The organism is Pseudomonas allii (assembly GCF_055380095.1).
The window spans coordinates 6368316-6423862 of sequence record NZ_AP039450.1 but is presented as its reverse complement, the minus strand read 5'-3'; the positions used below and the strand labels follow the sequence as shown (position 1 = coordinate 6423862).

Genomic DNA, 55547 nt, shown 5'->3' with positions numbered 1-55547 from the left:
ATATCCCCCAGGATGATCTGGCACCAAGCCCGCTGAACATCGACGACAACCTGCGCGACGGCCTGGTGTACCTGGCTCTGCCGCTCAAGCGCGCCGGCGCCCGCGATACCGTGGATGAAGGCGAAGCCCTGGAGGCTGCGCGTTATGTGAGCCAGGTGCGCGAAGTGCGCGATGACAACGCACCTTTCGAAAACCGCGCACCGGTGGCCGTGGGCTCCCGCGCCCTGCGCCTGCTCACCGCCCAGGATGGCATCAGCGATTACGCCGCCGTGGGCCTGGTGCGCATCAAGGAAAAGCGCGCCGACCGTGCGCTGGTGCTCGACGATACCTACATCCCGCCGGTATTGGACGTGGCCGCGAGCAAACCGCTCAGTGCCTTTCGCAGCGAACTGCTCGGCCTGCTGCACCAGCGCGGCGAAGCCCTGGCGGGGCGGGTGGTGGCATCGGGCGCCGGTGGCGCGTCGGAGATCGCCGACTTCATGCTGCTGCAACTGGTCAACCGCGCCCAACCGCTGGTCCAGCATTTGAGCCAGTTGAGCCCGCTGCACCCGGAGCGCTTCTTCAGCGAACTGGTGAGCCTGGCCGGCGAGTTCTCGACCTTTTCCACCTCCGGCCGTCGCCCCCAGGAATACCCGCAGTACCAGCACGACGACCTGGCCCTGAGCTTCGCGCCGGTGATGGCGGCATTGCGTGAAGCGCTGTCGATGCTGATCGACAGCAAGGCCACGCCGATTCCGATTGTCGAGAAAGCCTACGGTGTGCACGTGGCGATGCTGGCCGACAAGACCCTGCTCGACAACGCCAGTTTCATCCTGGTGGTGCGCGCCGATGTGCCCGGCGAAACCCTGCGCGCACGCTTCGGCCAGCAGAGCAAAGTCGGCTCGGTGGAGCACATCCGCGATCTGGTCAACCTGCAACTGCCGGGCATCACCCTGTTGCCGCTGCCGGTGGCGCCACGCCAACTGCCGTACCACGCCGGCTCGACCTATTACGAGCTGGATCGCGGCAGCGAGGCCTGGCAACAGCTGGGTAATTCCGGCGGTTTTGCCTTCCATATCGCCGGGCAGTTCCCGGGCTTGAACCTGGCCTTCTGGGCGATCCGAGGATAATCCGCGATGCATCCCAATGATGATGACCGCACCCAGTTCATGCCGCGTCCGGGTGGCCGGGCGCCGGAACCTGTGCGTACCGAACCTTCACCCCTGGCCATGCCGGCCGCGCCGATGCTCACCGGCAAGAGCAACGGCCTCAACCCGCTGGAAAGCGCCGCCGGCCCGCTGCTGGCGCTGCTGACGCGCCTGCGCAACACCATCGCGCACCCGGCGCCGGCCAGCCTGCGCGCACAGCTGTTGGCCTACCTGCGCCAGTTCGAAGAACGTGCCGAAGCTGCCGGCATCGCCCGCAACGAAGTGCTGCTGGCGCGTTACGCGCTGTGCACTGCGCTGGATGAGGCGGTGTTGAGCACGCCCTGGGGCAGTACCAGCGACTGGGGCAAACAGAGCCTGCTGATTACCGTGCACAACGAAGCCTGGGGCGGCGAGAAAGTCTTCCAACTGTTGGACCACTGCCTGCAAAGCCCACGGGAACGCCTGTACCTGCTGGAGCTGTTGTACCTGTGCATGTGCCTGGGGTTCGAAGGCCGCTACCGCGTGATGAACGACGGTCGCAGCCAGCTGGAGACCCTGCGCGAACGCACTGCTGCAGCCATTCGCAGTGCGCGTGGCGAGCATGAGCGTGAGCTGTCACCGCACTGGCGCGGCGTGACCGTGGCCCGCGACCGCCTGGCGCAATTCATGCCGCCGTGGATCGCCGTGGCCATCGGCTTGGCGTTGTTACTGGCGTTGCTGTTTGGCTTGCGCATGAAGCTGGCGTCGGATGCCGAGCCGGTGTTCAAGAATATCCATGCCCTGGGCGAGATTCCGGTGCAAGCCATCGACCGTCCGGTGGCGCAGCCCAAAGTCATCGAGCGCCCGCGCCTGGCGGGCTTCCTGGTGGAAGACATCAAGGCCGGCCGCGTGGCGGTGGAGGATGCGGTCGACCGTTCCGTGGTGACCATTCGTGGCGATGAGCTGTTCGCCTCCGCCAGTTCCAGCATCGTCGACGACTACCAGCCGCTGATGCTGCGTATCGCCGACGCCATTCGCAAGGTCAAGGGCCAGGTGCGGGTGACCGGGCACAGTGACAACCGCCCGATTGCCACGCTGCGCTTCCCGTCCAACTGGGCGCTGTCCGAAGCGCGGGCCAAGTCGGTGCTGGAGATCCTGGCGGCCAAGACCGGCCAGGCCGAGCGCTTCAGTGCCGAGGGCCGCAGCGACACCGAGCCGGTGGCGACCAACGCCACTGCCGAAGGCCGTGCCCGCAATCGTCGGGTTGAAATCACCGTATTGGCGGAGGGCGTCGAGTGAAGGCGTTTTTCAGTTTCATGATTCGCTGGGTGATCCCCGTGCTGGGTTTGATTGCCCTGAGCCTGATCATCTGGTTTGTCGGGCCGTTGCTCGACATGCTGGTACCGGAAGGCCGGCGCTGGGCGCTGATCATCCTGGTATTCGCGGTATGGCTGGCCTACCGCGTGTTCCGCATCATCCAGGCCCGGCGTCAGGCCGCCGAAGTGATGCGCAGCCTGGCCGCCGAAACCCCGGCCGACCCCAACAGCGTCGCCACCGCCGAAGAACTCACCACCCTGCGCCAGCGCATGGACGAGGCCCTGGCCCTGCTGAAAAAGGCCAAGCTCGGTGGCGATGAGCGCCGCAACCTCTACGAACTGCCGTGGTACGTGATCATCGGCCCGCCGGGTTCGGGCAAGACCACCGCGCTGGTCAATTCCGGCCTGCATTTCCCGTTGGCCGCGCAACTGGGCGCCGGCGCCGTGCGTGGCGTCGGCGGTACGCGCAACTGCGACTGGTGGTTTACCGATCAAGCCGTGCTGCTCGACACCGCCGGCCGCTACACCACCCAGGACAGCAACTCCACGGTCGATAAGGCCGCGTGGTTGGGCTTCCTCGACCTGTTGAAGAAGCAGCGCTCGCGTCGCCCCATCGATGGTGCGTTTATCGCCATCAGCCTGTCGGACCTGTTGCTGGGCACCGACGCCGAACGCGCCGCCCATGCCGCTGCCATCCGCCTGCGTATCCAGGAGCTGTACACCCAACTGGGTGTGCGCTTCCCGATCTACCTGATGCTGACCAAGCTCGACCTGGTGCCGGGCTTCATGGAGTTCTTCGACAACCTGAGCAAGGAAGAACGCGCCCAGGTGTGGGGCATGACCTTTGCCCTGGACGATGGCAAAAACAGCGACAGCCCGCTGGCGCACCTGCAAAGCGAGTTCGCCGGGCTGGAACAGCGCCTCAACGAACGCCTGGTCGAACGCCTGCAACAGGAACGCGACCCGGCGCGGCGCGACCTGATCTACGGCTTCCCGCAGCAGTTCGGCGCGTTGAAGGACTGCCTGCAAAGCTTCCTCGAAGGCGTGTTCAAACCCAACGCCTTTGAAGAGCGCGTGTTGCTGCGCGGCGTGTACTTCACCAGCGGCACCCAGGAAGGCAGCCCGATCGACCGCCTGATCGGCGCGATGGCCCAGAGCATGAACCTGGACCGCCAGCACCTGGCGCGCCAGAGCGGCACCGGGCGCAGTTACTTCATCGAAAAACTCTTCACCGCCGTGGCGTTTGCCGAGCGTGGCCTGGTGGGGGTGAACCCGAAGGTCGAGCGTCGGCGCAAGTGGATTGCGCGGGGTGTGCTGGCCGCCACTGTGGCGTTGGTCGTGGTGGTCAGCGGTTTGTGGTGGGTGAGTTATCGCGCCAACCAGGCGTACATCGCTCAGGTCGACCAGAAGGTCGCGCCGCTGGGCCAGACCGTGCAGAACCTGAGCCCGGCGCAGCGCGAAGTGCTCGCCGTGCTGCCGTTGCTCAATGCCATGAAAAACCTGGCGGGCGATTCGCCGAGCTGGTCCGAAGGCCTGGGGCTGTATCAGGGCGATATGCTTGAAGCCGAGTCTGCCAGCGTCTACCGCAAGCTGCTGATCGCAGTGTTCGCGCCACGCCTGGTGACGCGCATCGAAGAACAACTGCACGGCGGCGGCAATTCCGACTTCCTCTACGAAGGCCTCAAGGCCTACCTGATGCTGGCTGACGCCGAGCATTACGACCCGGACTTCATCAAGGCCTGGATCGCCCTGGACTGGGACCGCAACCTGCCCCGCGACCTGCCGGCGGATCAGCGCCAGGCATTGGCCGGGCACTTGCAGTCGCTGTTCGAACGCCACCCGCCGAACGCGCGCCTGGATCAACGGCTGATCGACGACCTGCGCCGCCAGTTGCAACAACTGCCGGTGGCCCAGCGCGTGTATGACCGGGTCAAGCGCCAGAAACTGCCCGAGGGCATTCCGGACTTTCGCCTCAACGAAGCCGCTGGCCGTGACGCCGCGCTGGTGTTCAGCCGCAAAAGCGGCAAGCCGCTGGGCGAGCCGTTGAGTGGGTTCTTCACCGCCAAGGGCTATCGCCAGGCGTTCCTGCTGAGCAGTCTGAACCAGACTGGCACCCTCGCTGAAGAGCAGTGGGTGCTCGGCCAGGAACAGGCCGACCAGCAAAACGTGGTGAGCCTGGCCGCCGATGTGCGGCGCCTGTATTTCCAGGACTACCAGCGCCAGTGGGATGCGTTGCTGGCGGACATCGACTTTGTGCCGATCACCAGCGTGGCGCAGGCGGCTGATGTGCTGCGGGTGATTTCCGGCCCGACCTCGCCGCTGAAAAAACTGCTGGTGGCGGTGGCCAAGGAAACCGACCTGCAAGCCGAAGAACGCCAGTTGGCCGCCAAGGGCGTGCCAGTGGAAGGCGGCGTCGACAAGCTCAAGGAGCGCCTGGGCAGCCTGCTCGGCCAGGAACAACCGACTGCCAATGCGCCTGCGGCGGCGGAGGACCCGGTGACCGCGCACTTCGCCCAGCTCAACAGCATCGTCAGCAAGAACGAAGGCGAACCGGCGGCCATCGACGGCCTGCTCACCGACATGAACGCGCTGTATGTGCAGGTCAGCGCCATGGTCGGCGCCAGCGGCGATGCGTTGCTCGGCGAGGCGAAGAACCAGGCGGCGGCTGCGGCCACGCGAGTCAGCCTGAATGCCGAGCGCCAGCCACCGCTGGTGCAGGGCATGGTCAAGTCGGTGGTCAACTCCACCACCAACAGCATGATGGGCGGCGTGCGCAACCAATTGAACGCCGCCTGGGTCAGCGAAGTGGTCAACGTGTATCGCCAGTCCCTGGCCGGGCGCTACCCGATGTCGCCGGGCAGTGCACGGGACGCCACCCTGGATGACTTCGGCCAGTTCTTCGGCGTGGGCGGGGTGATGGACAACTACTTCCGCAAATACCTGCAGCCTTACGTCGATACGTCCGCGCAGACCTGGCGCTGGCAGCCGGGCGCGGCGCAGAAGCTGGGCATTGCTCCGGGCGTGCTGCAAACCTTCCAGCGTGCCGCGACGATCCGCGATGCGTTCTTCCGCTCCGGTGGCACCCAGCCGATCGTGCGGTTCGAACTCAAGCCCGTGTCGATGGACCCGACCATCACCCAGTTCCTGCTGGACCTGGACGGCCAGCAGTTGAGCTACGACCATGGCCCCAGCCGCCCGGTGGCGATGCAATGGCCGAACCCCGGCAGCATAGGCGTGGTGCGTATCTCCATCATGCCACCCTCGGCCAGTGGCCGTTCCGGCGTGACCCTGGACGGGCCGTGGGCGTGGTTCCGCTTGCTGGAGCAGTCGGATCTTACCGCCGGCAATTCACCGGACCGCTTCAACCTGCGCCTGCGCGTCGACGGTGCGAGCATTGCCTACGAGTTGCGCGCCAACAGCGCCTTCAACCCGTTCAAGAGCCGCGTGCTCAGTGGCTTCAGCCTGCCGGAGCGGCTATGACGACGCTGGGTTTCTACGGCAAGTTGGCCAGCCGTGGCGACTTTGTCAGCCGCGCCTTGCCCCAGAGCTTTATCGGCCCGTGGGACAGCTGGCTGGCGGAGGGTTTGCTCGCCAGTCAGAACAGCCTCGGCGGTGAATGGCTCAATACTTACCTGGTCAGCCCGCTGTGGCGCTTTGTGCTGGCGCCGGGCGTGTGCGGGCCGGATGCAGCGGCGGGCGTGGTGATGCCGAGCATTGACCGGGTGGGGCGCTACTTCCCGCTGGCGGTGGTGGTGTTGCTCGACCACGACACTAATCCGGCCTCCCTGGTGGGCGGGCCGGACACTTGGTTCGAGCAGGCCGAGGCGCTGTTGCTCAGCACCCTGGAGGCCGGTGCCACCTTTGAAGGTTTCAACGACGGCCTCGACAGCCTGGGCATGCCGGCGAGCGAGCCGCGTGCCGTGGACAGCCGTTTCGCCGGCCTGCAACGGATGGCCGCCACCGTGCCCCACGGACGCATGACCGCCCTGGCCGAACAGGCCTGCGAAGGCACCAGCCTGTGGTGGGGCCGTGGTTCGCAACGTATTTCCCCTGGTTTGCTGCGGTGTCAGGGCCTGCCTGCCGCCAGCGATTTTGCGCAGTTTTTGCTCGGACAAGAAGGTGTGGTGTAGATGGGGTCGACGTACAAATCCGCGAGCAAAAGCCATGTGGGTATGGTCCGCCAGGTCAACGAAGACGCCTGCCTGGACCTGCCGGAAAACCGCCTGTGGGTGGTGGCCGACGGTATGGGCGGGCACGCGGCGGGCGACTATGTCAGCAGCCTGATCGTCGACAGCCTGCGCAGCGTTCCGGTGGGGCGTTCGCTGGATGAATACACGGCAGCGCTGCGCAACGACCTGCAGCGCATTAACGCAGCCGTGCGCGAAGAAACCGCCAACCGTGGCGTAACCATGATGGGCAGCACCGTGGTGGTACTGGCCGCCCGTGGCCTGCGCGGTGTGTGCCTGTGGGCCGGCGACAGTCGCTTGTACCGCCTGCGCGACGGTGTGCTCGAAGGTATCTCCCGCGACCACAGCTACGTCCAGGACCTGCAGGACAGTGGCCTGCTCAGCGAAGCCGACGCGCGTACGCACCCGCGCGCCAACATCGTCACCCGTGCGATTGGCGTGGAGGCCCACCTGGATCTGGCGGTGGTCGACCTGCTGATCGCTCCCGGTGACAGCTACCTGCTGTGCAGCGATGGCCTGAACAAGACCGTCGAAGACCATGAAATCCGCGAAGTGCTCAGCCACGACGCGCCGGACGAAATCGTGCGCAGCCTGGTGCACCTGGGGCTCAACCGGGGCGCGCCGGACAACATCACCGCCATCGTCGTGAAGGTATCGCCATGAACATCGTCATCCCCGGTTATGACATCGAAGGCGAGATCGGCGAAGGCGCCATGGCCAGCGTGTACCTGGCGACCCAGCGCTCGCTGGAGCGCAAGGTGGCGCTGAAGGTGATGGCGGCGGCGCTGGCGGCCGATCCAACCTTCTGCGAGCGCTTCCTGCGCGAGGGCAAGACCCTGGCGCGCTTGTCCCACCCGCACACGGTGACCATCCATGACATCGGCAATGTCGGTGAGCTGTACTACATGGCCATGGAATACCTGCCCAACGGCACCCTCAAGGAGCGCATCGCCGCCGGCATGACGCCGGAGCAGGGCGTGACGCTGATCCGCCAGATCGCCTCGGCGCTGGGCTATGCCCACGCCCAGGGCCTGGTGCACCGCGATGTAAAACCGGCGAACATTCTGTTTCGCGCGGATGGCACGGCGGTGCTGTCCGACTTCGGTATCGCCAAGTCGCTGGATGACCGCACGCAATTCACCCAGGCCGGGTTTGCCGTGGGCACCCCCAGCTACATGAGCCCGGAACAGGCGCGGGGCCAAGAGATCGATGGCCGCGCCGACCTGTATGCGCTGGGCGTGGTGCTGTACGAGATTCTGGTCGGCAAGCTGCCTTACACCGGCACCGATGCACTCTCCACGGCGCTGGCTCACCTGACCGAACCGCTGCCGGAACTGCCGGTGCACCATGGCCGTTATCAGGACGTGCTGCGCAAGCTGTTGGCCAAGGACCCGGCTGAGCGTTTCCCGGATGCGGCGGCGCTGTTGCGCGCCTTGGACAACCTGCCGGCGGACTCTCCGGAAGCCACCCTGGTGCGGCCGTTGCCGATTCCGATGAGTTTCGACCTGGCGGGCATTACCCCGGAGTCCATCGAGATTCCCAGTGATAAACCCCAGCCGGTGCGCCAACCGGTGGTGCCGCCGACCCAGAACAGCGAGCAGCGCCGTGGGCCGGTGTTGGCGCTGGCGGCGGTCGCAGTGGCGGTTGCACTGGCGATTGTCGGTGCGAGCTACTGGTGGTTGAGCGGTAGCGACAAGCCGGTGGTCAAACCGCCCGCTGCCGAGGTGCCGAAAGTCACGCCACCGCCGCCAGCGGTCGCCGAAGCGGATGGCGGCCAACGCCCGCTGCTCATGGCCGGCAAGAAGACCCTGTTCCAGCGCGTGCTCAGCAAGCCGGGTGCCAAGCTTTCGACCGATGCGGGCAGCGCGCCGGGCAAAGCCCTGCCGGCGTTCTCCGTGCTCTACGTGTACCAACGCAAGGATGTCGACGGCAGCCCGTGGGTACGCGTCGGTGCCGCCACCGATGGGCGCAGCGACGGTTGGTTGCCGGCCGCTCAGGTCAGCGACTGGAAGCAAAGCCTGGTGCTGAAATTCACCGAGCGCTCGGGCCGGGCTCCGGTGATGTTCCTGCGCCAATCCGGCGAGGTGGAAAAACTATTGGCTGACCCTTCGGCCGCCAAAGGCGTGTTGGCCAAGGCGCAGAAAAACAGCGAAGACAACAGCCAGATCCTGGCGTTGGAACCTGCCGCCAGTGCCGTTCCGCAGAACCAGTTCTACCTGTTGCCGATCTTCGACTCCAAGGAGAGCTTCGACGAAAACGGCCAGCCAGTGCAGTTGCTCAATGTGGCCTCCATCGACCCCGGCAGCAGCGCAGCCGCCAAGCCCGCGACGCCGGTGACGAATGCCAACGCCGACGCCTTTCGCACGGCGGTGGTGCTGGTGGTGGACACCACCGTGTCGATGCAGCCCTATATCGACCAGATCCGCGATGTGGTGCACGAGTTGCAAACCCGCATCGCCGAGCGCGGCGAGTTGGACAGTGTCAGCTTCGGCATGGTCGGTTTTCGCAGCAGCATCAAGAAAACCCCGGGCCTGGAATACGTGGCCAAGACCCTGATCAGCCTCGATCAGGGCCGCGATCCGCAACGCTTCCTCGACATGGCGCGCCAGGTCAAGGCGTCCACCGTGTCCAGCCACTCCTTCAACGAAGATGCGTTCGCCGGGGTGATGCAGGCGGTAGACGGCATGGATTGGTCCGGTTATGGCGGGCGCATCATCCTGCTGGTTACCGACGCCGGTGCGCTGCGCAAGAACGACCCGTTCGCCGCCACCCAGATGAACGAAGCTGAAGTGCGCCAGGCCGCGCTGGGCAAGCAGATCAAGATCTACGCCTTGCACCTGCGCACTGACGCCGGCAAGAAAACCCACGCCGGTGCCGAGAGCCAGTACCGCATCCTCACTGCCGACGCCAACCCGCAGATTGGCGACCTGTACACCGCGGTGCCCGGTGGCGATGTGCGCAAGCTCGGCGAGCGGGTGGATGAGATCGGCACGGTGTTCGCCAACCTGGTGCACCAGGTGCGCAGCAACACGCCGCAGCCGGTGCCGTTGCTGAACAGCGCACCGAGCCTGGCGGACAAATCCGCGGCGGTCGGCTATGCCATGCACATGGATTTCCTCGGTCGCAAAACCGCGAGCCAGGCGCCGCAGCTGGTCAGCGCCTGGACCGCCGACCGCGACCTGACCAACCCGGCGCTGCCGGCGTTCCAGGTGTGCGTGATGCTGACCAAGCTGCAGCTCAACGACCTGCAGCAGTCGCTGAAACTGATCGTCGACGCGGCGCGCAAGACTCAGACCTCACCGAAAGACTTCTTCCAGGAAATCGCCAGCGCCTCGGCCTACATGAGCCGGGACCCGCAGGCCCTGCGCAAGGGCGGCAATCTGGCCGACGGCGGCATTCTCGGCGAATACCTCGAAGGGCTGCCGTACCGCAGCAAGTCGCTGAACATGACCCAGGACTTGTGGTTGTCGTTGAGCGTGGCCGAGCAGGAAGACTTTATTGACGAGCTGGATTCGAAAATCCGCCTCTACGAAACCTTCCACAATGACCTGGCCAACTGGGTCCGTTTCGGCGATGCCGAGCCGGGCGATGCGTTGTACCGCGTGCCGTTGTCGACGCTGCCGTGATGCTCACTCTGAACGCGGTGCACAAGAGCCGGGGCGTCGGTAGCCAGCGCTATAGCCTGGTGATCCCGGCGCTGGCGCTGCGTGCGGGCGAGCAAGTGGCGATTGTCGGGCCCAGCGGTTGCGGCAAAAGCACCTTGCTCGACCTGCTGGCGCTGGTCTTGGCGCCGGATCAGGTGGGGCAGTTTGAATTTCATCAACAGGACATCGCCGGGCTGTGGCGCGCCGATCAGCAATCCAGCCTGGCCGCGCTGCGCAGCCAGCACTTGGGCTATGTGCTGCAAACCGGCGGTCTGCTGGGCTTTCTTGATGTGCGCGGCAATATCGCCTTGTCCCGGCAACTGCTGGGCTTGAAGGACGATGGCAGCGTGACGCGCCTGGCCGAGCAGTTGGAGATCAGCGACCAGTTGGCCAAGAAGCCGGCGGCGCTGTCGGTGGGGCAGCGCCAGCGTGTCAGCTGCGCCCGTGCCCTGGCCCATGCGCCGCAACTGGTGCTGGCGGACGAACCGACGGCGTCCCTCGACCCGTTGAATGCCGAGCGCGTGATGCAGGCATTGCTGGCCCAGGCCCGTGAACACCGTGCGGCCTGTGTGATCGCCACCCATGACGAGCCCCTGGCCCGCGCCAGTGGCTTGCAGGTGCGGCGCATCAGTTGCCGTCGCGACACCGATGGCGGCGTCACCGCCACCCTCGGGGAGGTGTGCTGATGCGCATCGGACTGGTGGCGTCGCTGGCCTGGCAGGATTACCGCAACGATGCCTGGCTGTCGGTCTGTTCGGTACTGGCGCTGGTGGCGGTGATCGCGCCGCTGCTGGTGTTATTCGGCCTGAAGTTTGGACTGGTTAGCAGTTTGACCGAACGTTTGCAGACCGACCCCGCCACCCGTGAAATTATTCCGCTGGGCGGTGGTCGATTCAGCAGGGCGTTTATCGAGCAACTGGGCGAGCGCAGTGAAGTGGCGTTCGCCATACCGCGTACGCGGCAGATTGCGGCGACGGCGCAAGTGGGCACGTTGGCCCTGGAGATGCTGCCGACCGCGTCCGGTGATCCACTGCTGGCCGGCCTGCCGGTGCCCAAGGGCCTGGACCAGATCGTGCTGAGCCACACCGCCGCCGAAAAGCTCGCGGCGCGGCCTGGCGATTGGCTGGAAACCAGCTTTGCACGGCAAGTGGCCGGGCGCGTCGAAGCCCAGCGCACGCGGGTGCAGGTGCTGGCGGTGTTGCCGCTGGAAGCCTTTGCCCGTGACGGTTTGTTTGCCGACCTGGGGTTGCTGGAAGCGGCGGAAGATTACCGTGATGGCCGCGCGGTGCCGGCGTTGGGTTGGGACGGGGAGGCCGTGGGTGTGAGTGAGCAGCGCGTGTACCCGGCGTTCCGCCTGTACGCCCGCAACCTCACCGATGTGGAGCCGCTGCGGGTGTACTTCGCCGGGCAGAATCTGTTGGTGTCGACCCAGGCGCAGACCATCGCGCAGGTGCAGTCGTTGAGCCGCAACCTGTCGATCGTGTTCTGGGTGATCTGCGGGCTGGCGTTGGCGGGGGCGTTTGCGGCGATTTTTGCCGGCGCCCTGGCCGCCGTGGCGCGCAAGCGGCGGGAGTTGTCAGTGTTGCGCCTGCTGGGGTTTTCCACCGGTGGGCTGTTGTTGTTCGTGGTGGTACAGGCGCTGTACAGCGCAGGTTTTGCTGCCGTACTCAGTGCCGGTCTGTATGGCCTGGCCGAGACGGGCTTGAATGAATTATTCGTGCAGGTGCCGGGCGAGTACGCCAGCCACCTGCTGGCGCGCCATTACGGCCTGGCCCTGGTTGCAGTCCTCGGCGTCAGCGCCATTGCGGCGGCGTGTGGTGGTTGGCGAGTTGCGCGTATCCAGGCTTCTGAAGGAATCAGAGATGTATAAGTTACTGGGCGCCTGTGTGGCGCTGACCCTGGCCTCGATGGCCTGGGCCGACGAGGCAAGTGACAAGCTCGACAACCCCAAGCCGTTGGAAGGCGACGTCAGCCTGCCGCTGCCCTGCGAAGGCAACATGGTGTTTCGCTACGCGTACGTGCTGGCCCAGGGCACCCTGGATGACCGCGAGATCAGCCTCGGCTACCCCTTTGCCGAAGGCGAGGCGGGTTACCAGCAATCGTTTATTTCCGGCTACCGCCGCGACTTCATCAACGGCCAGTTCACTCTCAAGGATCTGCCCAAGGACTGGAACAAAGTCATCGCGCCCTTGATGCCGAAGACCGACGCCAAGACCCCGCTCAAGCCCATGCTCTACTTCATTGGCAAGTACGAAGTGACCGCGCGCCAGTACGCCCAGGTGATGTCCCAGGCGCAGTCCCTGGCCAGTGGCGAACCGGCGCCGGCGTGCGACGCGCCGACCGGCATGGCCGGGCGCTTGCCCAAGGTGAAACTGTCACGTTTTGAAGCCGAGCGCTTCTCGGCGGTGTACAGCGCCTGGTTGATGAAATACCACCGCGACTTGCTGCCGGTCAGCGGTCGTGGTTCCTCGGCGGATGACGGCGGCCTGGGCTTCGTGCGCCTGCCCACCGAAGTGGAGTGGGAGTTCGCTGCGCGCGGTGGCCATGCGGTAAGCCGCCAGGACCTGGAAGGGCGCCTGTTCCCGCGCCGTGTCGACGGCAGCGACAGCGACGGCCCGCTCGGCGATTACGCGGTGTTCAACCAGGTCGCCGGTGGCACCGGCCAGGCTGCGCGGCTGATGCCCATCGGCACCAAATTGCCCAACCCGATTGGCCTGTTCGACGTGATCGGCAACGCCGCGGAAATGGTCCAGGAATCGTTCCAACTGGTCCACGCCGGACGTCGCCAGGGCACCTACGGCGGTTTTGTGGTCAAGGGCGGCAATTACCTGGAAGGCGAGGGCACACTGTTCACCGGCATGCGCCGCGAATACCCGCTGTTTGCCGCCGATGGTACCGAGCAGAGCAACGAGACCACCGGTTTTCGCGTGGCGATCGGCGCGCTGTCGGCGCCACGTTCGCGCTACAAGGAGCTGTTCGCCCAATGGCAGAAAGAGGGCCGCCTGGCCGCGCTGACCGACGCCATCGACGACGCCCAGGACCCGACCAAGCGCCTGGACAGCATCATCGCCGCCAGCGTCGACCCCAAGCTGCAAGCCGAATTGGGGCTGGTCAACGAAGAGCTCAAGCGCAACGTCTCGCTGATCGCTCAGCAACGCGAAGAAGCGGCGGGCAACCTGATTCAGTCGGCCGCGTTGGTGGCCGAGACGATCGCCAACTACAACATCCGCCTGGCCAACCTGCAGAAGAGTCGCCAGCAGGCCCTGGACAACAAGGACGCGGCCAGCGCGCAACTGTTCGACATGGCCATTGCCAATGGCCGCAGCGCCCTCGACGGCGCGGTGGCGATCTATATCGACAACCTGGCCACCGGCACGCGCTACACGGATGCGGTGATCCAGGCGCAGTTTCAACGGATCAAGGAAGAGTTGGATCGCAAGCCGGTGCTCGGCAAGAGCCTGGTGACGCGCGCAACACTGTTCGTTCGCCATGTCGGCAACTACCGCAAGCAACAGCGGGCCGACCCGGCAACGATCTTAAAGGAATTGCTCGCAGCGAGCGGTCAGCGATGAGCGCTGGCTGTATAGCGAGCTTGGAAGGGACTCAGGCGGCGGTGGGCCGTGCTGGGCAAGTCAAACTTAAAAGAGAACACACCTATGCTTTTTTCCCGTAAGGCGGTTTCCAAGCGTCATTTGCTGCTGATCGCGGCTGGCTTCAGCACGGTGCTGACCGGTTGCGCCACATCGCCGGCCTCCAAGGTCGCGTCGAGCACCAAGGTCGAGTACTACCCCAACTGCTATGAGCCGGTGCAGCACTTGCGCGCCACCGACTCGAACATGACCAAGTCGGTCGTGACCGGCGCGGCCATCGGCGCTGCCGGTGGTGCATTGCTCGGTGCGCTGACCGGCGACTCCGACAAGCGTGGCCGTAACGCCGCCATCGGCGCAGCGGGCGGCGCCCTGGCCGGCGGCGCGGCGGGTTACTACACCGAGCGTCAGAAGCAGATCGCCGATGACAACCAGCGTATTGCCTCGTATGCGGCTGACGTGAACAAAAGCGCCTCCGACATCGACCGCAGCACCGCCTACGCCAAGGCATCGCAACAATGCTACCAGAGCGCATTCACCAAGCTGGTGGCCGACCGCAAGGCCAAGACCGTCAACGACACCGAAGGCCGTAAGCGCCTGGCGGAAATTGTCTCGGGCCTGAAGGAGTCCAATGACCTGATCGTCGCGGTCAACGGTAAAGCCGCCGAAGACCTGAACAACTACACCCAGGCCTACGAGAAAGACCTGCAACAGGTTGGCGTACAGCGTACTGACGTGGTCACCGTGGCTAAGGCCGACACAACACCCGTTGTGACATCGGGCAAGAAGAAAGGCACAGGCGCCAAACCGCCGAAAAAGCCGGTTCTGCCAACCGTACCCACAGAAGCAGTGAGCACCGAGAAGACCTTCCAGACTGCCCAGACCAAGCAAGATGAAAGCAAGAAGGTCGCCAGCGCCGGCAAGGCTCAGCTCGAAGGCAGCTGCCGCGATCCGAACCTGGCCGATTGGGCGCCGGTTCCTTGCCCGAACGTTTAAGTAACATGCTGCTATAAGCGTCAAACGCCAGCCGATCTTCCGCTAATGCGCAAGATCGGTGGCGTTCTTTTTGCAAATCGTTAAACTGCTGCGGCCACTCAATAATTACATCGAGGCCGTGTGCATGAAATTCCGTCTTCTCTTGTGGGTGCTGGGCCTGATGATGGGCAAAGCCAGCCGCACCAATCCTGCCTTCCAGCAACAGTTGGGCGATAAAGACCTGGCGTTCCAGCTGCAGACCCTCGACGGCAAGGTTGCCCGTCACTTCATCGTCAAAGACCAGCGCATCACCAGCCGCTCGGGTGTGCACCCGACGCCGGCGTTTGCCATTGCGTTCAAAGATGCCGCCTACGGCTTCGCCACGATGCAGGCGAAGAACAAGCAACTGGCGTTCATGACGGGGATCCAGGACAAGTCGATCCAGATCAAGGGCAACCCGGCGCTGGTGATCTGGTTCCAGGGGTTGACCAAGTATTTGAAGCCGAAGAAAAAGAAGTAGGGTTTTCAGGTAGACCGAGGTGGATTCATCGCAGGCAAGCCAGCTCCCACATTCGACCGAGTTCCAGCTTTGGAATGCGGTCAACTGTGGGAGCTGGCTTGCCTGCGATAGCGGTCCAACAGGCTACAGATTCAGTTCTGGCTGAACTGGGACGCCAATTCCCGCAACAAGACTTCGGCATCCAACACCTTGCCGACCACTTCCTCAGCCTTGTCCCGGCTCAGCCCCAGGCGCTCGAGCAGCGCATCCGGAATCGCCTCATCCGGACCGGAGCCGATTCCGCGGCTACGCAACAGGCGCACGGCCAGGCACACCAGGTTCGGGTACTCGGCGTATTGCCCATCGTAGGTCGGGTCGTGCTGGAAGCGCAGGGCGGTGGACAGTTCGTCCGGCATGTCCCAGTAGCGCATCAGCCAGGCGCCGATCTGCTCGCGGCTGATGCCCAGCAGGTGCTGTTCGACATAGCTGTGGCACAGGTGCGGGTTGACCTCCAGGTGACGGCAGATCAGCGAGAAGTGCGGCGGGAACACGTGGGCCAGCAGCAGATAACCGAAGTTATGCAGCAGGCCGGCAAGGTAGGTGAGGCCGGCTTCCGGGCGCTGTGCGCGGGGCATGGCACGGGTCAGGCCTTCGATCACGGCGGCGGTGTAGATCGACTGGTGCCAGTACGGCGTCGACTGGTGCGGGTGGTCCTTGGGCAGGCTCAGGGTCTTGCCCAGGGCCAGGCCCAGCGCCAGGTTGATCACCAGGTCGAAGCCCAGCACGCGCACGATGGCGTCTTCCACTGAACGGATCTTCCCCGGCGAGGCGTAGTACGGCGACGCGGCCCAGCTCACCACTTGGGCAGCCAGGGCCGGGTCGGTCTCGACCACGCCGGTGATGTCATCGATGGTGGCGTTTGGGTCGACGCGCAGCTTGATGATCTTCTGCGCGGTATCGGCCAGCGGTGGAATCTCGATGGTCGCTTCCAGGCGTTGCTGGATACGGCGCGCGGTGAACGCCTGCATCGCCTGGGTGATTTCCTCGCGGTCGTCATTGGGGCGGTCGAGGTTGGGGCGGATATTGCTCAACGGCTCGCCGAAGTGGCCGGCGCTGGCCTTGGTGAGCATCGTCTTGAAGGCGTCGCTGGGAATCTCCAGCAACAGGCCTGCTTCACCCGAATGCACCAGCAGGCTCGGCTCGTCGAGCAGGCTGCCTTCGTACAGGCAGGGCGAGCTGGTAAGGGGTGGCAAACCTGGCAGCAGGCTCAGGTCATGTTTGTCGAGCATGCGCTTGACGCGATCCGGCGATACAGCGGTCAGGCGGCGGCCGGTGAGTTCGGCGAGGCGGTTGAGGTCGAGCAACTGGTTCTGCGGGAACAGCACCATCAGGGCGCCCACCGCGTCTTCCAACAGCACCGCCTGGACCTTCTGCGCAGGATTCAGGCCCGGGAGTTCGGCGACTTCCGTGTAGGGGATGGCGAGTTTGGCGAGCAGAGCCCGAATGACCGGCGGGGCGGTCAGTGGGGCTGTGGCGAGGGCAACTTCTGACATGGCCTGATCCAATTTCTTACAGTCCACGAAGTATAACCAGCTTGATACAACTGTTGGTCGCTTAAGTGCGTCAGGCGTCACACTTGGCCGTATTGCTGCCCGTGCCTGAGCCAGCGATTGAGCAGCGGGCTGACGTGGTCCGGCCAGCGCTCCAGCAGTGCCTGTGCGGCATCGCGCACGGCAGGCAGCAAGTCGGCGTCGCGCATCAGGTCGGCGACCTTGAATTGCAGCAGGCCGGTCTGGCGGGTGCCGAGCATTTCGCCGGGGCCGCGCAGTTCCAGGTCCTTTTCGGCGATGACAAAACCGTCGTTGGTTTCACGCATGATGCCCAGGCGCTGGCGGCCGATCTGTGACAGCGGCGGGTGGTAGAGCAGCACGCAGTGGCTGGCGGCGCTGCCCCGGCCCACACGGCCACGCAACTGGTGCAGTTGCGCCAGGCCCAGGCGCTCGGGGTTCTCGATGATCATCAGGCTGGCGTTGGGCACGTCCACGCCCACTTCAATCACCGTGGTGGCGACCAGCAGTTGCAGGTTGCCGGCCTTGAACTCGGCCATCACTGCGGCCTTTTCAGCCGGTTTCATACGCCCGTGGATCAGCCCGACCTTGAGTTCGCCGAGGGCGCTGGTGAGGTCTTCGTAAGTGGTTTCGGCCGCTTGGCAGGTCAGCTCTTCGGACTCTTCGATCAGCGTGCACACCCAGTACGCCTGGCGCCCTTCGGCACAGGCGCCGCGTACGCGTTCGATCACTTCCACGCGCCGGGTGTCGGTGACCAGCACGGTGTTGACCGGCGTACGGCCAGGCGGCAGTTCGTCGAGGATCGAGGTGTCGAGGTCGGCGTAGGCGCTCATGGCCAGGGTGCGCGGGATCGGTGTGGCGGTCATGATCAGTTGGTGCGGGTTCATCCGCCCGCCCACGCCTTTCTGGCGCAGGGCCAGGCGCTGTTGCACGCCGAAGCGGTGCTGTTCGTCGATGATCACCAGCGCCAGGTTCTTGAACTGCACTTCGTCCTGGAACAGCGCGTGGGTGCCCACCACCATCGGCGCGCCGCCGGCGATCTGTTCCAGTGCCGCCGCGCGGTTCTTGCCCTTGAGCTTGCCGGCCAGCCACGCGACTTCCAGGCCCAGCGGTTCGAGCCAGCGCTTGAAGGTGATGAAGTGCTGCTCGGCGAGGATCTCGGTGGGCGCCATCAGCGCCACCTGGTAGCCGGCTTCCAGTGCTTGCAGGGCGGCGAGGGCGGCGACCACGGTCTTGCCCGCGCCCACGTCGCCCTGGATCAGCCGCAGCATGGGCTCCTGCTGGCTCAGGTCATAGGCGATTTCATTGCCGACGCGTTGCTGGGCACCGGTCGGCGCAAAACCGAGGTTGGCCAGGTACTGCGCGGGCAAGCGCGTGGCCTTGGGCATTGCCGGCGCACGCAGGGAGCGCATGCTTTCGCGCAGGCGTTGCTGGGACAATTGATGGGTCAGCAGTTCTTCGAAGGCCAGGCGATGCTGGGCCCAGTGATGACCGAGCGCCAGTTCGTCGACATCGGCATCGGCGGGCGGGTGATGCAGGTAGCGGATCGCATCGTCCAGCGGCGCCAGTTGATAGTCGCGAGCCAGTTCCTGGGGCAGCCAATCGGGCAGGCTTTTCGGGCCGAGCATGGTCAGCGTCTGCATGCACAGTTGGCGCAGGCGTTGCTGGGTCAGGCCTTCGGTGAGCGGGTAGATCGGCGTGAGCGTGGTGTCGACCGGCGGCGGTTCATCCCCGGTGATGGCGCGGTATTCCGGGTGATAGATCTCCAGGCCAGATGCACCCGGCCGCGCTTCGCCGTAACAGCGCACACGGGTGCCGCGCTTGAGGCCTTCCTTCTGCGCGTTGCTGAAATGGTAGAAGCGCAGGCTGAGGCCTCCGGTACCGTCCTGCAGGCGTACCACCAGGCTGCGGCGCTTGCCCATCACCACGTCGGCACCGCTGACGGTGCCTTCGACCACCGCGTCCTGCCCGGGGCGCAACTGGCCGATGGGCACTACGCGGGTGCGGTCCTGATAGCGCAGGGGCAGGTGGAACAGCACGTCCTGGAGGTTCTCCAGGCCAACCTTGGCCAGCTTCTCGGCCATGGCTTCGCCGACACCCTTGAGTGCCGTCACCGACACCTGCGACAGCTCAGTCATACCCTGGCTTAGCTCGCGGCAGTCGGCTTGGCGACCGAACACAGGCGGATCGAGTCGGCGAGGATCTCAATCGCTTTGGGCCGTGGGAAGCTGGCGCGCCAGGCGATCGCCACGGTGCGGAACGGCACCGGCGGCGTGAGTGGGCGTACTTCGATCACGCCGGGGGCGTAGTGATGGCTGTCGACGGCTGACAGCGGCAGGATGGAAATGCCCAGGCCGGACGCGACCATGTGGCGGATGGTTTCCAGAGAGCTGGATTCCACGGTGGTGTGCTTGGCACCGTCATTACCCTTGGTCAGGGTCGGGCAGGCTTCCAGGACCTGGTCGCGGAAGCAGTGGCCTTCGCCGAGCAGCAGCAGGCTCTTGTCGTTGAGCAGGCCGGCGTCGATGGTGTCTTTCTGTGTCCACGGGTGCGAGGCCGGCATGAGCACGTAGAACGGCTCGTCGTAGAGCGGCAGGGTCAGCACGTCGGCTTCATTGAACGGCAGGGCGATGATGATCGCGTCCAGCTCGCCGTTGCGCAGTTTGTCGCGCAGCACGTGGGTGAAGTTTTCTTCGATATACAGCGGCATCTGCGGCGCGACGCGGTGCAGTTGCGGGATCAGGTGCGGAAACAGATACGGGCCGACGGTGTAGATGGCGCCGACCTTGAGCGGTGCGGTCAGCTGGTTCTTGCCGGCCTGGGCCAGTTCGCGAATGCTCTGCGCCTGCTCCAGCACCTTCTGGGCCTGGGCCACAATGCCTTCGCCCACCGGGGTGAGGCGCACGGCGCTCTTGCTGCGCTCGAAAATCAGCACACCGAGTTCGTCTTCAAGCTTTTTCACGCCCACCGACAGCGTCGGTTGGCTGACATGGCAACGCTCGGCCGCGTGGCCGAAGTGCTGCTCTTGGGCGAGGGTAACGATGTAGCGCAATTCTGTAAGAGTCATAGCGGGCGTCCATGAGGTTGCGGGCCAAGCATACCGGCTGCAATCGATAGACGCACGTTATCAGACACGATGGGGTTTGCGACACCAGCTAATCGGGTGCCGCAGGTGTTTTGCCGTTTATTTCTGCGGGTATTTGAAGGTGAAGGTCTCGGTGAACGGGCCCCACCATTCGGGGACGCCGGTTTCTTTGTCGACGTGGTGGAAGAAGCCATTGATCTGTGGGCTCTCGTAGCGCAGGACAACGGTATAGGTGCCGGGGCCGTCCATCTTCACGTTGTTCGCATAGTGGGCGCCGTCTTTGGCAACCATCGGCAGGAGCGTGCCGATTTGTTTGTAGTCCGGAGCGCCTTCCTTGACCAGGGAATAGGAGATGCTCAGGTAAGGCACCCATTCACCGTTGGACAGTCCGTACTTGTTGTCGGCAGTGGCATGCACATCGGTTTCAAGGTGCACCGAGTCCTTGTCCATGACCATGCCCGGTGGCATTGGCGCCATCTCGATCCCGGTGAGGTACGAGGAAGCGATCTCCATGTCGTGGGTCTGAACCGGCCCGCCGATCGGGTATTCACGGGCTTGGCTGACGGCGGAAAAAGCCAGGGTGCTGGCCAGGACCAGTGCAGCGGCAACGGGTTTGTGCAGGTGTTTCATGGGTGACGCTCCGGGGTGGGGGAAGACGGTTCAGGCGTGCGCGACTGCACAAGGCGGCCACCCATTACCAGCAAGGTAAGAGTGGCCACCCAGGCAAACAGTTGAATGCCCAAAGGGCGGTCGGTGTAGCCGGTCAGCGCTTGCAGCGCCCGGCCGGTAAGGCTTGCGTCGGAGACCAACCAAGAGGTGTCCCACAACTCGTAGCCCCAGGCCGGGATCAGGTTGATACCGGCCAGGATCGCGGCGGCGCGGCCGGCCATTCCCGCCGCGAGTACGGCGATCATCCACGTGGTGACCGAGAACAGGCGTTTGAGGCTGATCACCACCAGTCCGCGATACAGCAGCCACGACAGCACGCCGCCGCCGGCAATCCCGAGCACGCCGCCGATGAGCATCGTCAGGGGTTCGGTGTGGGTGGATGCGGCGATGCCATACAGGAACAGCACGATTTCCGAGCCTTCGCGCAGCACGGCCACGGTGATTACGATGGCCAGTGCCCACAGGGTCTTCTCGCCGCGTTGCACCGCCGCCCCGCTTTCGCGCAGTTGAGTAGCGAGTTCGCGGCCATGGCTACTCATCCACAGGTTGTGCCAGCCGAGCATGCACACCGCGACGATAAGGATGGCAGCGTTGAAGATTTCCTGGCCGAAACCGTCCAGGGCCTGGGTGATGGCGCCGGTGAACAGCGCGAGGATCGCCGCGCCGCCGACACCGGCAGCGATGCCGCCGATGATGTAGGTACTGCGCCGTGCCAGCCCCTGGGTGGCGGCCATGACGATACCGATGACAATGCCGGCTTCCAGCACTTCACGAAACACGATCAGCAGACAGGCCAGCATGACTTACTCCTTGGCCGCGACGACGGTGACGGTGCCTTTGGCCTGGTCGGGGTGGTAGTCGTCGAAAAAGCTGTAGGTGCCCGGATGCATCGGGCCGGCGAAGACGGTAATGGTGTTGCCGGGCACGACGATTTTTTCGAATTTCATGTCGTAGCTTTCAAATTCGTCGACGGTGTCGTCGTTGTTGGTGAGCTGGATGCGAAAGCGCTCGCCGGCCGGCACGGTGAAGCTGGCGGGTGTGAAGGTGTGGTTTTGCACGGTCAGGCTGACCAGTTGATCCGCATGGGCTGCGCACGGGGCGCCAGCGATTGCGAGCAGGGCAAGCGTCAGGCGGGGAAGGCAGGACATAGCGAAAGGCCTCTCAAATGAGAATTGTTCGCGCATGATTGGTGGTGTATTGAAGTGTTACAAGTGAAGAACCATGACATTGGTTTCACATTCAGCCACGGTTCAGCTCGCGGGTCTGCAAGGCTTGAATACGGTGGAGGAGGAGCGCAATGGGCACCCGAGGGTGCCCATTGGGAAAGGCTCAGCGACGACGTTTTTCGATGTTGTACACGAACGGTGCAACGATCTCGATACTGCCACCCTTGAGCATGTCCGCAGGCGGCTTGGGCAGCGGCTGGGCACGACGGATCATGTCCAGCGTGGCGCGGTCCAGGTCGGCGTTGCCGGAGCGGCCCACCAACTCGTAAGACAGCACGTTACCCTCGGCATCCACCACGAACTTCAAGCGGTTGAGGCCTTCCTTGCCACGCGCCTGGGCGCCTGGCGGGTACTTCTTGTACTTCTGCAGGTGGGCCAGCAGGGCGCCTTCCCAGGATGCTTTGGCGGCAACCTGTTGCGGCGACGGGCCAGGAACGGGCTGGGCCGATTTTTCAGCCGGTGCCTGGGTCGGTGGAGCGTCGCTCGGTGGGTCCTCGGAGGGTTTCTCCTTGGGCGGCTCGATCTTCTTCTCCACCGGTTTGGGCGGCTGCGGTTTGGGCTTGGGCTTGACCGGCTTGGGCACCTGGATCGTCGGCTTGGGTGCCTCGGCGAGTTTCGGCAGGGGCGGTTCTTCCACCGGGGCAGGCGGTTGCGGCGGCGTGACCACCTTGGGCGGTGCCGGCGGCGGTGGGGCTGGCATCGGTGCCAGGTCGATAACCATGGCAGCCGGTGGCAACTGCACCGTACGCGGCGCCGACCAATGAAGCGCGATAGCGATCGCGACGGCATGCACGCCCAGTACGACGGCGAGGCTGGTGCCATAACGCGTCAGTTTGTGGCGCGTCGTGATCATTTCTTGGCTGCCGTCTCAAGTCCGACCAGGCCTACCTTGAGGTAGCCGGCTGCCCGCAGGGCATCCATCACGCTCATCAGGTCGCCGTAGTCCACGCCCTTGTCAGCCTGGAAGAAGATCGTCGTGTCCTTCTTGCCCTGGGTCTTGGCGTCGAGCACCGGTCCCAGGGTTTCAGCCTTGACCTCTTCTTCGCCCAGGAACAGGCGTTGGTCCGCCTTGACGCTGAGGAAGATCGGTTTCTCCGGCCGAGGCGCAGGTTTTGCGCTGGAGGCGGGCAGGTCAACCTTGATGTCCACGGTGGCCAACGGTGCCGCCACCATGAAGATGATCAGCAGCACCAGCATCACGTCGATAAACGGCGTGACGTTGATTTCGTGGTTCTCGACGAGTTCGTCGTCGCCTTGATTCAAATGCAGGCCCATGGCCGATTACCCCACTTTCACCATGTGCGGTTGCGAGCTGCGCTCGGTAGGCAGGTGATCGAGGTCGCGGCTGACCAGCAGCAGGACTTCCGCCGACGCGTCCGATACCTGGGCCTTGTAGCCAGCAATCGAGCGAGCGAAGACGTTGTAGATCACCACCGCAGGAATTGCGGCAACCAGGCCCAGGGCGGTCGCCAGCAAGGCTTCGGCGATGCCCGGGGCAACGACGGCGAGGTTGGTGGTCTGGGTTTTGGCGATGCCGATGAAGCTGTTCATGATGCCCCACACGGTACCGAACAGGCCGACGAACGGCGCGGTTGAACCGATGGTCGCCAGCACGCCGGTGCCGCTGCTCATGTTACGACCGCAGGCCGCCACCAGGCGCTCCAGGCGGAAGGCCACACGTTCCTTGATGCCTTCTTTTTCGCGGGTGTTGGCCGACAGGCGCATTTCTTCCAACGCGTCGTGCACCAGGGTATTGGCCAGGGTGCCCTTCTTGGTCGCGCTTTCGCTGGCTTCCTTGAGGGTGGTGGCCTTTTTCAGGTGGACGATTTCGGTGCGCAGGCGACGCTTGGCGCCCAGCAGCTCGAAGCCTTTGGCGATCCAGATGGTCCAGGTGATGATCGAGGCGATGGCCAGGCCGATCATCACGGCTTTCACCACCACGTCAGCGTTCTGGTACATGCCCCAGGGCGACAGGTCGTGGGCCATGCCCAAGGTGTTGTTTTCTTCGAGCACTAAGCCGGTTTCGTCGGCGGCGGCAGGGTCAGCTGCCTGGGCCGGATCGGTTGCAGCGGGCGCTGCGGCAGGTGCTGCCGGCGCCGCGGTGTTGTGCTCGGCGGTAGCCGGTGTGGCGGGCGCGGTGGCATCAGCGAAGGCGGCGGTCGGTGCCAGCAGTACGCTGAACAGCAGCGCAGCAATCGCGCGCCAGGCGCGGGATGGGCTGTGAAGCTTGGTTGGCGAAGCGGGGGTTGTATTACGTGTCATGCTGGCCGGACCTGAGTAAAAAAATGAGTGATCGTCCTTCCAGACCCAGGGGGTCGAGGACAAATGGGTGGTTATTATTGCAAGTAATTCTTGTTAACAGAAGTAATACAGTAACTTTATTTGTGCTTTTTCTGGCCGTCTGTCATCTGCGAAGGCTAACCTAGACCTTTCTGTGCGGAGTTTTGTGATGTCAGCGCCTTCTGTTGTGATTGCCGGATGTGGCGATGTGGGGAGCCGGCTGGCCAGCCAATTGCTCGCCTCGGAATGGGAGGTTCATGGCCTGCGCCGTGATATTTCGCGGCTTCCCGATGGCGTGATTGGCATTGCCGGTGACCTGTTCAAAAAGGATTGCCCCGACACCTGGCCGATTGGTGGGGTGGATTACCTGGTGTACTGCGCGGCTGCGACGGATCACGACGAGGCGGGCTACCGCGCCGCTTATGTAGAAGGGCTGAAACATGTGCTGGAGTGGCTGAGTGACTACGGCCAGGAACCCAAGCACCTGCTGTTCGTATCCAGTAGCAGCGTCTACGGGCAGCAGAATGGCGAGTGGGTCGACGAAACGTCGGAGACTCAAGCGAAAGGGTATTCCGGGCAGGTGATGCTGGAAGCCGAGCAAGTGGCGCTCAATAGCGGCATCCCGGCGAGTGTCGTGCGGCTTACCGGCATCTATGGTCCTGGTCGCGAATGGCTGCTGACCCAGGTTCGCCAAGGCTATCGCGTGGCAATTGATCCACCTTTATATGGCAATCGCATTCATGCGGACGACGCGGCGGGGCTACTCGCCTTTTTGTTGCGCCATGTGGAAGAGGGCGGCTCGCTGGACAAGGTCTACATCGGTGTCGACGATGCACCTGCTCCACTGGCCGAAGTGGTGGGCTGGTTGCGCGAATACCTGGGTGTGACTGAGTGGGCTGAGGATGCGAGTGTGCGGCGAGCGGGCAGCAAGCAGTGCAGCAATGCCCGGGTGAAGGCGTTGGGTTGGACGCCGACTTACCCGACCTTCCGCGAAGGCTACGCAGCAATTCTCAAAGGCTGAAACTCAAAATGTGGGAGGGGGCAAGCCCCCTCCCACATTTGGATCTATGTTTGGTTGCTTATTGCTTTTCAAGCAGCCATTGGCGTGGGCCTGGTGTGAACGAGGGCACTTCATCCGCCTGCGCGGTGTTGATCGCCTGGAAGATTTCCAGCTGTTTGCCTTTGCGGGTAAAGATCCACGGGTTGCCCTGGCCGTTGAGCTGCAGCCAGATGCTGTCGTAGCCACCGCTCATTGAGGCGCAATCACCGGCCAGGCACAGCGAATACCGGTCCACATTGGGCAGGCCGGCGACCTTGCCGTCAGCCTGGAACTGCACGATGGCGCCGCTGCCGAAGCCGTCGCTAATCTTCCAGTCGCCGCCCAGGTAGGCCGCGTACAGCGCTCGCTCGAAGTTGGCACCCAAAGGTGCACCCTCCGGGGCCGGGTCTTTGGCGCGGGCAAACAGCTGTTCAGGCTCGTTGTCATTGGCCACTTGCAGCAGTTGCTTGCCTTTGCGCTTGAGTTCGGTGGCGGAGCTGCCGTAGAAATCCACGCTCCAGGCGCCGGATTGTTCACCCAGCAACTTGCCTTCAGCTACTTCAAAACCGTTGTAGTAGCGGGCCTGCGAAGCCTTGGTATTGACCTCCCACTCGAGGTTCGGGCCAAAGCTCTGCAAGGCTTCACGCAAAGGGCCGCCCTTGGCTGCCGCATCGATGGCGACCTGGTTGATCCAGGTGCCGCTCACATCCCTGTCGGCAGGGTTACTGGCACAGCCGCCGAGCAACAGGGCGAGCATTGATGAGGCTACAAGCGCTTTGCGCATCATGAAATCCTTCTGAAACGAAGTCGGCGCAGCCTGTGGGGGCTGCGCCGGGTGTTTTACTCGATGACCAGGATCGCGTCCATCTCAACCTGCGCACCCTTTGGCAGGGCGGCAACGCCGATGGCGGCGCGGGCTGGGTACGGCTGTTCGAAGTACTTGCCCATGATCTCGTTGACCTTGGCGAAGTGGCTCAGGTCGGTGAGGAAGATGTTCAGCTTGACGATGTCCTTGAACGAACCGCCGGCGGCTTCAGCAACGGACTTGAGGTTTTCGAAGACCTGTACGGTCTGTGCTTCGAAGCCTTCCACCAGTTCCATGGTCTTCGGGTCCAGCGGGATCTGGCCGGACATGTAGACGGTGTTGCCCGCCTTGATCGCCTGGGAGTAAGTGCCGATGGCGGCAGGGGCTTTATCGCTGGTGATAACGGTCTTGGTCATGAATGACTCCTTGTAATGTGGGTTAGGCGCGCATGCGAGTGATGCGGATCACACCGGTCAAGGCACGCAGTTTCTTGATCACGCGGGCCAGGTGCACGCGGTCGTGGACGCTGACCACCAGTTGGACCACGCTGATGCGGCCATCGCGCTCGTCCATGCTGATTTTCTCGATATTGCCGTCGGCCGCGTTGACGCTGCTGGCGAGCAGGGCGATCAGGCCGCGCTGGTGTTCCAGCTCCACGCGCAACTCGACGTTGAATTCGCCGGTGACATCCTTGGCCCACGAGAGCTGGATGCATTTTTCCGGGTTGTGGCGGATTTCGGTGATGTTGCGGCAGTTGTCCAGGTGCACCACCATGCCTTTGCCTGCGGACAAGTGGCCGACAATCGGGTCACCCGGGATCGGCGTGCAGCATTTGGCGTAGCTCAGCACCAGGCCCTCGGTGCCGCGAATCGCCAACGGGCCTTCGGGGCTTGGCAACTGTTCGCCTTCGCCGAGCAGGCGGCGGGCGACGACATAGGCCATGCGGTTGCCAAGGCCGATATCTTCCAGCAGGTCTTCGATGGTTTCCTGGCGGTACTCATGGAGCATCGCTTGCACGCGTTCCTGCGGGATCTTGTCGAGAGCGCTGTCGAAACCGTTGAGCACCTTGTTCAGCAGGCGTTCGCCCAGGCTGATGGACTCGGAGCGGCGCTGCAATTTCAGCGCGTGACGGATGTGCGTGCGCGCCTTGCCGGTGACCACGAAGTTGAGCCACGCCGGGTTTGGCCGTGCGCCTGGAGCGCTGACGATCTCGACCGTGGAGCCACTTTGCAGTGGTTCGGACAGCGGTGCGAGACGACGATTGATCCGACACGCGATGCAGCTGTTGCCCACATCGGTGTGCACTGCATAGGCAAAGTCGACGGCGGTGGAGCCTTTGGGCAGCTCCATGATCCGGCCTTTGGGCGTGAACACGTAGACCTCGTCCGGGAACAGGTCGATCTTCACACTTTCGATAAATTCGAGGGAGTTGCCGGCGCGTTGCTGCATTTCCAGCACGCCCTTGACCCACTGGCGGGCGCGGGCATGAGTGCCTTTGGGCTGCTCGTCGCCGCTGGACTTGTACAGCCAATGGGCGGCGATGCCGTTGTTGGCCATCTCTTCCATTTCGCGGGTACGGATCTGGATCTCGATCGGCACCCCGTGCATACCAAACAGGGTGGTATGCAGCGACTGGTAGCCGTTGGCCTTGGGAATCGCGATGTAATCCTTGAAGCGACCTGGCAGGGGTTTGTACAAATTATGTACAGCGCCCAGTACGCGATAACAGGTGTCGACCTTGTCGACGATGATCCGGAACGCGTACACGTCCATGATCTCGTTGAAGGCCCGGCGCTTGCCGCGCATCTTCTTGTAGATGCCGTAGATGTGCTTTTGTCGGCCGCTGACCTCGCCCTCGATCTCGTCGATCGCCAGGCAATGGCTCAGGGATTCTTCGATCTTGTTGACGATTTCCTTGCGGTTGCCCCGGGCGCGCTTGACCGCCTGGTAGATGCGTGCCGAACGCATCGGGTGCATGGCTTTGAAACCAAGGTCTTCGAATTCGATACGAATGGCGTGCATGCCCAGCCGATTGGCGATGGGCGCGTAGATTTCCAGGGTTTCCTTGGCGATGCGCCGGCGTTTTTCGCCGGAGAGCACTTCCAGCGTACGCATGTTGTGCAGCCGGTCGGCCAGCTTGACCAGGATCACGCGGATATCGCGGGCCATGGCCATGGCCATCTTCTGGAAGTTTTCCGCCTGGGCCTCGGCCTTGGTCTCGAAGTTCATCTGGGTCAGTTTGCTGACCCCGTCGACCAGTTCGGCCACGGTTTCGCCGAATTGCGCGCTGAGCGCTTCCTTGGCGATGCCGGTGTCTTCGATCACGTCATGCAGCATCGCGGCCATCAGGCTCTGATGGTCCATGTGCATGTCGGCAAGAATGTTTGCCACCGCAAGGGGATGGGTGACATACGCCTCGCCGCTACGGCGGCGTTGGCCGTCGTGGGCTTGTTCGGCGTAGAAATACGCTCGGCGGACCAGGTTGACCTGGTCTGGGCCGAGGTAGGCCGATAAGCGATCGGCGAGGGCGTCTATGCTCGGCAAAGTGTGAACTCCTGCCGTTGGCTGTGACCCCGCGCCGTGCTACGTCGACCAGGCATAGGCTTAGACGGCCTCGTTGGACTCGTCCTCGAACGCTGCAAACAGCGGTTCGTCTTCAACGATTTCGGCGTTGGCGATGAACTCGTAGCTCATCAGGCCTTCAGCGATTTCACGCAGGGCGACAACGGTAGGCTTGTCGTTTTCCCACTGGACCAAGGGCTCTTTGCCGCCAGTGGCCAGTTGACGGGCACGCTTGGTAGAGAGCATGACCAGCTCAAAGCGGTTATCCACGTGTTCTAGGCAGTCTTCAACGGTTACGCGGGCCATGGTATTCCTCGGAGCGAATGCAAGATGCGCGCTGCCCGGTTGGGCGAGCGGACTAAACAGTTTAAAAAATCACCAGCGTTTAGGGAAGCGCTGATTTTTCGCAGGCCCTCGCAAAACCGCTACAAGCGCCAATGTAAAGCCCTTGCAGCGGTTTTGGGAAGAGCCAATCAACCGAGCAGTTCGGCCAGCAATTTGCCAAAACGCTGTTGCTGACGCTTTTGCTGGAGCTGATTGGCGCGGAAAATCGCCTTGAGATCATCCAGTGCGTGGGAAAAATCGTCGTTGATGATCAGGTAGTCGTAGTCGACGTAGTGGCTCATTTCACTGACCGCTTCACGCATGCGGCCTTCGATAATCTCGTCGCTGTCCTGGCCGCGGTTGGTCAGGCGCTGGTGCAGCGCTTCAAGCGACGGCGGCAGGATAAAGATCGAACGCGCCTTGGGCATCAGCTGGCGCACTTGTTCGGCGCCTTGCCAGTCGATTTCCAGGATCAAGTCGTGGCCTTCGTCCAGGGTCTGCTGCAAGTGGCTTTGCGAGGTGCCATAGAGGTTGCCGAACACTTCGGCGCGCTCGAGGAAGTCGCCATGCTCGATCATCTTGACGAACTCGGTGCGCTCGACGAAGTGATAGTGCACGCCGTTCACCTCGCCCGGGCGCATGGCGCGGGTGGTGTGGGAGACCGAGATGCGGATCTGCTCGTCAGCGTCGGTCAGGGCCTTGACCAGGCTGCTCTTGCCCGCGCCCGAAGGCGCGGAAATGATGTAAAGGGTGCCGGTACTGTGGGTCATGGAGGTTGCCTTACTCAATATTCTGTACTTGTTCGCGCATCTGCTCGATCAACACCTTGAGGTTGACCGCAGCCGTGGTGCTGCGCGGATCGAAAGCCTTGGAGCCCAGTGTATTGGCTTCGCGGTTGAGTTCCTGCATCAGGAAGTCCAGGCGCCGACCGGCGGCACCGCCGGACTTGAGCACACGGCGTACTTCGAGGATGTGGGTGCTCAGGCGGTCCAGTTCTTCGGCCACATCGCTCTTTTGCGCCAGCAGCACCATTTCCTGCTCCAGGCGCACCGGGTCGAGGTCGGCCTTCATGTCGGTGAAGCGGTCGAGGACCTTCTGGCGCTGGGCGGCAAGCATCTGCGGGACCAGCTCGCGCAGGGTGACCACGTCTTCTTCGATGGAGGTCAGGCGCTCGCTGATCAGGCGGGCCAACTCGGCGCCTTCACGCTCGCGGCCGGCCTTGAGCTCCTTCAGGCCCTGATTGAACAGGGCAAGGGCTTCGGCGTTGAGGGCTTGCGGGTCGGTGGCGTCGGCCACCAGCACACCGGGCCAGGCCAGCACTTCCAGGGGGTTGAGCGCGGCCGGCTGCTTGATCAGGCCGGCGATGGTTTCGGCGGCAGCGACCAATTGCGCGGCGCGGTCGCGGTCGACCTGGAGTGGCTTGCCGGTGGTTTCTTCTGTAAAGCGCAGGGTGCATTCCAGCTTGCCACGGGAAATGCCCTGGCGCAGCGCTTCACGCACGGCGCCTTCGAGGTCGCGGAACGATTCCGGCAGGCGCAGGTGCGGCTCCAGGTAGCGGCTGTTGACCGAGCGCAGTTCCCAACTCAGGGTGCCTTGTACGCCGGCTTTTTCGACGCGGGCAAAGGCGGTCATGCTGTGCACCATGGAGGTACCTCGCGTTGCAGTCCCGTAAATGCGGGCTGATGATTGGGAAGGCGCAGGATTGTAGCGCAGTGGGGTGAGTGCGCCCAAACCCAGGCATTCGTAACCGGATTTTTTAGCAGTGCCCCGAATCGGCCCGCGGCTCTATAATGCTCGGCAGTTTTTCGTCCTCAGTACAGGTATCCCCTATGAAACGTCCAAGTGGTCGCGCTGCCGATCAGCTCCGCTCGATCCGCATCACCCGCAACTACACCAAACACGCCGAGGGATCCGTACTGGTCGAGTTTGGCGATACCAAGGTGATCTGCACCGTCAGCGTCGAAAACGGCGTACCGCGTTTTCTTAAAGGCCAGGGCCAGGGCTGGTTGACCGCCGAGTACGGCATGTTGCCGCGCGCCACCGGCGAGCGTAACCAGCGTGAAGCCAGCCGTGGCAAGCAAGGTGGCCGCACCCTGGAAATCCAGCGTTTGATCGGTCGCTCCCTGCGCGCCGCCCTGGACATGTCCAAGCTGGGCGACGTGACCCTGTACGTCGACTGCGACGTGATCCAGGCCGACGGCGGTACCCGCACCGCGTCCATCACCGGTGCCATGGTGGCCCTGGTTGACGCGCTGAAAGTGATCAAGAAGCGTGGCGGCCTCAAGGGCGGTGACCCGCTCAAGCAAATGATCGCCGCTGTTTCGGTGGGCATGTACCAGGGCGAGCCTGTGCTGGACCTGGACTACCTGGAAGACTCGGCTGCCGAGACCGACCTGAACGTGGTGATGACCAGCACTGGTGGTTTCATCGAAGTGCAAGGCACCGCCGAAGGCGCGCCATTCCAGCCGGCCGAACTGAACGCGATGCTGGCCCTGGCCCAGAAAGGCATGACCGAGATCTTCGAACTGCAGAACGCCGCCCTGGCTGACTGAACCCGCCTCAAGGAGAAGCGCCATGAATGACAACAGCCAAATGCCTGTGCCGACGCCTTCCTACGAAGTCCGCCAGGGCGCGATGTTGTGCCATCTCGCGGCGTTTCTGGGGTTTGTGTTCCCCTTCGGCAGTGTTGTGGGGCCACTGATCCTGTGGCAGATGAAGAAAGAAGTGGACCCGTTCATTGATGATCAGGGCAAGGAAGCCCTGAACTTCCAGATCACCGTCGCCATCGCCTGGATCGCTTGCATTGTGCTGGCTTTCGCGGTGATTGGTTTTTTCCTGATGTTCGCCCTGGCGATCGCCACGGTGGTGCTGACCATCATTGGCAGCATCAAGGCCAACAAGGGGATCGCCTACCGCTATCCCTTGACCTGGCGTGTGATCAAATAATGAGCACTCACAAAAAAACCGACAGCGATGTCGGTTTTTTTGTGCCTGGGAAAAGACCTCAGATGGTCAGTGTCCAGTCGTAGTCCACGATCAGCGGCGCGTGCTGCGAGAAGCGCGGCTGGCGCGGCAGGCGCGCGCTGCGAACGAACCGGCGCAGACCCGGGGTCAGCAACTGGTAGTCGAAGCGCCAGCCCAGGTTGAGCATCTCAGCCTGTTCGTTGTCCGGCCACCAGCTGTACTGGTCGCCTTCGCGGCTGACTTCGCGCAGGGCATCCACATAGCCCATGTTGCCGACAATCTCGTCCATCCAGGCCCGTTCCGGCGCCAGGAAGCCCGGGGATTGCTGGCTGTCGCGCCAGTTTTTGATATCCAGCTTCTGTTGCGCCACGTACAGCGAGCCACAATAAATGTACTCGCGACGTTTGCGTCGCTGTTTATCCAGGTAACGGGCGAAATCGTCCATTAGCTTGAACTTCTGGTTCAAGTCTTCATCGCCGTTCTGCCCCGAAGGAAGCAGCAAGGTCGCGATGCTGACCTTGTCGAAATCGGCTTGCAGGTAGCGCCCGTAGCGGTCGGCTGTCTCGAAGCCGAGGCCGCTGATGACCGCCTTGGGTTGCAACCGCGAATACAAAGCCACGCCACCTTGGGTGGGCACTTCGGCATCGCAGGCATAAAGGAAGTAGCCATCCAGTTGGAAGGCTGGGTCGTCCAGTTCAAAGGCGGAGGCGCGGGTATCCTGCAGGCAGATGACGTCGGCATTCTGGGCTTGCAGCCAACTGAGCAAACCACGCTCGACTGCAGCCTGAATACCATTAACGTTCACACTGATGATCCGCATAAATGGCCCCAAAAATCGCGTGCGTGTATGATACACGCCGTCTACCTAATTAGCTAAATCCGTGGTATCTGAGGCTTTTTTCATGCAGGCGTATCAACGCGATTTCATTCGTTTTGCCATCGATCGCGGGGTTTTGCGCTTCGGTGAGTTCACCCTCAAGTCAGGGCGGACCAGCCCGTACTTCTTCAATGCGGGCCTGTTCAACTCGGGTTCGGCCCTGGCTCAGCTGGGTCGTTTCTATGCGGCTGCCATCGTTGAAAGCGGTATTTCCTTCGATGTGCTGTTTGGCCCGGCCTACAAGGGTATCCCCCTGGCGGCCGCGACCGCCGTGGCGCTGGCTGAGCATCACGGGCAGGACCTGCCTTGGTGCTTTAACCGTAAAGAGGCCAAGGCCCACGGTGAGGGCGGCAGCCTGGTCGGGGCTCCACTCAAGGGCGACGTGCTGATCATCGACGACGTGATCACCGCCGGCACCGCTATCCGCGAAGTCATGCAGATCATCGCTTCCCAGGACGGCGCCAAGGCCGCCGGCGTGCTGATCGCGCTGAACCGCCAGGAGCGTGGCAACGGTGAGTTGTCGGCCATCCAGGAAGTGGAGCGCGATTTCGGCATTCCAGTCGTGAGCATCGTGTCGTTGAACCAGGTGTTGCAGTTCCTGGAAGATGATCCGCAGCTCAAGCAGCATTTGCCGGCGGTGAAGGCATACCGCGAGCAGTTCGGCGTCTGACCCCGAGCTCCCTTGTGTGTGAAGGCTAGTGTGGGAGGGGGCTTGCCCCCGATGACGGAGTGTCAGTTGCAGTTATTTGGCTGATACACCGCCAATCGGGGGCAAGCCCCCTCCCACATTTGGATCTACAGTGTGTTCAAGCACAAAAAAGGCCCCGCTCAATCAGATTGAGCGGGGCCTTTTGTTTTCTGGTGTCTTAAGGACGCTTGCGGTTACTGATCAGCGTACCCATGCCGGTATCCGTGAAGATCTCCAGCAATACCGCGTTCGGTACCCGGCCATCAATGATCAACGAGCTGCCCACCCCGCCTTGCACCGCTTCCAGCGCGCAGCGGATCTTCGGCAACATGCCGCCGTAGATAGTGCCGTCGGCGATCAGGTCGTCCACCTGTTGGGTGGTCAGGCCGGTCAGCACCTTGCCTTGCTTGTCCATCAGGCCAGCGATGTTGGTCAGCAGCATCAGCTTCTCAGCCTTCAGCGCTTCGGCCACCTTGCCGGCCACCAGGTCGGCGTTGATGTTGTAGGACTCGCCATTGGCGCCCACGCCGATCGGCGCGATCACCGGGATGAAGTCGCCCTTGACCAGCAGGTTCAGCAGGTCGGTGTTGACGCCTACCACTTCGCCCACCTGGCCGATGTCGATGATTTCCGGCTGGGTCATCTCTGGTGTCTGACGAGTCACCGTCAGCTTTTTCGCACGGATCAGCTCCGCGTCCTTGCCGGTCAGGCCGATGGCGCTGCCGCCATGGCGGTTGATCAGGTTGACGATGTCTTTGTTCACCTGGCCGCCGAGGACCATCTCCACCACGTCCATGGTCTGCGCGTCAGTGACGCGCATGCCATCGATGAAGTGACTCTCGATCGACAGGCGCTTGAGCAGGTCGCCGATTTGCGGGCCGCCACCGTGCACCACCACCGGGTTGATCCCCACGGCTTTCATCAACACGATGTCGCGGGCAAAGCCGGTTTTCAGCTCGTCGCTTTCCATGGCATTGCCGCCGTACTTGATCACCAGCGTCTTGCCGACATAGCGTCGGATGTAAGGCAACGCTTCGGACAGGACCTTGGCAGTGTTGGCAGCGGCTTCGCGTTCGAGGGTCATTCAGGGCTCCGGTAAAAAATCAGAACGGTAATTGGAGATCAGGGGCAACACGTTTCAACTGGGCGTGGAACACGTCCTTGATGCGCTGCAACTCAGCCTCGGTATCCGCCTCGAAACGCAAGACCAGCACCGGTGTAGTGTTGGACGCGCGAACCAGGCCCCAGCCTTTGGCATAATCGACTCGCACACCATCAATGGTGGTCAGGTTGGCGCCTTCGCCCCATTGCGCATCGTGCAGTGCGTCAATGATGCTGAATTTGCTCTCCTCGGTCACATGGATATTGATCTCTGGCGTAGAAATATCGTTCGGGAAGGTCTGGAATAGCTCTTCGGCGGTAGATTTTTCCTTGCTGAGGATCTCCAGCAACCGCGCGGCGCTGTAAATACCGTCGTCAAAGCCGAACCAGCGCTCCTTGAAGAACACGTGACCGCTCATTTCGCCGGCCAACAGGGCACCGGTTTCCTTCATTTTCTTTTTGATCAACGAGTGGCCGGTCTTCCACATTAGCGGGCGACCGCCATATTCCTTGATCAGCGGGGTGAGGCGGCGAGTGCACTTCACATCGAAGATGATCTCGGCGTTGGCATTGCGCGCCACCACGTCACGGGCAAACAGCATCAGCAGGCGATCCGGGAACACGATCTCGCCGGTTTCGGTCACCACGCCCACTCGGTCGCCGTCACCGTCAAAGGCCAGGCCCACATCAGCCCCGGTTTCCTTGACCTTGGCGATCAGGTCCACCAGGTTCTCCGGCTTGCCTGGATCCGGGTGGTGGTTGGGGAAGTTGCCGTCGACCTCGCAGAACAGCGGGATCACTTCGCAATTGAGGGCTTCGAGCAGCTGCGGGGCGATTACGCCTGCCGCACCGTTGCCGCAGTCCACCACCACCTTCAGGCGGCGCGCGAGTTTGACGTCACGGGTGATTTCATCAGAGTAGCGTTGCAGGATGTCGACTTTGGTGACGGTACCCTTGCCGCTGGTCAGATCGTTGTTTTTCAGGCGGTCGTGCAGGGCCTGGATCTGTTCGTTGGCCAGGGTGTCGCCGGCGATGACGATCTTGAAACCGTTGTAGTTCGACGGGTTGTGGCTGCCGGTGAGCATCACCCCGGACTTACCGGCCAGTACGTTGGCGGCGTAGTACAGTGCCGGCGTCGGCACCAGGCCCACGTCGCTCACATGGCAACCACTATCGGCCAGGCCCTGGATCAGTTGTTCCACCAACTCAGGGCCGGACAGGCGACCGTCACGGCCGACCGACACGTTGGGCTCGTCCTGGGCCAGGCTCTGGGCGCCGATGGCCCGGCCAATCCAGTAGGCGGTTTCGGCGGTCAGGGTCTTGGGCACCACGCCACGGATGTCATAAGCGCGGAAGATGCTGTCGGGGAATGTCGGGGCTACTCGGGCTGCGGTACTCATCGCGAGGGGAAACTCCATCTGAAGGGGGCAAGGCTGGCCTTAATGTGGCTGACCGGCAGGCTCAAACTGAAGGGTATGACGGTGTTTTTGGCAGAGAGTTCGTGGTGTAAAAGTGCCATCGGCGTGCTGGCGCCGCTTTTCTGTCTGCGTAATGCTTTGATTTCTATGGGGAAATCTCGCTGATAAAGTCCGCGCATTCTTCGTCCTGAAAAGCCTTGCGGTGGCGTCGGGCCGGGCAAAGGCGCCCGGCCAGATTCAGCTTAGTCAGTGACTGCCGGAATGCCCAAAACCGCCTGCGCCGCGTTGGGTCTCATCGAATTCCTCGACCAGTTCGAAGTGCGCCTGCACCACCGGCACCAGGACCAACTGCGCAATGCGCTCGCCGACGGCGATGTTGAACGCGGTCTGGCCACGGTTCCAGCACGACACCATCAACTCGCCCTGGTAGTCCGAGTCGATCAGGCCGACCAGGTTGCCCAGCACGATGCCGTGTTTGTGGCCCAGGCCCGAGCGCGGCAGGATCAGCGCCGCCAGGCCAGGGTCGCCCACGTAGATCGACAGGCCGGTGGGGATCAGGATGGTCTGGCCCGGTTCAAGGACGGTGTCTTGCTTGAGCATGGCGCGCAGGTCGAGGCCGGCGGAGCCCGGAGTGGCATAGGCCGGCAGTGGGAATTCGTTGCCGATGCGTGGGTCGAGGATCTTGGCTTGCAAAGCGTGCATGGAAATTAAACCTGGTTCAGCCGTTGGGCGATAAAAGAGATCAGTTGACGGGCAATCTTGCCCTTGCTGGTCTGGGCGAAAAGGGTGGCGTGCAGCTCGCGGTCGATCACGCTGCAGGCGTTTTCCTCGCTGTTGAAGCCGATGCTCGGGTTGGCGACATCATTGGCAACGATCAGGTCGAGGTTCTTGTCTTTCAATTTGCGTGCGGCGTAGTCCAGCAAGTGCTCGGTCTCGGCGGCGAAACCTACGCTAAACGGACGGTCCGGACGCGTGGCGATGGTGGCCAGGATGTCCGGGTTGCGCACCATTTGCAGGAGCAGGCCGTCACCGCTCGTAGGGTCTTTCTTGAGCTTTTGCGGGGCGACGACTTCCGGGCGGTAGTCCGCAACCGCCGCGGAGGCAATGAACAGGTCGCACGGAATGGCTGCCTCACAGGCCGCCAGCATGTCGCGGGCGCTGACCACGTCGATTCGCGTGACCCGATCCGGGGTCGGCAAATGCACCGGACCGGTGATCAGGGTGACGCGTGCGCCTGCCTCCACCGCCGCTTCGGCCAGGGCAAAGCCCATTTTTCCTGAGCTATGGTTGGTGATGTAGCGCACCGGGTCGATGTTTTCCTGGGTCGGGCCGGCGGTGATCAACACGTGCTTGCCGGTCAGGGCAAGGTGCTGGAAGCACTCGGCGGCGCACAGCGCCAGGTCGGTGGCTTCGAGCATGCGGCCCATGCCAACGTCGCCGCAGGCCTGGCTGCCGGATGCCGGGCCGAACACCTTGAGGCCTCGGCTTTGCAGAAGCTGGGTGTTGGCCTGGGTCGCGGGGTCGCGCCACATGGCCTGGTTCATGGCCGGGGCGATGGCGACAGTGGCGTCGGTGGCGAGTACCAGAGTGGTCAGCAGGTCATCGGCGATGCCTTGGGCCAGGCGCGCGATCAGGTCGGCGGTGGCCGGCGCGATCAGCACCAGGTCGGCCCATTTGGCCAGCTCGATGTGACCCATGGCGGCTTCGGCTGCAGGGTCCAGCAGGTCCAGGTGAACCGGGTGCCCGGACAAGGCCTGCATGGTCAGCGGGGTGATGAATTCACTGCCACCGCGCGTCATGACCACGCGCACTTCGGCGCCCTGGTCCAGGAGCCTGCGGACCAGCTCTGCGCTCTTGTAGGCGGCAATGCCGCCGCCAACGCCGAGAACGATGCGTTTCCGATACAGACGCTGCATTGGTTTGCCTTTCCAGTTCAATGTTGCCAGTTCAATGACGCCTGCGATGCCCCCTCCCCAGGGGAAATCGCCTGCAAAAAAGAGGGCCTACGATAACACAGCGTCCGCGAGGCAACAGCGGTACGCATGGCATACAGGGAGAGGGAGGAGGGATGAGTATTCGTGATTGGCCGGCGGCAGAGCGGCCGCGGGAAAAGCTTTTGGAGTGGGGCGCGGCGAGCCTATCGGATGCAGAGTTGCTGGCAATCTTCCTGCGTACCGGGGTTTCCGGCAGGAGCGCGGTGGACCTGGCGCGCCATCTGCTGGCGCAATTCGGCGGCTTGCGCCCGTTGCTGGAGGCCAGCCAAACATTGTTCAACCAACAATTGGGCCTGGGGCCGGCGAAGTTTGCCCAGTTGCAGGCGGTGCTGGAAATGGCCAAGCGTCATATGGCCGAGCGCCTGCGACACGACTCGGTGCTGGAAAGCCCGGTGGCGGTGCGCGATTACCTCAAGGCCATGTTGCGCCATGAGCCCCACGAGATATTCGGCTGCCTGTTCCTTGATTCACGGCACCGGGTGCTAGGTTTCGAGGCGTTGTTCCAAGGCACCATCGACGCGGCGATGGTGTATCCCCGGCAAGTGGTCAAACGCGCATTGGCCTACAACGCGGCGGCGTTGATCCTGTGCCACAACCATCCTTCCGGGAGCCTGGAACCGAGCGCAGCTGATCGAAAATTGACCAAGTTGCTGCAGAAGGCTTTGGAGGTGGTGGATGTGCGGGTACTGGATCACATCATCGTGGGGGATGGAGACCCGTTGTCGATGGCGGAATACGGGTGGATGTAGGAGGGAAGCAGCTGCAAGCCTCAAGCGGGCTTGCAGCTTTCAGCTCAGGGCTTGACGCTGACTTTCGAGAAATCCTGCCGGCCAAACGGGCTCACCTGGTAGCCCTCGACAGTCTTGCGGGCCAGGGCGAACGCTGTCGGGTGCGCCAGCGGTAACCACAAGGCCTGTTGCTGGATCTGCGCCTGGGCCTGCTGGTACAGCTTGCTGCGCACACCTTGCTCGCTGGTGGTCTTGCCGGCGCTGATCAGCTTGTCCAGCGCAGGGTCGCAGTAGCGGGCGAAGTTGGTACCCGACTTTACCGCCGCGCAGGAGAACTGCGGGGTCAGGAAGTTATCCGGGTCGCCGTTGTCGCCGGCCCAGCCCATGAACAGCAGGTCGTGTTCGCCGGCTTTGGCGCGGCGGATCAGTTCGCCCCATTCGATCACACGGATCTCGGCCTGGATGCCGACCTTGGCCAGGTCAGCCTGCAGCAGTTGTGCGCCAAGGTTCGGGTTGGGGTTCAACAGGCTGCCAGTAGGGCGGGTCCAAATGGTGGTCTTGAAGCCGTCCTTGAGCCCGGCACGGTCCAGCAAAGCCTTGGCCTTGGCAAGGTCCTGTGGATAACCCGGCAGGTCCTTGGCGTAGCTCCAGGTGTTCGGCGGGTAAGGGCCGTTGGCTGCCTCGGCGGTGCCTTCAAACACAGCCTTGAGGTAGCTGCCCTTGTCGAAGGCCAGGTTGATCGCCTGGCGCACTTCGGGCTTGTCCAGCGGCGGGTGCTGGCTGTTGATGGCCACAAAGGCGGTCATGAAGGCAGCGGTCTTCTCCACCTTGAGCGCCGGGTCCTTTTCGGCCTCACCCACGTCCAGCGGCTTGGGCGACAGCGCAATCTGGCACTCATCGCGGTGCAGCTTCTGCAGGCGTACGTTGGCGTCGGGCGTGATGGCGAAGATCAAGTTATCCACAGCCGGTTTGCCGGCGAAGTAGTCCGGGTTGGCCTTGTAGCGCACCACGGCATCCTTCTGGAAGCGGCTGAAGATGAACGGCCCGGTGCCGATCGGCTGGCTGTTGAGCTTCTCCGGTGTGCCGGCCTTGAGCAATTTGTCGGCATATTCGGCCGGGTAGATCGACGCGAAGCCCATGCTCAGCGCGGCGAGGAAGGTGGAGTCGGCGTGATCCAGGGTGAAACGCACGGTCAGTGGGTCGAGAGCGTCGATCTTTTTTACCAGCGTCGGCAGTTGCAGCGACTGGGCGTGAGGGAAGCCGCTCTGGGCGATCTTGTGCCAGGGGTTGGCCGGGTCGAGCATGCGCTCGAAGCTGAAGCGCACGTCTTCGGCGGTCAAGGTGCGGCTTGGGGTGAAGTACTCGGTGCGATGGAATTTCACTTCCGGGTGCAGCTTGAAGGTATAGGTCAGGCCATCCGGCGAGACGTCCCAGCTGTCTGCCAGGCTGGGCACCAGTTTGCCGCTGGTCGCGTCGTAGTCCACCAGACGGTTCATCAGCACGTCGGCCGAGGCGTTGGTGGTGGTCAGCGAGTTGTATTGCACCACATCGAACCCTTCTGGGCTGGCCTCGGTGCAGACGCTCAAGTTGCTGGCGGCAGAGGCCAGCGGGGCGATAAAGAGAGGGGCTAGCAATAGCGGTAGGGCAGCGAGGCGCATGTTCGGTTTCCTTTGCAGATCGAAGGCCCATCTGCGAGTGCAGTCTGGAAAAGTCCTACCGTAGTGGTCTGATAGGTAAATGACTAGCCCATTTTTGCCTGTGCTTTTGCGCCAAATGCTGTTTTGATGGCGCCTCGGCGCGTTTCGTCGTGCACTTCACCGTGCCCGCGCGCGCTGTAAATCATTCTGTGCGACGAGCGGTCGGCTATGACAGCGGCCCCTCCTGGCAACGGTTCAGGCGTCTGCCGCCAAGATTTACGCCAGTAAAAACACGCGGGCTGTTGTTGCACTGGGGTCTTTCTGGTATAAAGCAGCGCTCTTTTCTAGGGGCCCGGTTCCTTCGCTTGTAGGTGTAGCCGGTAAGACCCTAAAGAAACGCGGCGCCTGGCGCCAAATGACTGAGAGATTAAGCGGCCAACCCATGCCGGGTTGGGCATGTGGTTTTAGAGGGCTGAGGCATGTCGAGAGTCTGTCAAGTTACCGGTAAGGGTCCGGTGACTGGGAATAACATTTCCCACGCAAATAACAAAACCCGTCGTCGTTTCCTGCCGAACCTGCAGCATCACCGCTTCTGGGTTGAAGAAGAGAAACGTTTCGTCCGTCTGCGCGTATCTGCCAAAGGCATGCGCATCATCGACAAGCGTGGCATCACTGTCGTGCTGGCTGAATTGCGCCGCGCTGGCACAATCTAAGGAGCTATATCATGCGTGAATTGATTCGAATGATCTCTAGCGCCGGTACTGGTCACTTCTACACTACCGACAAGAACAAGCGTACTACCCCGGACAAGCTCGAAAAGAAAATGTTCGACCCGCGCGTTCGCAAGCACGTGATCTACAAAGAAGGCAAAATCAAGTAATTGATTTTCCTCCTTGTGAAAAAAAGCCCGTATCTCACGATCCGGGCTTTTTTTTGCCTGCGATTTGCTGGTCAGGCCTTCTGCTCGAACACCACGTAGATCTTGCGGCACGCCTCCAGCACTTCCCAGGTGCCGCTGAAGCCGGCGGGAATCACGAAGCGGTCGCCAGCGCGCAAGGTTTTGGCGTTGCCGTCGGCATCACGCAGCACGGACACGCCCTGCACAATTTCGCAGTACTCATGCTCGGTGTAATTGACCTTCCACTGCCCGACTTCACCTTCCCACACGCCCGCGCTCATCTGGCCGCAGGGGCTGTTGTAGTGGTTGTAAATCGTTTGTTCGGGATCGCCCTTGAGGATTTTCTCGGCGGCAGGGCGGTAGCGCTCGGCGGCGGTCTTGGCTTGGCTGAAGTCGACGATGTCCTGGATGCTCATGTGCGTGTCCCGTCTGGCCTGCGGTTGGAGAGCCCAAAGTCTATGTTTATTAAAATGAACATCGCAAGGGCGTTTACCGGCGTTATGTCAAATATATTGAAACATCCCCGGCCGCTGGTTTAGGGTGGCAGCTGCCTTGCGCCGAACCATTGGCTGGCGGGCAAGAATTCTTCAAGGCTGCCGTGGGACATCCCCTGGCCCTTGTATTCAACAAGAGGAGGACACTCGCATGACCACCCTGACCCGTGCCGACTGGGAACAACGCGCCAAGGATCTGAAGATCGAAGGCCGCGCCTACATTAATGGCGAGTACACCGCCGCTGTTTCCGGTGACACCTTCGAATGCATCAGCCCGGTCGATGGTCGCCTGCTGGCCACTGTTGCCAGCTGTGACGCCGCTGACGCCCAACGCGCCGTGGAAAACGCCCGCGCCACCTTCAATTCCGGCGTGTGGTCACGCCTGGCGCCGGCCAAGCGTAAATCCGCCATGATCCGTTTCGCTGCATTGCTCAAGGCCAATGCCGAAGAGCTGGCCCTGCTCGAAACCCTGGACATGGGCAAGCCGATCAGCGACTCCCTGAACATCGACGTACCCGGCGCGGCGAATGCCCTGAGCTGGAGCGGCGAAGCGATCGACAAGATCTACGACGAAGTCGCCCCGACCCCGCACGATCAACTGGGCCTGGTGACCCGTGAGCCCGTAGGTGTTGTCGGCGCCATTGTGCCGTGGAATTTCCCGTTGATGATGGCCTGCTGGAAGCTGGGCCCTGCGTTGTCCACCGGCAACTCGGTGATCCTCAAGCCGTCCGAAAAGTCCCCGCTGACCGCCATCCGTATCGCTGCCCTGGCGGTTGAGGCCGGTATTCCAAACGGTGTATTCAACGTGCTGCCGGGCTACGGCCATACCGTGGGCAACGCGCTGGCGCTGCACATGGACGTCGACACCCTGGTGTTCACCGGTTCTACCAAGATTGCCAAACAGCTGTTGATCCGCTCCGGCGAATCGAACATGAAGCGCGTCTGGCTGGAAGCCGGCGGCAAGAGCCCGAACATCGTGTTCGCCGATGCTCCGGACCTGCAAGCGGCTGCCGAATCCGCCGCCGGCGCCATCGCCTTCAACCAGGGCGAGGTCTGCACCGCCGGTTCGCGCCTGCTGGTGGAGCGCTCCATCAAGGATAAATTCCTGCCGCTGGTGATCGAGGCCCTCAAGGGTTGGAAACCAGGCAATCCGCTGGACCCGGCGACGAACGTCGGTGCATTGGTGGACACCCAGCAGATGAACACCGTGCTCTCCTACATCGAAGCCGGCCATGCCGACGGCGCCAAGTTGGTTGCAGGCGGCAAGCGGACCCTGGAAGAAACCGGCGGCACTTATGTTGAACCGACGATTTTCGACGGCGTGACCAATGCCATGAAGATCGCCAAGGAAGAAATCTTCGGCCCAGTCCTGTCGGTGATCACCTTCGACAGCGCCGAAGAGGCTGTCGCCATTGCTAACGACACCATCTACGGCCTGGCCGCGGCAGTGTGGACGGCGGACATCTCCAAGGCGCACCTGACCGCCAAGGCCCTGCGCGCCGGTAGCGTGTGGGTCAACCAATACGATGGCGGCGACATGACCGCACCGTTTGGTGGCTTCAAGCAGTCGGGCAACGGTCGTGACAAGTCGCTGCATGCGTTCGACAAATACACCGAGTTGAAGGCGACCTGGATCAAGCTCTAAGCAGCACCGCAGGTTAAATGTGGGAGGGGGCTTGCCCCCCGATAGCAGTGTGTCAGGCGCCAGCGGTGCTCACTGACCCACCGCAATCGGGGGCAAGCCCCCTCCCACAGTGGTTTGTGTGAACTTAAAAATGATCCACAGGAGCGTGGAAATGCGTTGGGCGACTTATTTCGCCGTCCTGGCCTCGGTGCTCAGCGTCGGCTTGGCCCTGGGCGTCAGCATGCCGCTGGTGTCCCTGCGCCTCGAAAGCTGGGGCTACGGCAGTTTCGCTATCGGCGTGATGGCAGCGATGCCGGCCTTTGGCGTGTTGCTCGGCGCTAAGGTCTCCAGTCGACTGGCCTCATGGCTTGGCACCGCCAATCTCATGCGCCTGTGCCTGTGGGCGGGTGCGGTCTCCATCGGCCTGCTGGCGATCCTGCCCAGTTACCCGGTGTGGCTGGTGCTGCGCCTGATGATCGGCGTGATCCTGACCATCGTGTTTATCCTCGGCGAGAGCTGGATCAACCAGTTGGTGGTGGAGCAGTGGCGCGGCCGGCTGGTGGCGCTGTACGGCTGCAGCTATGCCTTGAGCCAGCTGTCGGGTCCGTTACTGTTAGGCTTGATCGGCACCGATCATGACTACGGTTTCTGGGTGGGTGTCGGCCTGTTGATGGTTGCGCCGCTGTTGCTGCTGGGACGTTCCGGTGCACCGAGCGCCGAATCCTTCAGCGTGACGTTCGCGCAACTGTGGCGCTTCTGCCGGAGCCTGCCGGCGATTGCCTGGGCGGTGGCGCTGTTCGCTGCGTTCGAGGCGATGATCCTGACGTTGTTGCCGGTGTACTGCCTGCAACAAGGGTTCACCGCCGAGATCGCCTTGGCCATGGTCAGCACGGTGGTGGTTGGCGACGCGTTACTGCAATTGCCCATCGGTGCACTGGCCGACTACTTGCCGCGGCGCACGTTGTTCCTGGGGTGTGCGCTGCTGTTGCTGGTGTCGAGCCTGGCGATTCCGTTATTGATGCACACGCCAATGATCTGGCCGATCTGGGTCGTGTTCGGCGCAAGTGCTGGCGGCTTGTTCACCCTGTCGTTGATCCTGATTGGCGAGCGTTACCGTGACGACGCACTGGTGCGCGCCAATGCCCACGTGGCGCAGTTGTGGGGTATCGGCTGCCTGATCGGCCCGTTGGTGGCGGGGGCGGGTAGCCAGTGGATCAGCGGGCATGCGTTGCCGCTGCTGATGGCAGCGGGTGCGCTGGGCCTGGTGATGTTGCTGCTGCGCCAGGGTGCATTCGGCGTGGCGCAGCCGGCCTAGAGCATGCGCTCAAGGCCGACGCGGGTGGCAAACCACGCATTGAACCGTCGCCACCAGCTCCCCGGCTCGCGGGTCAGGGTGTGCAACTGGCCGTTGTCTTCGGTCACCCACACCACTTGGCCGTCCTGCAATTTCGCTTCATAGCTCAGGGGCGGCGCCATGCCTTGCAGTGCAAGGTTGCGCACGTGTTCCGCCAGCTCGGGGCTGTCGACCAGCACACCGACTTCGGTGTTCCACAGTACCGAGCGTGGGTCGAAGTTGAACGAGCCAATAAAGGATTTCTCCCGATCAAAGATCATCGCCTTGCTGTGCAGGCTGGAATCCGAGCCCCGGAAGGTGCCTCGGCGAAACAGGTGCGGGCCACTGCCGCCGCCATCCCCGGGCTGGCGGCGCAACTCGTAGAGCTTCACCCCATGCTCCAGCAGCGCCTTGCGGTAGGGCGCATAACCCCCGTGCACGGCGGGCACGTCGGTGGCTTCCAGGGAATTGGTCAGCAGGCTCACCGACACGCCCGCATCGGCGCGCCCGGTCAGGTACACCAGGCCTGGTTGTCCCGGCACGAAGTACGCAGAAATCATCATTAGCTCGTGATTGACCCCCTCCAGCTCCGGCGCCAGTTGGGTTGTGAGCAGCAGCCGAGGGTCCGGGTCGTCCTTGGCCAGCACTTTGCTCGGCGCATCCCACAGCGCCTGGTTCCAGGCCCAGATCAGCTCGCGGCGCCAGGTGTCCATGCGCGGTTGGGTCTGGTAAGTACGCAGGCGGTTGTACAGCGCGTGGTTCTGCTGGCGCGACTCGGCCAGGGAGGCTTCCAGGCGTACGCGTGCGGCTGCCAAGTCACCCTTGGACGGCGCATTGGAGACGAAGTCATCAATGGGCTTGCTCAGCGCGCTGTTCCAGTACTGGTCAAAACTGTGACCCAGTTGCTCGGCCACCGGGCCCACGCTGAGCATGTCGATATCGGTGAAGTTCAGGTTGGGCTCGGCATCGAAATACTCATCCCCCAGGTTACGCCCGCCGACGATGGCGACGCTGTTGTCCGCCAGCCACAGCTTGTTGTGCATGCGTCGGTGTTGCAGCGACAGGTTGAACAGGCGGCCCATGGCCCGCGTCACGCCGGTGCTGCGCCCCAGGTGCAACGGGTTGAACAGGCGGATCTCGATCTTGGGGTGGGCGGCGAGGGTGGCGATGATCTGGTCGAGGCCGTCGCTGGTGGTGTCGTCCAGCAGGATTCGCACGCGCACGCCACGGTCGGCGGCCTTGAGCAGTTCGTCCACCAGCATGCGGGTGCTGATGCCGTCGTGCACGATGTAGTACTGCAGGTCGAGGCTGGTCTGGGCGTTGCGGATCAACTCGGCGCGGGCCATGAATGCCTCGCTGCTGTTGGGCAGCAGGCGAAAGCCCGAGCGCCCTTGATAGGGCGCGGCCTGGGCCTGGATCGAGCGGCCGAACGACGATTGCGCAGCGGGCAGGGCGTCGCTGGGGACGCGCGGCGTGCTCACGCTGGCGCAGCCGCCCAGGGTCACGGCTCCCAGCAGGCAAAACGGTAATAGCCGTTGAATCATCAAGGGAGCGGCTTCCAGATCAGGGCGGTTGTCGGCATATGACGGCAAATTCCCGTGAAAGGTCAGTCGGCCGTGTCTGCCAGCATCTTGATCGCCGCAGCCCCGACCTTGCGCACGGCTTCTTCAATCTGCGCGGTTGGCTTGGCAGCGTAGTTCATGCGCAGGCAATTCCTGTACTTGCCCGACGCCGAAAAGATGCTGCCTACGGCCACCTGTACACCTTGTTCAACGAGGACGCGGTTGAGCTTCAACGTATCAAAACCTTCCGGCAGTTCGATCCACAGCATGAAGCTGCCTTGCGGCCGGCTGGCGCGGGTGCCTGTCGGGAAGTAGCGGCTGACCCAATCGAGCATCAAGTCGCGATTACGCTGGTATTGGGTGCGCATCCGCCGCAAATGCGGTTCGAAATGCCCGCCTTTGAGAAACTCGGCTATGGCAATCTGCGGTTGAGTCGCTGTGGAGCCGGTGCTGATGTATTTCATGTGCAGCACCCGTTCAAGGTATCGGCCCGGTGCCACCCAACCAATGCGCAAACCGGGTGCCAGGGTTTTCGAAAACGAGCTGCACAGCAGCACTCGACCGTCTTCGTCGAAAGACTTGATGGTGCGCGGGCGCGGGTAGCTGAAGGCCAGTTCGCCGTACACATCGTCTTCGATGATCGCCACGTCGAAGCGCTGCGCCAAGGTGAGCAATGCCCGCTTGCGCGCCTCCGGCATGATGTAGCCCAGGGGGTTGTTGCAGTTGGGGGTCAGTTGGATGACTTTGATCGGCCACTGTTCCAGCGCCAGCTCCAGGGCTTCGAGGCTGATGCCGGTGATCGGGTCGGTGGGGATTTCCAGGGCTTTCATGCCCAGGCCCTTGAGGGTCTGCATGGCGCCGTGAAAGCTCGGCGAGTCCACCGCAACGATATCGCCCGGCTCACAGATGGCATGGATGCTGGCAGACAGCGCCTCATGGCAGCCGGTGGTGATCACGATGTCCTCGGCCGTCAGCTGGCAGCCGGAATCCAAGGACAGACGCGCAATTTGCTCGCGCAGCTCCATACAGCCCAGGATGTTGTCGTAATACAGGCCTGGCAGATCCTGGCGGCGACTCACCCGGGCCAGGCTGCGCAGCAGGGGCTTCAGGGTGGGCGACAATACATCCGGCATGCCTCTACCCATCTGTATGACATCCTTGCGCGGCGTTGCGCGTATCAACTCCAGTACCTGGTCCCATTGGGAAATGTCCACTGGGCGCTGAGCCGGACGACCGACTTCGGGCAGGGCTGGCAACTCGCGGCCCACCGGAACAAAGTAGCCGGATTTCGGCTTGGGCGTCGCCAGGCCGTTGTCTTCGAGCAAGCGATAGGCCTGCTGCACGGTGCTCAGGCTGACCCCATGTTCCACGCTCAAGGCCCGTACAGATGGCAGCCGATCGCCGGGGCGATAGAAGCCTTGTTCGATGCGGGTGCCCAGCAATTCGGCGAGGTTCATGTACAGGGTCATGGCGGTCGCTCCCGAGGGACCATTACAGATAGGCAGAAAATACAGGATTCAGCGGTATATAGGCAGTATCTGTATGGATTTAATAAAGTCTGGTTGAGTCTGTAATGGTTTTGGCTGCGCGCTCATGCTGATCACACAAGGCAACAAGCAACTGAGGGGCAGCAAAATGAACGGCATGAGCGATGTGCGGCTGGCGTTATACAGTCAGGAACTGGAGGCTGGGCAGGAGCGGGCGACGGCGCCGCGCGATATCAGTCGCTGGGGTCTGTTCTGGCACCGTCGCCACACGCGCAAGGCGTTATTGGATCTGACCCGCGAGCAATTGCGCGACGTCGGGCTGACCGCTGAGCAGGCGCGCCACGAAGGGCTGAAACCGTTCTGGCGCGATTGATCAGACCAGCTCTTTGAGGCGGTGCCAGAGCATCCCCAGCGCCAACAGCGGCGAGCGCAGGTGCTTGCCGCCGGGGAAGGTGATATGCGGCACCTGGGCGAACAGGTCGAAGCGGCCCTGTTGCTGGCCGCTGATGGCTTCGGCCAGCAACTTGCCCGCCAGGTGCGTGGCGTTGAGGCCATGGCCGGCGTAGGCCTGGGCGTAATACACGTTGGGCTGGTCGGCCAGGCGGCCAATCTGCGGCAGACGGTTGGCGCCGATGCCGATCATGCCGCCCCACTGGAAGTCGATTTTTACGTCGGCCAATTGGGGGAATACCTGCAACATTTTCGGGCGCATATAGGCGCCGATGTCTTTGGGGTCGCGACCGGAATAGTGGCAGGCGCCACCGAACAACAGGCGGCGGTCGGCGGACAGTCGGAAGTAGTCCACCGTGACACGCTGGTCGCACACCGCCATGTTCTGCGGCAGCAGGTTGGCGGCCTGGGTTGCGCTCAACGGCTCGGTGGCGATGATGTAGCTGCCGGCGGGCAGCACCTTGCCGCTGAGGTGCGGGTTGAGGCCATTGAGGTAGGCATTGCAGGCCAGCACCAGAGTCTTGGCGCGCACGTTGCCCTGTGCGGTGTGTACGTTGACTTCGGGGCCGTAGTCGATACGCGTGACTTCGGACTGCTCGAACAGCTTCACGCCCAATTGCTGCGCGGTTGCGGCTTCGCCGAGGGCCAGGTTCAGCGGGTGCAGGTGGCCGGAGCCCATGTCGATCATGCCGCCCACGTAGCGGTCGGAGCCGATGACGCTGCCCATTTCGTTGGCTTGCAGCAGGCGTATGTCGTGACGATAGCCGAGACTGCGCAGTTCTTCGGCATCTTCGGCCAGGCCCTGCAGGTCGCGGGGTTTGTTGGCGAGGTCGCAGTAGCCCCAGGTCAGGTCGCAGGGGATGTGGTAGCGCTCGACGCGCTCACGCACAATTTCCACCGCCTCCAGACCCATCAGCTTCATCTGGCGTACGCCCTCGGTGCCGATCACGTTGGCGAACTGGCCCAGGCCATGGCCGACACCGCGAATCAGCTGGCCGCCGTTGCGCCCGCTGGCGCCCCACGCGATCTTGCGCGCTTCCAGCAACACTACGCTGAAACCGCGTTCGGCCAACTCCAGCGCGGTGTTCAGCCCGGAAAAACCGCCGCCGACCACGCACACATCCGCCGTCAGTTCGCCGGTCAACGCCGGGTAGTCGGGTTGCGGCGCGCTGCTGGCGGCGTAGTAGGAAGCGGTGTGCCGGGCGCTGGCAGTCATGGGGAGCATCCCTGTTTGGAAAATTTGACGCAGGATACAGCGGTCGGACGAAGCTGTCTGCGCAGGGCGTTTTGCGGCAGAATCCACGCCTATTCGCCGTTCGGAACGTGTTTCGATGAGTTGCAACAGTCAGAAAATCAGCGCCCTGCGCAGGCAGATTCCTTCGTTCGAGTGCGTCCCCGGTTGCCACGACTGCTGTGGGCCGGTAACCACCTCGCCCGAGGAAATGTCGCGGCTGCCGCGCAAGACCGCCGCCGAGCAGGACGCGGCCATGGAGGAGCTGAACTGCGTGCACTTGGGCCCCAACGGCTGCACGGTGTACGACGAGCGCCCGTTGATCTGCAGGTTGTTCGGCACCACCAAGACCCTGCCGTGCCCGAATGGACGGCGCCCGGTGGAGCTGATTCACCCACGGGTGGAAAAGCAGATCCACGACTACATGGCGAGCACCCGGCAGGTGCTGGTTTAGCGGTTTTACACAGTCCAAATGTGGGAGGGGGCAAGCCCCCTCCCACATGTTGACCCGAGTGTCTCAGGTCAGTCCGGGATCGGCAGGTTCAGGCTCTCTTTCACCTCTTCCATCACGATATAGCTCTTGGACTCCCGTACATGGGGCAGCTTGAGCAGGATGTCGCCAAGCAATTTGCGGTACGACGCCATCTCGGAAATCCGCGCCTTCACCAGGTAGTCGAAGTCGCCAGAAACCAGGTGGCACTCCAGCACATGGGGCAGTTTCAGTACGGCGCGGCGGAATTCCTCGAAGGTGTCGCCGGACTTGTAATCCAGGCTGATCTCGACAAATACCAGCAAACTCCCCTTCAAATGCTGGGGGTTGAGCCGCGCGTTGTAGCCCATGATGATCCCTTCACGCTCCAGCCGGCGCACGCGCTCGGTACAGGGCGTGGTCGACAGCCCGACCTTTTCCCCCAGCTCCGTGAACGAAATACGCCCGTCGGTTTGCAGGATGCGCAGGATGTTGCGGTCGATCTTGTCCAGCTCCCGCTTGGTCTGGGTGTTGGTACGCATAGGGGATACGCCTCTGTGAAAAGGGTTTTTGCCGAGAATTGTCGCCAAATATAGGCAGTTATATAGTGAAATGCACTGGCAATTGTTTTTTACACTGCGCTCATCATTGCTCGAATAACACACGTCAGCGGCCATGCCCGCGATGAGGATATAAAAATGCGCGTTCTGGTCTTGGGTAGCGGCGTCATTGGTGTGACCAGTGCCTACTATTTGGCGCGGGCCGGCTTTGAAGTGGTTGTGGTCGACCGTCAGCCTGCCGCTGCCATGGAAACCAGTTTCGCCAACGCCGGCCAGGTGTCCCCGGGCTATGCCTCACCATGGGCCGCGCCGGGCGTGCCGCTCAAAGCCATCAAGTGGCTGCTGCAACGCCACGCGCCGCTGGCGATCAAGGCCACCGCCGATATCGACCAATACCTGTGGATGGCGCAGATGCTGCGCAACTGCACCGCCAGCCGTTACGCGGTGAACAAGGAGCGAATGGTGCGCCTGTCCGAATACAGCCGTGACTGCCTCGACGAACTGCGCGCCGAGACCGGCATTGCCTACGAAGGCCGCAGCCTGGGGACTACCCAGTTGTTCCGCACCCAGGCGCAGCTCGATGGTGCGGCCAAGGATATTGCGGTGCTGAAAGAGTCCGGCGTGCCGTTCGAGCTGCTCGACCGCGCCGGTATCGCCCGCGTCGAACCGGCCCTGGCCAACGTCACGGATATCCTCGCCGGCGCCCTGCGCTTGCCGAACGACCAGACCGGCGACTGCCAGATGTTCACCACCCGCTTGGCCGAGATGTGCAAGCAATTGGGCGTGGAGTTCCGTTTCGAACAGGACATCCAGCGTCTCGACTACGCCGGTGATCGCATCAACGGTGTGTGGATCGACGGCAAGCTGGAAACCGCCGACCGCTACGTGCTGGCCCTCGGCAGCTACTCGCCGCAGTTGCTCAAGCCGCTGGGGATCAAGGCGCCGGTGTACCCGCTCAAGGGCTACTCGCTGACTGTGCCGATCACCAACCCGGCGATGGCGCCGACTTCGACGATTCTCGACGAGACCTACAAGGTCGCGATCACCCGTTTCGACAACCGCATCCGCGTCGGTGGCATGGCTGAAATAGCCGGTTTTGACCTGTCGCTGAACCCGCGCCGGCGCGAAACCCTGGAGATGATCGTCAACGACCTTTATCCTCAGGGCGGCGATTTGACCGAAGCCACGTTCTGGACCGGCCTGCGTCCGACCACCCCCGACGGCACGCCGATTGTCGGTGCCACACCGTTCAAGAACCTGTTCCTGAATACTGGCCACGGCACCCTCGGTTGGACCATGGCCTGTGGCTCCGGTCGTTTGCTGGCCGACCTGATGGCCAAGAAAACCCCGCAGATCAGCGCCGAAGGTCTCGATATTTCCCGTTATGGCAACCACCAGGAGTCTGCAAAACATGTCAATCCAGCGCCAGCTCACCAATGAGCGCATGAGCCAGATCGTTGTCCACAGCGGTACCGTGTATCTGGCCGGGCAAGTCGGCGACGACATGAACGCCGGGATTGAGCAGCAGACCCGTGAAACCCTGGCCAATATCGAGCGTTTGCTCGACCTGGCCGGTACTGACAAGACCCGGTTGCTGTCGGTGACGATCTACCTGAAGGACATCGACGCGGATTTCGCCGGCATGAATGCGGTGTGGGACAAGTGGCTGCCAAAAGGCGTTGCCCCGGCCCGTGCCACGGTTGAAGCCAAGCTGTGCGAACCGCAAATCCTGGTGGAGCTGTCCGTCGTGGCCGCGCTGCCTTAAACAACGATCCCTCTCCCGGTGCCGAAGCCGTTGGTCGGTGCCGGTTTTTCTTCACTTTGCCGCCTAGAAGCCTGCCGCCATGCGTCCTGCCCGTGCCCTGATCGACCTCCAAGCCCTGCGCCACAACTACCAATTGGCCCGTGAAGTCACGGGTGCCAAGGCCCTTGCCGTGATCAAGGCCGATGCCTACGGCCATGGTGCCGTGCGCGTTGCCCAGGCGCTGGAAGCCGAGGCGGACGGGTTTGCCGTGGCTTGCATCGAGGAAGCATTGGAGCTGCGCGCCGCCGGGATTCGTGCGCCGGTGCTGCTGCTGGAAGGTTTCTTCGAGGCGGATGAGCTGCCGCTGATCATCGAACATGATTTCTGGTGCGTGGTGCACTCGCTGTGGCAATTGGAGGCCATCGAGCAGGCCAGACTGAGCAAGCCGCTGACCATCTGGCTCAAGCTCGATTCGGGCATGCACCGTGTCGGCCTGCACCCCAAGGATTATCACGAGGCTTACCAGCGCCTGCTGGCCAGCGGCAAAGTAGCCAAGATCGTCTTGATGAGCCACTTCGCCCGCGCCGATGAACTCGACTGCGTGCGCAGTGATGAACAGGTGGCCGTGTTTGATGCGGCGCGCCAGGGCTTGGCGGCCGAGGTCAGCCTGCGCAACTCGCCGTCGGTGATGGGCTGGCCGACGGTGTCCAGCGATTGGGTGCGCCCCGGCATCATGCTCTACGGTGCGACGCCATTTGGCGAAGACCAGGCCGTGGCCGCGCGTTTGCAGCCGGTGATGACCCTGGAGTCCAAGGTGATCAGCGTGCGTGAACTGCCGGCCGGTGAGCCGGTGGGATATGGCGCCAAGTTCATCACGCCCAAACCCATGCGCATCGGCGTGGTTGCCATGGGCTATGCCGATGGCTACCCGCGCCACGCGCCGACGGGGACGCCGGTACTGGTGGCCGGGCAACGCAGCCAATTGCTGGGGCGTGTGTCCATGGACATGCTGTGCATCGACCTGACGGATGTGCCGCAGGCCGGCCTTGGTTCCACCGTGGAGCTATGGGGTAAAAATATCCTCGCCAGTGACGTCGCGGTTGCCGCCGAGACCATTCCGTATCAGCTGTTCTGCAACCTGCGCCGCGTGCCAAGGCTCTATTCCGGCGCTTGACCGCCGGCTACGAACGCAACCGTCCGGGATTTAGGCCCAAGTGTTGTAAATACTGAACGCTGTCGCCATGATAACGCTCAATTACAACAAAGCCTGAATCCTAGGAGGCTCCTGCATTGGACGTCGGCGAACGACTGCAATCCATCCGTAAACTGAAGGGTCTTTCCCAGCGCGAGCTCGCCAAGCGCGCGGGTGTCACCAACAGCACCATTTCGATGATCGAAAAAAACAGCGTCAGCCCCTCGATCAGCTCCTTGCGCAAGGTGCTGGGCGGCATCCCTATGTCGATGGTCGAGTTCTTTTCCGAGGAGATCCTCCAGGAAATACCGACGCAGATCGTCTATAAAGCCAATGAGCTGATCGACATCTCCGACGGCGCCGTCACCATGAAACTGGTAGGACGGGCGCACCCCAGCCGGGCGATTGCGTTTCTCAACGAGATCTACCCGCCGGGCGCCGATACGGGCGAAGAAATGCTCACCCACGAAGGCGAAGAAACCGGGATTCTGGTGGAAGGTCGCCTGGAGTTGGTGGTCGGTCTTGAAACTTTTGTGCTCGAAGCTGGCGATAGCTACTACTTTGAAAGCACCAAGCCCCATCGTTTTCGCAATCCGTTCGACGTGCCGGCGCGACTAATCAGCGCAGCCACACCCGCGAACTTTTAAGAAAAGAGGCGTCCTGCCAGCGTTGCAGAGACACCCGAGCTGTATTCCGCGGGGTCGAATCTCCCTTTATTTAATAGGGTTGTTTCGGCCAGGCGGGCTAACCGTTATACTTTCGCCGCCTGCGAAACCGTGGCCGCAGGCGTGAATAGCCACCATTGAGGGTGAACGCGTGAACCTAATTATGAAAATGCTGGCTGCACCAGCAACCGTACTGGCCCTATGGGCTGTCAGCGCTCAAGCTGCGACCAATGATGATATTGCCAAGCGCCTGGAGCCTGTCGGCCAGGTCTGCGTCCAGGGCCAGGAATGCAAGGGCATGGAAGTGGCGGTCGCCGCAGGTGGCGGCGCTGCGAAGACGCCGGATGACATCATCGCCAAGCACTGCAACGCTTGCCACGGCACCGGCCTGTTGGGCGCGCCGAAAATCGGCGATACCGCCGCCTGGAAAGAACGCGCCGACCACCAGGGCGGCCTCGATGGCATCCTCGCCAAGGCGATCACCGGTATCAACGCCATGCCGCCCAAAGGCACCTGCGCCGATTGCTCGGATGATGACCTCAAGGGTGCAATCAAGAAGATGTCCGGCCTCTGATCCGCCGATCGTCGTCAAAAAGGCCGCTTACGAGCGGCTTTTTTGTGCCTGGGATTCGTGTTTCAGCGCTGTTCATTGCAGCAAAGACCCGGCAAGCTCGGTCCAACCCCTAATCATGGAATGTTCAGGAGGGTCGGATGGTGCAGTTGTGTTCAATCGAGCAAGCAGTTGACGACGTACTGGCGCGGTTGCCGGCGCATATCCACATGGGCATGCCCCTCGGGCTAGGCAAGCCGAACCGGTTTGCCAATGCCTTGTACCGGCGCATCGCCAAGTTGCCGGAGCGGGCGCTGACCATCTATACCGCGTTGAGCCTGGGCCGCCCGACGATGGGCGATGGGTTGCAGAAACGCTTTCTCGAACCCTTTATCGAGCGGGTGTTCGGTGATTATCCCGAGCTGGACTTCCTTGCCGACCTGCACAACGACAGCCTTCCGAACAATATCCACGTCCAGCAGTTCTTCATGCAGCCCGGCAGCCTGCTGCACAGCGAGTCGGCGCAGCAGGATTACGTCAGCAGCAACTACAGCCATGCCGCGCGCGACATAAACGCCGCCGGCCTGAACCTGGTGGCGCAGTTGGTCGCCAGCAGTGCCGAACATCCTGATCGCCTGAGCTTGAGCTGCAACCCGGATATCACCCTCGACCTGCTGCCGATGATTGCCAAGCGCCGCGACGCCGGCGAGACCGTGCTGATCGTCGGGCAAGTCCACACCGATTTGCCCTACATGCCCGGCGACGCTGAGCTGGGCATGGATACCTTCGATTACCTGATCGATGAAAAAGACAGCACCACGCTGTTCTCCACGCCGAACATGCCGGTGGGTTTCCAGGACCACTTCATCGGCCTGCATGCCAGCACCCTGGTGCGCGATGGCGGCACCTTGCAGATCGGCATTGGCTCCATGGGGGATGCGCTGACCGCCGCGTTGCTGGCGCGCCAGGCCGACAATGAGTCCTATCGCTCGCTCCTGACCGATCTGGA

53 protein-coding genes and 1 pseudogene (2 of these 54 cut by a window edge) are annotated in these 55547 nt (G+C 62.7%); 28 read left to right on the top strand and 26 right to left on the bottom strand.

Annotated features, from left to right (window positions below):
- The 11 genes from tssK to ACZ445_RS29570 all read left to right on the top strand — a co-directional run.
- Positions 1-1109: the 3' portion of a type VI secretion system baseplate subunit TssK gene (tssK, locus tag ACZ445_RS29620; protein WP_058424264.1), read on the top strand. 226 nt of this gene lie to the left of the window's left edge; 1109 of the gene's 1335 nt are visible here — the last part of the coding sequence; the start codon falls outside the window, past its left edge; its stop codon occupies positions 1107-1109.
- Between the two features lie 6 nt (positions 1110-1115).
- Entirely contained in the window at positions 1116-2405 is a 1290-nt protein-coding gene (locus ACZ445_RS29615; protein ID WP_464707853.1) for a DotU family type VI secretion system protein, read from the top strand.
- Positions 2402-5902, top strand: a complete 3501-nt coding sequence (gene tssM, locus ACZ445_RS29610) for a type VI secretion system membrane subunit TssM (RefSeq protein WP_464707852.1) — start codon at positions 2402-2404, stop codon at positions 5900-5902. The genes ACZ445_RS29615 and tssM overlap by 4 nt, the downstream gene beginning before the upstream one ends.
- The gene (tagF, locus tag ACZ445_RS29605; RefSeq protein WP_464707851.1) at positions 5899-6552 is read left to right on the top strand and encodes a type VI secretion system-associated protein TagF; all 654 of its coding nucleotides are present in this window, start codon (positions 5899-5901) and stop codon (positions 6550-6552) included. The genes tssM and tagF overlap by 4 nt, the downstream gene beginning before the upstream one ends.
- Positions 6553-7272, top strand: a complete 720-nt coding sequence (locus ACZ445_RS29600) for a PP2C family protein-serine/threonine phosphatase (protein WP_058424260.1) — start codon at positions 6553-6555, stop codon at positions 7270-7272.
- Complete coding sequence (locus ACZ445_RS29595) at positions 7269-10235, top strand: serine/threonine-protein kinase (RefSeq protein WP_464707850.1); 2967 nt, start codon at positions 7269-7271, stop codon at positions 10233-10235. The genes ACZ445_RS29600 and ACZ445_RS29595 overlap by 4 nt, the downstream gene beginning before the upstream one ends.
- The gene (locus ACZ445_RS29590) at positions 10235-10939 is read left to right on the top strand and encodes an ABC transporter ATP-binding protein (RefSeq protein ID WP_310862887.1); all 705 of its coding nucleotides are present in this window, start codon (positions 10235-10237) and stop codon (positions 10937-10939) included. The genes ACZ445_RS29595 and ACZ445_RS29590 overlap by 1 nt, the downstream gene beginning before the upstream one ends.
- On the top strand, positions 10939-12123 hold the full coding sequence (locus ACZ445_RS29585; protein ID WP_058424257.1) for an ABC transporter permease family protein: 1185 nt from the start codon (positions 10939-10941) through the stop codon (positions 12121-12123). The genes ACZ445_RS29590 and ACZ445_RS29585 overlap by 1 nt, the downstream gene beginning before the upstream one ends.
- Complete coding sequence (locus ACZ445_RS29580; RefSeq protein ID WP_058424256.1) at positions 12116-13825, top strand: formylglycine-generating enzyme family protein; 1710 nt, start codon at positions 12116-12118, stop codon at positions 13823-13825. Before ACZ445_RS29585 ends, ACZ445_RS29580 begins: the two co-directional genes overlap by 8 nt.
- Positions 13826-13909: 84 nt before the next feature.
- On the top strand, positions 13910-14836 hold the full coding sequence (gene tagQ, locus ACZ445_RS29575) for a type VI secretion system-associated lipoprotein TagQ (RefSeq protein WP_464707849.1): 927 nt from the start codon (positions 13910-13912) through the stop codon (positions 14834-14836).
- 124 nt (positions 14837-14960) lie between these two features.
- Positions 14961-15335 (top strand): hypothetical protein, encoded by a 375-nt coding sequence (locus ACZ445_RS29570; RefSeq protein ID WP_058424462.1) that lies wholly within the window; start codon positions 14961-14963, stop codon positions 15333-15335.
- A 131-nt stretch (positions 15336-15466) separates the two neighbouring features.
- On the opposite strand, the gene ACZ445_RS29565 is transcribed toward ACZ445_RS29570, so the two are convergent.
- The 9 genes from ACZ445_RS29565 to exbB form a co-directional block, all read right to left on the bottom strand.
- Positions 15467-16867: an aminoacyl-tRNA deacylase and HDOD domain-containing protein gene (locus ACZ445_RS29565; RefSeq protein WP_464707848.1), complete on the bottom strand. Its 1401-nt coding sequence runs from the start codon at positions 16865-16867 to the stop codon at positions 15467-15469.
- Positions 16868-16944: 77 nt separating this feature from the next.
- Positions 16945-19020: an ATP-dependent DNA helicase RecG gene (gene recG / locus ACZ445_RS29560; RefSeq protein WP_058424461.1), complete on the bottom strand. Its 2076-nt coding sequence runs from the start codon at positions 19018-19020 to the stop codon at positions 16945-16947.
- 8 nt (positions 19021-19028) lie between these two features.
- The gene (locus tag ACZ445_RS29555) at positions 19029-19949 is read right to left on the bottom strand and encodes a hydrogen peroxide-inducible genes activator (RefSeq protein WP_016975936.1); all 921 of its coding nucleotides are present in this window, start codon (positions 19947-19949) and stop codon (positions 19029-19031) included.
- A gap of 117 nt (positions 19950-20066) precedes the next feature.
- Positions 20067-20597, bottom strand: coding sequence for an iron transporter (locus ACZ445_RS29550; RefSeq protein ID WP_058424253.1), 531 nt, complete (start codon positions 20595-20597; stop codon positions 20067-20069).
- Positions 20594-21436 (bottom strand): FTR1 family iron permease, encoded by an 843-nt coding sequence (locus ACZ445_RS29545; protein ID WP_464707847.1) that lies wholly within the window; start codon positions 21434-21436, stop codon positions 20594-20596. Before ACZ445_RS29545 ends, ACZ445_RS29550 begins: the two co-directional genes overlap by 4 nt.
- A gap of 3 nt (positions 21437-21439) precedes the next feature.
- Positions 21440-21784 (bottom strand): cupredoxin domain-containing protein, encoded by a 345-nt coding sequence (locus ACZ445_RS29540; protein WP_058424251.1) that lies wholly within the window; start codon positions 21782-21784, stop codon positions 21440-21442.
- 181 nt (positions 21785-21965) lie between these two features.
- On the bottom strand, positions 21966-22715 hold the full coding sequence (locus tag ACZ445_RS29535; RefSeq protein ID WP_179030294.1) for a TonB family protein: 750 nt from the start codon (positions 22713-22715) through the stop codon (positions 21966-21968).
- Positions 22712-23137 (bottom strand): TonB system transport protein ExbD, encoded by a 426-nt coding sequence (gene exbD, locus ACZ445_RS29530; protein WP_003195519.1) that lies wholly within the window; start codon positions 23135-23137, stop codon positions 22712-22714. Before exbD ends, ACZ445_RS29535 begins: the two co-directional genes overlap by 4 nt.
- Before the next feature lie 6 nt (positions 23138-23143).
- Positions 23144-24124 (bottom strand): tonB-system energizer ExbB, encoded by a 981-nt coding sequence (gene exbB / locus ACZ445_RS29525; RefSeq protein WP_058424249.1) that lies wholly within the window; start codon positions 24122-24124, stop codon positions 23144-23146.
- Positions 24125-24311: 187 nt separating this feature from the next.
- Between exbB and ACZ445_RS29520 the strand changes: the two genes are divergently transcribed.
- Complete coding sequence (locus tag ACZ445_RS29520) at positions 24312-25163, top strand: SDR family oxidoreductase (protein ID WP_058424248.1); 852 nt, start codon at positions 24312-24314, stop codon at positions 25161-25163.
- Between the two features lie 58 nt (positions 25164-25221).
- On the opposite strand, the gene ACZ445_RS29515 is transcribed toward ACZ445_RS29520, so the two are convergent.
- From ACZ445_RS29515 to ACZ445_RS29490, 6 genes are all read right to left on the bottom strand, one after another.
- The gene (locus ACZ445_RS29515; protein WP_058424247.1) at positions 25222-25965 is read right to left on the bottom strand and encodes a hypothetical protein; all 744 of its coding nucleotides are present in this window, start codon (positions 25963-25965) and stop codon (positions 25222-25224) included.
- 56 nt (positions 25966-26021) lie between these two features.
- Positions 26022-26402 carry a RidA family protein gene (locus ACZ445_RS29510; RefSeq protein WP_003176922.1) on the bottom strand — a complete coding sequence of 127 codons (381 nt, stop codon included), beginning with the start codon at positions 26400-26402 and terminating at the stop codon, positions 26022-26024.
- A gap of 22 nt (positions 26403-26424) precedes the next feature.
- Positions 26425-28530 carry a bifunctional GTP diphosphokinase/guanosine-3',5'-bis pyrophosphate 3'-pyrophosphohydrolase gene (gene spoT / locus ACZ445_RS29505; protein ID WP_058424246.1) on the bottom strand — a complete coding sequence of 702 codons (2106 nt, stop codon included), beginning with the start codon at positions 28528-28530 and terminating at the stop codon, positions 26425-26427.
- 60 nt (positions 28531-28590) lie between these two features.
- A complete protein-coding gene (gene rpoZ / locus ACZ445_RS29500; protein WP_003176920.1) occupies positions 28591-28854 on the bottom strand; it encodes a DNA-directed RNA polymerase subunit omega in 264 nt (87 codons plus the stop codon).
- Between the two features lie 167 nt (positions 28855-29021).
- Positions 29022-29642, bottom strand: a complete 621-nt coding sequence (gene gmk, locus ACZ445_RS29495) for a guanylate kinase (protein ID WP_053127649.1) — start codon at positions 29640-29642, stop codon at positions 29022-29024.
- A gap of 10 nt (positions 29643-29652) precedes the next feature.
- Complete coding sequence (locus tag ACZ445_RS29490) at positions 29653-30516, bottom strand: YicC/YloC family endoribonuclease (protein ID WP_058424245.1); 864 nt, start codon at positions 30514-30516, stop codon at positions 29653-29655.
- 185 nt (positions 30517-30701) lie between these two features.
- Here ACZ445_RS29490 and rph point away from each other — a divergent pair, with 185 nt between their 5' ends.
- Positions 30702-31424: a ribonuclease PH gene (gene rph, locus ACZ445_RS29485; protein WP_016975928.1), complete on the top strand. Its 723-nt coding sequence runs from the start codon at positions 30702-30704 to the stop codon at positions 31422-31424.
- Between the two features lie 22 nt (positions 31425-31446).
- A complete protein-coding gene (locus tag ACZ445_RS29480; protein WP_060753667.1) occupies positions 31447-31818 on the top strand; it encodes a DUF4870 domain-containing protein in 372 nt (123 codons plus the stop codon).
- A 58-nt stretch (positions 31819-31876) separates the two neighbouring features.
- Here ACZ445_RS29480 and ACZ445_RS29475 read toward each other — a convergent pair whose 3' ends face one another.
- Complete coding sequence (locus tag ACZ445_RS29475; RefSeq protein ID WP_003195493.1) at positions 31877-32656, bottom strand: exodeoxyribonuclease III; 780 nt, start codon at positions 32654-32656, stop codon at positions 31877-31879.
- An 82-nt stretch (positions 32657-32738) separates the two neighbouring features.
- Here ACZ445_RS29475 and pyrE point away from each other — a divergent pair, with 82 nt between their 5' ends.
- On the top strand, positions 32739-33383 hold the full coding sequence (gene pyrE, locus ACZ445_RS29470) for an orotate phosphoribosyltransferase (protein WP_010168197.1): 645 nt from the start codon (positions 32739-32741) through the stop codon (positions 33381-33383).
- Positions 33384-33579: 196 nt separating this feature from the next.
- Here the strand turns inward: pyrE and argB are convergent, their stop codons facing one another.
- The 4 genes and pseudogenes from argB to coaBC form a co-directional block, all read right to left on the bottom strand.
- On the bottom strand, positions 33580-34485 hold the full coding sequence (argB, locus tag ACZ445_RS29465; RefSeq protein ID WP_058424243.1) for an acetylglutamate kinase: 906 nt from the start codon (positions 34483-34485) through the stop codon (positions 33580-33582).
- A 19-nt stretch (positions 34486-34504) separates the two neighbouring features.
- Positions 34505-35908, bottom strand: a pseudogene (locus tag ACZ445_RS29460) (phosphomannomutase/phosphoglucomutase); the annotation flags it as partial.
- Between the two features lie 258 nt (positions 35909-36166).
- The gene (gene dut / locus ACZ445_RS29455; protein ID WP_003213270.1) at positions 36167-36622 is read right to left on the bottom strand and encodes a dUTP diphosphatase; all 456 of its coding nucleotides are present in this window, start codon (positions 36620-36622) and stop codon (positions 36167-36169) included.
- Positions 36623-36627: 5 nt separating this feature from the next.
- Complete coding sequence (gene coaBC / locus ACZ445_RS29450; RefSeq protein WP_015886530.1) at positions 36628-37836, bottom strand: bifunctional phosphopantothenoylcysteine decarboxylase/phosphopantothenate--cysteine ligase CoaBC; 1209 nt, start codon at positions 37834-37836, stop codon at positions 36628-36630.
- 152 nt (positions 37837-37988) lie between these two features.
- Between coaBC and radC the strand changes: the two genes are divergently transcribed.
- Positions 37989-38663: a RadC family protein gene (radC, locus tag ACZ445_RS29445; RefSeq protein ID WP_058424241.1), complete on the top strand. Its 675-nt coding sequence runs from the start codon at positions 37989-37991 to the stop codon at positions 38661-38663.
- A gap of 44 nt (positions 38664-38707) precedes the next feature.
- Here the strand turns inward: radC and ACZ445_RS29440 are convergent, their stop codons facing one another.
- Positions 38708-40300 carry an ABC transporter substrate-binding protein gene (locus tag ACZ445_RS29440; RefSeq protein WP_058424240.1) on the bottom strand — a complete coding sequence of 531 codons (1593 nt, stop codon included), beginning with the start codon at positions 40298-40300 and terminating at the stop codon, positions 38708-38710.
- Between the two features lie 458 nt (positions 40301-40758).
- Between ACZ445_RS29440 and rpmB the strand changes: the two genes are divergently transcribed.
- Both rpmB and rpmG read left to right on the top strand, forming a co-directional pair.
- Positions 40759-40992, top strand: a complete 234-nt coding sequence (gene rpmB, locus ACZ445_RS29435) for a 50S ribosomal protein L28 (RefSeq protein ID WP_010207494.1) — start codon at positions 40759-40761, stop codon at positions 40990-40992.
- Positions 40993-41003: 11 nt separating this feature from the next.
- On the top strand, positions 41004-41159 hold the full coding sequence (gene rpmG / locus ACZ445_RS29430) for a 50S ribosomal protein L33 (protein WP_003176906.1): 156 nt from the start codon (positions 41004-41006) through the stop codon (positions 41157-41159).
- Positions 41160-41230: 71 nt separating this feature from the next.
- On the opposite strand, the gene ACZ445_RS29425 is transcribed toward rpmG, so the two are convergent.
- Positions 41231-41593: a cupin domain-containing protein gene (locus tag ACZ445_RS29425; RefSeq protein ID WP_058424239.1), complete on the bottom strand. Its 363-nt coding sequence runs from the start codon at positions 41591-41593 to the stop codon at positions 41231-41233.
- Positions 41594-41822: 229 nt separating this feature from the next.
- Here ACZ445_RS29425 and ACZ445_RS29420 point away from each other — a divergent pair, with 229 nt between their 5' ends.
- A complete protein-coding gene (locus tag ACZ445_RS29420; protein ID WP_464707846.1) occupies positions 41823-43316 on the top strand; it encodes an aldehyde dehydrogenase in 1494 nt (497 codons plus the stop codon).
- A gap of 151 nt (positions 43317-43467) precedes the next feature.
- Positions 43468-44610, top strand: coding sequence for an MFS transporter (locus ACZ445_RS29415; protein WP_058424237.1), 1143 nt, complete (start codon positions 43468-43470; stop codon positions 44608-44610).
- Here the strand turns inward: ACZ445_RS29415 and ACZ445_RS29410 are convergent.
- Both ACZ445_RS29410 and ACZ445_RS29405 read right to left on the bottom strand, forming a co-directional pair.
- On the bottom strand, positions 44607-46172 hold the full coding sequence (locus ACZ445_RS29410) for a phospholipase D family protein (protein ID WP_058424236.1): 1566 nt from the start codon (positions 46170-46172) through the stop codon (positions 44607-44609). The two genes, ACZ445_RS29415 and ACZ445_RS29410, sit on opposite strands and share 4 nt — an antisense overlap.
- Positions 46173-46234: 62 nt before the next feature.
- Positions 46235-47659, bottom strand: a complete 1425-nt coding sequence (locus ACZ445_RS29405; protein ID WP_179029259.1) for an aminotransferase-like domain-containing protein — start codon at positions 47657-47659, stop codon at positions 46235-46237.
- 166 nt (positions 47660-47825) lie between these two features.
- Between ACZ445_RS29405 and ACZ445_RS29400 the strand changes: the two genes are divergently transcribed.
- The gene (locus ACZ445_RS29400) at positions 47826-48050 is read left to right on the top strand and encodes a DUF1127 domain-containing protein (RefSeq protein WP_058424460.1); all 225 of its coding nucleotides are present in this window, start codon (positions 47826-47828) and stop codon (positions 48048-48050) included.
- Here the strand turns inward: ACZ445_RS29400 and ACZ445_RS29395 are convergent, their stop codons facing one another.
- Entirely contained in the window at positions 48051-49343 is a 1293-nt protein-coding gene (locus tag ACZ445_RS29395; RefSeq protein ID WP_058424234.1) for an NAD(P)/FAD-dependent oxidoreductase, read from the bottom strand.
- A gap of 115 nt (positions 49344-49458) precedes the next feature.
- Here ACZ445_RS29395 and ACZ445_RS29390 point away from each other — a divergent pair, with 115 nt between their 5' ends.
- Positions 49459-49812: a YkgJ family cysteine cluster protein gene (locus ACZ445_RS29390; protein WP_058424233.1), complete on the top strand. Its 354-nt coding sequence runs from the start codon at positions 49459-49461 to the stop codon at positions 49810-49812.
- 68 nt (positions 49813-49880) lie between these two features.
- Here the strand turns inward: ACZ445_RS29390 and ACZ445_RS29385 are convergent, their stop codons facing one another.
- On the bottom strand, positions 49881-50369 hold the full coding sequence (locus ACZ445_RS29385; RefSeq protein WP_003176896.1) for an Lrp/AsnC ligand binding domain-containing protein: 489 nt from the start codon (positions 50367-50369) through the stop codon (positions 49881-49883).
- Positions 50370-50525: 156 nt separating this feature from the next.
- Between ACZ445_RS29385 and dadA the strand changes: the two genes are divergently transcribed.
- The 6 genes from dadA to ACZ445_RS29355 form a co-directional block, all read left to right on the top strand.
- Entirely contained in the window at positions 50526-51827 is a 1302-nt protein-coding gene (gene dadA, locus ACZ445_RS29380; protein ID WP_058424232.1) for a D-amino acid dehydrogenase, read from the top strand.
- Complete coding sequence (locus ACZ445_RS29375) at positions 51799-52152, top strand: RidA family protein (RefSeq protein WP_058424231.1); 354 nt, start codon at positions 51799-51801, stop codon at positions 52150-52152. The genes dadA and ACZ445_RS29375 overlap by 29 nt, the downstream gene beginning before the upstream one ends.
- Before the next feature lie 79 nt (positions 52153-52231).
- Positions 52232-53305, top strand: a complete 1074-nt coding sequence (alr, locus tag ACZ445_RS29370; protein ID WP_058424230.1) for an alanine racemase — start codon at positions 52232-52234, stop codon at positions 53303-53305.
- A 116-nt stretch (positions 53306-53421) separates the two neighbouring features.
- Entirely contained in the window at positions 53422-53970 is a 549-nt protein-coding gene (locus ACZ445_RS29365) for a cupin domain-containing protein (RefSeq protein ID WP_003176893.1), read from the top strand.
- 181 nt (positions 53971-54151) lie between these two features.
- The gene (locus ACZ445_RS29360) at positions 54152-54562 is read left to right on the top strand and encodes a c-type cytochrome (protein WP_043293857.1); all 411 of its coding nucleotides are present in this window, start codon (positions 54152-54154) and stop codon (positions 54560-54562) included.
- A gap of 137 nt (positions 54563-54699) precedes the next feature.
- Positions 54700-55547 carry the start of an acetyl-CoA hydrolase/transferase C-terminal domain-containing protein gene (locus tag ACZ445_RS29355; RefSeq protein WP_058424229.1) on the top strand. Its footprint extends 1075 nt past the window's final position, so only the first 848 of its 1923 coding nucleotides appear in the window; the start codon lies at positions 54700-54702; its stop codon lies beyond the right edge, outside the window.

Excerpts from the sequence above, each read along its gene's own strand:
- ACZ445_RS29615 (WP_464707853.1), top strand. The coding sequence starts at position 1,116 with ATGCATCCCAATGATGATGACCGCACCCAGTTCATGCCGCGTCCGGGT.
- tagF (WP_464707851.1), top strand. The coding sequence starts at position 5,899 with ATGACGACGCTGGGTTTCTACGGCAAGTTGGCCAGCCGTGGCGACTTT.
- ACZ445_RS29600 (WP_058424260.1), top strand. The coding sequence starts at position 6,553 with ATGGGGTCGACGTACAAATCCGCGAGCAAAAGCCATGTGGGTATGGTC.
- ACZ445_RS29595 (WP_464707850.1), top strand. The coding sequence starts at position 7,269 with ATGAACATCGTCATCCCCGGTTATGACATCGAAGGCGAGATCGGCGAA.
- ACZ445_RS29590 (WP_310862887.1), top strand. The coding sequence starts at position 10,235 with ATGCTCACTCTGAACGCGGTGCACAAGAGCCGGGGCGTCGGTAGCCAG.
- ACZ445_RS29585 (WP_058424257.1), top strand. The coding sequence starts at position 10,939 with ATGCGCATCGGACTGGTGGCGTCGCTGGCCTGGCAGGATTACCGCAAC.
- ACZ445_RS29580 (WP_058424256.1), top strand. The coding sequence starts at position 12,116 with ATGTATAAGTTACTGGGCGCCTGTGTGGCGCTGACCCTGGCCTCGATG.
- tagQ (WP_464707849.1), top strand. The coding sequence starts at position 13,910 with ATGCTTTTTTCCCGTAAGGCGGTTTCCAAGCGTCATTTGCTGCTGATC.
- ACZ445_RS29570 (WP_058424462.1), top strand. The coding sequence starts at position 14,961 with ATGAAATTCCGTCTTCTCTTGTGGGTGCTGGGCCTGATGATGGGCAAA.
- ACZ445_RS29565 (WP_464707848.1), bottom strand. The coding sequence starts at position 16,867 with ATGTCAGAAGTTGCCCTCGCCACAGCCCCACTGACCGCCCCGCCGGTC.
- recG (WP_058424461.1), bottom strand. The coding sequence starts at position 19,020 with ATGACTGAGCTGTCGCAGGTGTCGGTGACGGCACTCAAGGGTGTCGGC.
- ACZ445_RS29555 (WP_016975936.1), bottom strand. The coding sequence starts at position 19,949 with ATGACTCTTACAGAATTGCGCTACATCGTTACCCTCGCCCAAGAGCAG.
- ACZ445_RS29550 (WP_058424253.1), bottom strand. The coding sequence starts at position 20,597 with ATGAAACACCTGCACAAACCCGTTGCCGCTGCACTGGTCCTGGCCAGC.
- ACZ445_RS29545 (WP_464707847.1), bottom strand. The coding sequence starts at position 21,436 with ATGCTGGCCTGTCTGCTGATCGTGTTTCGTGAAGTGCTGGAAGCCGGC.
- ACZ445_RS29540 (WP_058424251.1), bottom strand. The coding sequence starts at position 21,784 with ATGTCCTGCCTTCCCCGCCTGACGCTTGCCCTGCTCGCAATCGCTGGC.
- ACZ445_RS29535 (WP_179030294.1), bottom strand. The coding sequence starts at position 22,715 with ATGATCACGACGCGCCACAAACTGACGCGTTATGGCACCAGCCTCGCC.
- exbD (WP_003195519.1), bottom strand. The coding sequence starts at position 23,137 with ATGGGCCTGCATTTGAATCAAGGCGACGACGAACTCGTCGAGAACCAC.
- exbB (WP_058424249.1), bottom strand. The coding sequence starts at position 24,124 with ATGACACGTAATACAACCCCCGCTTCGCCAACCAAGCTTCACAGCCCA.
- ACZ445_RS29520 (WP_058424248.1), top strand. The coding sequence starts at position 24,312 with ATGTCAGCGCCTTCTGTTGTGATTGCCGGATGTGGCGATGTGGGGAGC.
- ACZ445_RS29515 (WP_058424247.1), bottom strand. The coding sequence starts at position 25,965 with ATGCGCAAAGCGCTTGTAGCCTCATCAATGCTCGCCCTGTTGCTCGGC.
- ACZ445_RS29510 (WP_003176922.1), bottom strand. The coding sequence starts at position 26,402 with ATGACCAAGACCGTTATCACCAGCGATAAAGCCCCTGCCGCCATCGGC.
- rpoZ (WP_003176920.1), bottom strand. The coding sequence starts at position 28,854 with ATGGCCCGCGTAACCGTTGAAGACTGCCTAGAACACGTGGATAACCGC.
- gmk (WP_053127649.1), bottom strand. The coding sequence starts at position 29,642 with ATGACCCACAGTACCGGCACCCTTTACATCATTTCCGCGCCTTCGGGC.
- ACZ445_RS29490 (WP_058424245.1), bottom strand. The coding sequence starts at position 30,516 with ATGGTGCACAGCATGACCGCCTTTGCCCGCGTCGAAAAAGCCGGCGTA.
- rph (WP_016975928.1), top strand. The coding sequence starts at position 30,702 with ATGAAACGTCCAAGTGGTCGCGCTGCCGATCAGCTCCGCTCGATCCGC.
- ACZ445_RS29480 (WP_060753667.1), top strand. The coding sequence starts at position 31,447 with ATGAATGACAACAGCCAAATGCCTGTGCCGACGCCTTCCTACGAAGTC.
- ACZ445_RS29475 (WP_003195493.1), bottom strand. The coding sequence starts at position 32,656 with ATGCGGATCATCAGTGTGAACGTTAATGGTATTCAGGCTGCAGTCGAG.
- pyrE (WP_010168197.1), top strand. The coding sequence starts at position 32,739 with ATGCAGGCGTATCAACGCGATTTCATTCGTTTTGCCATCGATCGCGGG.
- argB (WP_058424243.1), bottom strand. The coding sequence starts at position 34,485 with ATGACCCTCGAACGCGAAGCCGCTGCCAACACTGCCAAGGTCCTGTCC.
- dut (WP_003213270.1), bottom strand. The coding sequence starts at position 36,622 with ATGCACGCTTTGCAAGCCAAGATCCTCGACCCACGCATCGGCAACGAA.
- coaBC (WP_015886530.1), bottom strand. The coding sequence starts at position 37,836 with ATGCAGCGTCTGTATCGGAAACGCATCGTTCTCGGCGTTGGCGGCGGC.
- radC (WP_058424241.1), top strand. The coding sequence starts at position 37,989 with ATGAGTATTCGTGATTGGCCGGCGGCAGAGCGGCCGCGGGAAAAGCTT.
- ACZ445_RS29440 (WP_058424240.1), bottom strand. The coding sequence starts at position 40,300 with ATGCGCCTCGCTGCCCTACCGCTATTGCTAGCCCCTCTCTTTATCGCC.
- rpmB (WP_010207494.1), top strand. The coding sequence starts at position 40,759 with ATGTCGAGAGTCTGTCAAGTTACCGGTAAGGGTCCGGTGACTGGGAAT.
- rpmG (WP_003176906.1), top strand. The coding sequence starts at position 41,004 with ATGCGTGAATTGATTCGAATGATCTCTAGCGCCGGTACTGGTCACTTC.
- ACZ445_RS29425 (WP_058424239.1), bottom strand. The coding sequence starts at position 41,593 with ATGAGCATCCAGGACATCGTCGACTTCAGCCAAGCCAAGACCGCCGCC.
- ACZ445_RS29420 (WP_464707846.1), top strand. The coding sequence starts at position 41,823 with ATGACCACCCTGACCCGTGCCGACTGGGAACAACGCGCCAAGGATCTG.
- ACZ445_RS29415 (WP_058424237.1), top strand. The coding sequence starts at position 43,468 with ATGCGTTGGGCGACTTATTTCGCCGTCCTGGCCTCGGTGCTCAGCGTC.
- ACZ445_RS29410 (WP_058424236.1), bottom strand. The coding sequence starts at position 46,172 with ATGATTCAACGGCTATTACCGTTTTGCCTGCTGGGAGCCGTGACCCTG.
- ACZ445_RS29405 (WP_179029259.1), bottom strand. The coding sequence starts at position 47,659 with ATGACCCTGTACATGAACCTCGCCGAATTGCTGGGCACCCGCATCGAA.
- ACZ445_RS29400 (WP_058424460.1), top strand. The coding sequence starts at position 47,826 with ATGAACGGCATGAGCGATGTGCGGCTGGCGTTATACAGTCAGGAACTG.
- ACZ445_RS29395 (WP_058424234.1), bottom strand. The coding sequence starts at position 49,343 with ATGACTGCCAGCGCCCGGCACACCGCTTCCTACTACGCCGCCAGCAGC.
- ACZ445_RS29390 (WP_058424233.1), top strand. The coding sequence starts at position 49,459 with ATGAGTTGCAACAGTCAGAAAATCAGCGCCCTGCGCAGGCAGATTCCT.
- ACZ445_RS29385 (WP_003176896.1), bottom strand. The coding sequence starts at position 50,369 with ATGCGTACCAACACCCAGACCAAGCGGGAGCTGGACAAGATCGACCGC.
- dadA (WP_058424232.1), top strand. The coding sequence starts at position 50,526 with ATGCGCGTTCTGGTCTTGGGTAGCGGCGTCATTGGTGTGACCAGTGCC.
- ACZ445_RS29375 (WP_058424231.1), top strand. The coding sequence starts at position 51,799 with ATGTCAATCCAGCGCCAGCTCACCAATGAGCGCATGAGCCAGATCGTT.
- alr (WP_058424230.1), top strand. The coding sequence starts at position 52,232 with ATGCGTCCTGCCCGTGCCCTGATCGACCTCCAAGCCCTGCGCCACAAC.
- ACZ445_RS29360 (WP_043293857.1), top strand. The coding sequence starts at position 54,152 with ATGAAAATGCTGGCTGCACCAGCAACCGTACTGGCCCTATGGGCTGTC.